A 51,349-nucleotide genomic window follows, 5' to 3' on the forward strand; every position below is an offset into this window, starting at 1 on the left:
GTTGCTCTGATTCTTGTGCCGCCTGCCTACACGTCGCAGACCTGCCACCGGTGTTTGCACATTCATCCCGACCCTGCGCAATCCTATCGCAGTGGAAAGAAGTTTAAGTGTGGACACTGTGGATGGGAAGGGGATGCGGATTTGAATGGTGCGAATGTGATTGCGCTTTTGGGGGCTGCCGTAAACCAGCCTAGAGGTTCGTGGTTGGCTTGCCAACTGCAGGGCTACCGAAAGCCCGCCCTGTACTGCGAAGCAGTCAGGGTCGGGTAGTTTACGTTTTCTCCTCACTATGGCACGTCCTTCTTCTCGGCAAAGGCTGCTGAATGCGGCTCGGGAGCTGTTCGTTCGTCAGGGCATCACCCAGACCACCACCCGTCAAATTGCGGATTTGGCCGGAGTGAATGAGGTCACCCTGTTTCGGCACTTCGGCACCAAGCAAGGGTTACTCCTGGCCGTATTTGGGGAGCTGGGGGTCTTTTCCGGCATAGCCGATCTGCCCCTGAAGGCGGATCCCGCCCCCTCTCAAGGCTCTGGGTTACAAGCCATTCTCCTGCGCTACGTCCACACCTGTTTTCGGGCTTTGGCCGACAATCCTGAGCTGGTGCGCTCCCTGGTGGGAGAGGCCGGTCTTTATTCTGAGGAGCATCGTCGCGCCTTGCGGCTGGGTTTTTCTCAGGCCCAAGAACAACTGACAGAGTATTTGCGGCGATTTCCCAACTCTGAGTTGCAATCTGTCGAGCCGGATCGCCTTAATGCAGCCGTTGGGGTTTTGCATGTGATGATTTTGGGAGCAGCCATGCTGGCAGTAACCGCCGAGTTGCCCACCGTTCACGCCGACGGGGCGGAGCCCTCTGTCGAGGAGCAGAATGAGGAGAAACCGGCAGATAAACAATCAGAAGAAAGCGCTGAACCCGACAGGATACCCTCCCTCCTGCAAGCCTGCGTGGAGCTGTGGATGGCAGGCGTGACCAGAATGACAGAACCTACGCCGTAGCGCAGCCACCCACAATTGGACAAGGCTCTCCAAGTGCCCTAGGTGGGCATGCGATACAGCTTCTCCCAACGACACACTGACTACGGCCAATAAATAGCCCCAGACCACAGGGATCCCGGCAACCTGCAGAACTCCCGTGAGCTCGGAACAAACTCTCTCTGTGTGCAAATAGATGTGCAAACAGGTAGATGTGCAAGTAGAAAAGAGAGGAGGTTGTAAGCCGGGTTCTGTAGTGCAGAGTTGCACTGGCGATCATCCATCTGGGAGTGATGTTGCCATCACCCTCTAGCGGCTCACCACCATCGAGAGCACCCTTCCCCGCTTTGGGTACCGTGATCTCGATGCAGCCAACAGGGGCGAAGAACAGCCATGATCCTGCGGCTGCGGCCTTGCTTTCCACCGGGGTTTACCGAGCCAACGCCTCACGACGTTGCTGGTGGGCTCTTACCCCACCTTTGCACCCTTACCTGTGCTGGGATCCCAGCCATCGGCGGTATGTTTCTGTGGCACTATCCTCGCGGTTACCCGCACTGGGAGTTTCCCCAGCGGTGTGTTCTTCTGAAAGCCCGGACTTTCCTCATCCCGCTGTCTGGTGGCGACAGCAAGGACGCGATCGCCTGCCCCTCCTCTCTCTTCAGCTCGATCCTACTGCATCTCCCAAACCTAGAAAATCCCGGAAATCGGTACAAACTCCACTTGATCGGGAATGTTGGGGGCCAGGTGTAAGATTTGCCGGTTCAAATCCATCACCACAGCCGCCACGCTTTCGGTGCGATCCCAGACGGGCAGATGGGGATCCGGATGGCGGCAGATGCAGTGGGGGGCATTCGTCCGGTCTTGTAGGATTTTTTGAAGAGCGACCGCGTCTAGGGTTCCCGTTTGAGCACTCTGGCGAAGCAAATGATAGGCCCGTTCTAGCCTTGTGGAGGATCCTATATGGGGGGGCAGCTCATCTTCTCGCAAGGCCGGATCCAGGAAATGATTGGTGTGGGCGAGGATCCCTCCTTGAGGGAGATGCAGGCCAATTCCTCGTGGACTGATTTCAAAGCTGGTCGCCTTAGCGGGCTGTAGGCCTGTCGCCTGTCCTGTAATACCGGCAACGCTGACACAAGAGGAGGCGGTGTAGGGGTAGGATCTCACCCTCTCCACAGCTTGCTGCCACTCCTCACACTCCAACAACAAGCGCAATAGCAAATGCACCGGCATTCCCTCGGTTTGCCCATCTAGGGTAGAGCGCAAGAGGTTGAGGGCTACGGCCAACCCTGCTTGATTGAGGCCAATTTTGGCCAGGATCCCAGCTTCGGTCAGGGTGAGGTAGGCAGGGTGGGTATCGGAGTGAACGCGCAACAGCACACAGGCCCTGCGCTGCTCCCCAAGCCAATCCCAGGTTTGGGCCAAGTAGGTGTGGTGGGTGGAGGTAGCCTGGGGCAAGGCCGCTAGGGTAGTACATTCTCCCCCATCCGGGTTGGCTTGGGCTGGATCGATGAGATCAATCCCCTTGAATTCATGAGCAGGATCCGGTGGGTGCTGGGGCACCCCGTTTTGGAGATTGTGTTCCAGAGCAGCGGCGCAGTCGGGATGGGATCCCCTGGGAACCGATCTGGATAAAATTTCGGTGCGCAAATTGAGGGCCAGAATCTCGGCGAAACGGAAGCCACTCCCCGCGGCAATGCCTTGGATTTCTTCCAGCAGGTGGGGCACGTGGCGCTCTAGCCAGGGCAGGGATCCCTCTGCTTGGGTCTGGGCCTGCTGCCAGGTGAGACCACAGCGGTAGGCAAATTGGCGGGCGTAACTAGCAATGCTGTGGCGAATGAGTTGGGCCGCCTGGGATCCATACTGTTGGCCTCGTTGTTGGGGATCCCCCTGCAGATGAAGAATGGGGAACATGGTGCTGGTTTGCCCGTGACCTCAATAGGTGGGCAGGGAGGGATCCACCTCACAAGCCCAAGCGTGAATGCCGCCGCTGATGTTATAAACCTGGGTGAACCCGTTGGCCTGTAGCCACCGGCTCATCTGAGCAGAGCGGATGCCATGATGGCAGAGCACAAAAGTTGGCTGATTCGGATCCAGCTCTGTGAGGATCCGTTCCCTCCATTCCTCGTACCGGCTCAAGGGGTAGTTGCGAAAGCCTAAAGCATTCAAATTCACCAGCTCCAGCTCTGCCGGTTCCCGCACATCGATCAATTGCAGAGGCCCAGCCTCGGGATCCCGTAGGTGTTGGGCCATCTGTTGCGGCGTAATGGAACGGATGGAAGAGGACATCAATCGACTCAAGCCTACACGGATCCCCTCTCAAGATACACCGGCTCAATGGCTGCCCTGAGACTGCCTGCAAGGGTTAAGATGACACCTTGATTTGGGCTTAGCCTGTGTATGGCTGTGCAGCGCTTTTTGATCGACACGGATACGGCGGGAGATGATGTCACCTCGTTGCTCTTTGGGTTGCTCTGGCCCAACAGCAGTGTGGAAGCGATCACCGTCTGTGCTGGCAATTTGCACCTGGAACAATGCGTTGAAAATGCTCTCTATACCCTGGAGGTGGCGGGAAAAGCTGGGATCCCGGTCTATCCCGGGGCCAGCAAACCCCTGGTGGGCAAGCTGGTTACAGCGGCCTACGTCCATGGAGAAGACGGCATGGGCAATTCTTTTTTCCCCAAGGCCAGGCAGCGCCCGGAATCGCTTTTCGCCCCGACAGCCATTGTGGAGCTGGCCAACCGCTGGGCCGGAGAGCTGCAGATTATCGCCCAAGCCCCCCTGACGAACCTGGCTCTTGCCTTGGCTCAGGATCCCAACCTACCTCACAAAGTGAAAAAACTCTGGATCATGGGTGGCACCAACCATGCTCTCGGCAACATCACACCGGCTGCCGAGTTCAACTTTTACGTGGATCCGGAAGCGGCCAAAAAGGTGTTGCAGGCTGGATTTGAGGTGGTGCTGTCCCCTTGGGATCTGGCGGTCAGCGATGGCTTTTTGACACGAGAAGAGCTAGAACCGATCCTCTCCCTGGATACTCCCCTCAGCCGCTTTTACTTAGCGGTGAACCGGGTGGCCTGGGAGTTCAACCGCTCCCATCCTGAAGGGGGAGGTCTTGACGGCATCACCCATCCCGATTCTTTAACCATGGCCATGGCTTTGCAGCCGGAACTGATTGGCCAAAGTTCCCGTCACTATGTGGACGTGGAATGTTGCGGAGAGCTAACTCGCGGCTATAGCTTGGTGGATCGCCTAGGCATTCTGGGTCGGCCTGCCAATGCTGAGGTTGTGCTCAGAGCGGACAAAATGGCTTTTCGAGAGATGCTAATCAAGCTACTGGGGCGATAGGAAACCATCATGATGCGCAAAACCTTGGGGATCTCTTGGGTATTAACGGGGATATTGACGGGGCTGTTCGTTCTCAGCAGTGCCGCTCAGCCTCAAATACGGGTGGGTATTGCCTTTGGAGAAGGGGGCAAAAACGATCGCAGCTTCAACCAATCGGCGGCAGAAGGGGCGGAACGCGCCAAGCAGGACTTTGGAGTGCAGGTGTTCGACTTTGAGCCGACGGATCCCTCCCAACTGGGGCCGGGGGTACGCAAGTTTGCCGAAGAGGGGTTTGATGTAGTGATTGGGGTGGGCTTTGCCCTGGAACCGGCTGTTACCGCCAGTGCCGCTGAGTTCAAAGAGGTGAAGTTCGGCTTGGTGGACGCAGTTTCCCCCGAAAAAGACAACGTGGCCAGCCTCCTCTTCCGAGAACATGAGGGATCCTTTTTGGTGGGCTACATTGCCGGCAAGCAAACCCAAACCGGTGTAGTCGGCTTCTTGGGGGGCATGGACATCCCCCTGATCCACAAGTTTGAGGCGGGCTATCGAGCCGGGGTGGAATATGCCTGCGCCGAAGACGGCATCACCTGTCGCGTCATTGCCAACTATGTCGGGACTACGCCCGCCGCCTGGAACGATCCGGCCCGAGCCAAAGAGATCGCTGCTGCCCAAAAAGCCCAAGGGGCCGACATCATCTATGCCGCTGCCGGGGGATCCGGCCTGGGGTTGATCGACTTTGTCAAGCAAGAGAGATGCCTCAGAGCCTCCGATCTGCCCGCCGGGGTGAGTTTCATTCGGGATCCCTTTGCGGAAGTGCCCAAGCCCGCAGATTATGCCAGCCTCTGCAGTGGGGATACCCGTCCGCTGTTCTTTATCGGTGTGGATGCTAACCAAAACTACCTGGGGGATACCGATAACAACCCTGCCACCCTCAACCACGGTCTCACCTCGATGCTGAAGAGGGTGGATGTGGCCACCTATGAAGTGATTCGCAGCGTGGTGGAAGGCAACTTTGTCGGCGGCATTCAAACCTTTGGCCTGGAGAATGAGGGTGTCGGCTATGCTCTGGATGAGTACAACCAAGCCTTGCTCCCGGCAGATTTGGTGGCCGCCGTGGAAGCGGTGAAGCAGAACATTATCGCCGGAACCCTCCAAGTTCCTGAAGAGCGCTAGATTTTTGAGATTTTTGTTGCCGATTGATGATTGATTGCGGATCCCTTGCGAAGCCTTGACTGAGGAGGGGATTCGTTAGAGGATGCTTTTGCTGAGGGCATTGGATCCCAGCTTGGCCATCTGTACCTTGACCCCGTGGCAGTTGTTTGTTGCTCTGACAACCTTGACCGCTAAGCGCTTGAAAGGGCTTTCCACCTATGCTTGGCCAAGTATCCAAATCTGGTTGGGGGATCTGTTCAGCCTTGCTGCCTCTGTTGGCGGGGGTTGCCCTCGGCTGTGGGGGTGGCGGCGGCAGTTCTCCACCTCTTCCTCCGCCAGGTGGCGGGCCCATCATCCTGAGAGTGGATCCGGCCAGTGGCCCCTTTACCAAACTGGCAGACGCAGTTGCAGAGGCGCAGCGACTTCAGACTGCCACAGCCGGCCTGGAGGTGCTGATCGAGATTTTGGGGACGGGCAGGGAAACTTTGCAAAGCAACCTGGCCCTGGATGGCGGCGATGGCACCAACGGCGGTCGCATTCGCATCACCAGCTCCACCGCCTATGAGATCCTGACCGGGCTCTTTGACGTGATTGTAGCCGGCCAAACCAGCCTGCAGGGGGTAGATGTGGTGCTGGGGGGTGGACGGGTGCAGGTGAACAACGGCACTTTTCAGCCGCGCAAGGTCACCCTCAACGACCCTCGCTCCAACATCTTGGTCAACGGCAATGCTGCGGTTCTAGAGGGAGCCTTGAACCAATTGGCCGAGATTTTGTGCCAGCAATTTTTGGATCCCTGTGTGCAGATCTCTGGGAATGGCCGGGTCAGCCGTGTCTCGCCGATTGTCAGTAAAACGGGTGGGGTGGGCATAGGCACTGTGCCGGGCAGCAATCCCACCATTGAAAACAACACGATCCTCCTCCAGGCTTTGGGGGCTTTGGCCGTTCGCTATGGTGACAACTCCGGCGGGACCTTCCGCAACAACCAAATCGAAGGGGATCCACCCACGGCTGGAGCCGGCTTGGTACTGCAGGCGCGGCAAGCAGGTACGAGTGGCACTACCGGGATTCAGCTGGATGGGGCAGGCTCAATTCCATCCATTCAATCCAACAGGATCGGCGTGGGTGGGATAGCCGGGAGCGTCGGCATTCGCATTTTGCAAGGAACACAAGCCCGTACCCTTTCTGGAAATACATTTCTGGCTCGAGGCGAGGGCATAGGGATAGCAATTCAAGCAGCCCCCGGCACCCCAGATGCGGTAGTCGCAGCCTACCTGGCTGGCAATACTTTCCAAGGAAACTTTGCTCAGAGGGTCACTGGGGAACCTGCGCCCACGCCAACTCCTACCCTGAGGCCACCACCAACTCCTGCACCGACACCCTCTCCCACCCCCACACCTCCAGTATTGGGCACCGGCCCCATTCAAGTTACCTTGAGTTGGAACACCATCGATGACCTTGACCTGTATGTTACGGATCCCACGCAGCAGACCGTGTTTTTTAACAACCGAATTGTCCCTTCTGGAGGACGGCTGGATGTGGATGCCAATGCCGACTGTGTTGCCGTAACCCAAAATGCTGTGGAGAATGTCTTTTGGGCTTCCACCCCGCCCTCAGGGCCATACTTCATCGAGGTGAGATTGTTCCGGCGCTGCTCCCAATCAACTGCTCCCATTCCCTTTACCGTAACGGTTCGCAAGAGCGGAAACGTCGCGCAGACTTTTAGCGGCTCGGCCACATCCCCTGGCTTGGCGGGTAGGTTTACGTTTTCCTTCCCCTGAAGTTAGCCAAGGCTGGCAGCCATCTGCCCTGCCCACGTATGGCCATTTTGGTTCAGACTAGGACACCACACCTATACTCATACTCAGATCTTTGATTGCAGATCGCAGGGTTCAGAAGACCTTATTTCTGCGCCCCAGGCATCTCATTCCCACTAAGGACAGCTCCAACTTCGCGGCCTCGACGCTTTTTCTGGCCATCACCTTGCGGCAGCGGGCGATGCTGGAAGGCAGTCCCACAAGTTCAAACAGTCACATCCCCTGGGAAAGGGGCTAGGGGTGGCGGACAGCGGCGCGGAGCGCTTTGCGTCAGCATGAGTGCGGGAGTATGTCACGCTATTCCGCAGCAGCCTTGGCTGCTTTCGCTTCGGCTTCCTTAGCAGCTTTGGCCGCTCTCATTTCCGCCAGAATCTCCTCCGGTCGTTTGCCAGCCCGCTGGGATCCAGGGGGCAGGTCGTGCGGGTCAATAACCCCTTTAGGCAGATAGGCAAACTCCCGCAGTGGGGTCACCATTGGGTCCTCAGTTACCTTAGAGGGCAGACGGCCCATCGCCACCTGATGGTAGTTGAGGTCGTGGCGGTCGTAAGCGGCCAGCTCATAATCCTCAGTTACCGAGAGGCAGTTGGTGGGGCAAAACTCCACACAATTGGCGCAGAAAATGCACACCCCGAAATCAATGCTGTAGCTGTAAAGCTCCTTTTTCTTCAGCTCTGGGTTGTAGGCCCAATCCACCACCGGCAGGTCAATTGGGCAAACTCGAACACAGATCTCGCAGGCAATGCACTTGTCGAACTCGAAGTGGATGCGTCCCCGAAAGCGCTCAGAGGGGATCAGCTTTTCGAAGGGGTATTGCACGGTTACCGGGCGCCGACCCATGTGGTCGAAGACAACCCCCATCCCTTGGCCGATGTATTTGGCAGCTCGGAAGGCATCGCCCACATATTCTTTGACACGCTTGAGAAACGTCATGACCTATGTTCTCCCTCTCTTGCCTCTTTACTTCTCATTCAACCCCCAAAAAAGGTGGGGAAGGCGAGCTTTAGGGCTGCCGTCAGCAGCAAGTTAACAAAGGATACAGGCAGCAAAAACTTCCACCCCAAGTCCAGCAGTTGGTCAATGCGCACCCGCGGCAAGGTCCAGCGCAGCAGGATGGCCAAGAAGATGAAGATAAAAGCTTTGACCATCGTCATGACAATGCCTAAGGCCGCCGCGCCGATCTGCAAGAAAGGGTTATCCAAGGGGATCCCGGCAAGTGCAGCAATCGTTTCCACCGGCACCACAAACGACCAACCCCCCAAGTACAGCACTGCCGCAATCAGAGAAGCCAGCAGCAAGTTGGCGTAGGATCCCAGATAAAAGAGGGCAAACTTCATGCCGGAGTACTCCGTTTGGTAACCGGCTACCAGCTCTTCTTCTGCTTCCGGCAGATCGAACGGGATCCGCTCCGTTTCCGCCAGAGCCGAGATCAGGAAAATGACAAAGCCAATGGGCTGCCGCCAGACGTTCCAGCTCAGAATGCCCAGGCCGCTCTGCTGCTCCACGATCCCCACCGTGTCCAGACCGTTGCTCATCAGCACCACGGCCAACACTGACAGGGCCAGCGGCAGTTCGTAGCTGATCGATTGAGCTGCCGCGCGTAGCCCACCCAGCAAGGAGTACTTGTTATTGGAACCGTAGCCCGACATCAACAAACCGATGGGTTGCACGCTGGAGGTGGCGATCAGGAAGAACACGCCAATGGCAATGTTGGAGATCAATAGGTTCTGGCCAAAGGGAACCACCAGGTAGCACAAAAAGACGGGCAGGAAAACCAATATCGGCCCCAGCGTAAACAAGACTGGGTCGGCCAAGATGGGCAGAACATCTTCTTTGGTCAGCAGCTTGATGCCATCGGCAATGGGGATCAGCACCCCCTGAGGGCCGGCCATGTTGGGGCCAATCCGCTGTTGGGCTGCTGCCGAGATTTTTCGCTCCAGCCAGGTCATGACCATCACCCCCAAGGTGGCGGCGATGATCAGCAGCAACATCGGCAGGGGCATCCAGAGGGCATGGGCTGCACCTGCTCCCAAGCCTAGGTTCTGTAGGGCAGTCTCGAAGCCAAGTTGTAGGTCGATACCAGCGTTTGTCATGGGGGTGAGTAGCTCCCTAGAGATGGCGGGTTGGGTAGGGTTTGGGATCCCTGTAGCTAAGTTTTCCCGTTGGGATCCGATTGGGGGGGACGGTTGCGGCGGCGTAGCTCCTGCTGGATGATGGCCTGAAGGCGAGCATCAGATAGCTCTTCCGCGCGGCGGCGCCTTTCCTCTTGGTACTTAGCCCATTGCTTGGGGCCAATAATCGCAGCAATGACAGACACAATCAACAGCGGCAGAACCAAGATCGCCCAGGCCATCGCCTTTGTCCTCGCTTTCCGTAAGTATCTTAGCGATTCCTAGCGATCCACCTCGCCCATGATGATGTCAATGCTGCCGAGGATGGCGATCATGTCGGCTACCTTCATGCCGCGAATGAGCTGAGGCAACACTTGCAAATTGACAAAGCCGGGGGGACGGATCTTCCAGCGCCAGGGGCAAACGTTGTCGTCTCCCACGATGTAAATGCCCAGCTCTCCTTTGGCGCTCTCCACCCGCACGTAGGCTTCCCCTTTGGGGATCTTGAAATTGGCGGAAGGCTTTTTGCTGATGAACTGGTAGTCCCCTTTGTTCCACTCCGACTTCGGCCCCTCCAGCATCCGCTTGGCTTCCAGGTTTTCAAAGGGGCCTCCTGGCAAAGCCTTGACGGCTTGCTGCACGATCTTGCAGGACTCGCGCATCTCTTTCATGCGCACCCGATAGCGGGCCAGGCAATCCCCTTCGGGGTAAACGGCCACCTCCCAGTCGAAGTCGTCGTAGCATTCGTAGTGATCCACTTTGCGCAGATCCCAGTTGACGCCACAGGCCCGCAGCATGGGGCCGGACAGCCCCCAATTGATGGCATCCTGCTTGGAGATGGTGCCCACCCCTTCCAGCCGCCGGCGGAAAATCGGGTTGTCGGTCACCAGCCGCTCGTATTCATCCACTTTGGGCAAGAAATACTCGCAAAAGTCTAGGCATTTTTCCGTCCAGCCGTAGGGCAAGTCCACCGCCACGCCGCCCACCCGGAAATAGTTGTTGTTGATCAAGCGCATGCCGGTGACGGCTTCAAACAAGTCTAGGATCCACTCCCGCTCCCGCATGGCGTAGAGGAAGGGGGTTTGGGCGCCCAAATCTGCTAAGAAGGGGCCAAACCAGAGCAGGTGGTTGGTAATACGAGTTAGCTCCAACATGATCACCCGCAGGTAGCTGGCCCGTCTGGGCACGCTGATCCCGGCCAGTTTCTCAACGGCATTGACGGTGATGGCCTCGTTGAACATGCCGGCCCCGTAGTCCCAACGGGAGACGTAGGGCAGGTATTGCACCACCGTGCGGTTTTCGGCGATTTTTTCCATGCCGCGGTGCAAGTAGCCAATCACCGGTTCGCAATCGACGATGTTTTCACCGTCTAGGGTGACCAGCAGGCGCAAAACCCCATGCATGGAGGGATGGTGCGGCCCAAAGTTGAGCAACATCCGGTCGGTACGGGTCTCGATCATGGGCATGGGCATAGCCGCCGCCTCCGCAACTGAAGAATGTTTATAGTCTGCAACATTTGCAGTATAGCCGTTTTCTTCTGCCTTCTCGGGATCCCATGCCATCAAGGATCCCAATCCTCGATATTGAAAATCTCCAGGGGAACTCAACTAGAGTGAGAGAAAAAGGAGGGAGGCCGATGGCTGTATCCCGTTCACCCGCGAATGGCCCATCCCGGAGAGAGCAGCAACATCCGCAGTATGCCACCGACCGGGCTGTGCTCGATGAGCTGATGGTGCAGGCCCAGGAGAGGCCCCTCTCCGAGTGGGTGCTGGCGGAAGTTGCCCGTTTGCGCATCCGTTACCACGGCTTCCCCGGCGCCTGGGATCTGCAGCGGGATTTGGATCAGATCTTGGAACAGTGGGGCATGAGCGAAGAAGAGCTGTTCGCCCAGACCCGCCAGATCCATGCCCGCGGCCAGGTGTACGACCGCAGCTTTAGCACGCGAGACGACTGGGCCTAGTGGAGGGTTTGGGTCGGGATCCCTCACCCCCATCCCCTCTCCCTCTGGGAGAGGAGAGCCCGCCGCTACCTAAGAGACGTGAAGCTGCTCGGCAAAGACGGGATCCAAAGGCACATCTAGGGCGGCAATCACCTTGGTCCAGAAGTTCATGAAGCCAATCCAAGCCGATAGCTCCACCAGATCTTCATCTGACCAAATGGCTTTTAGCTGGGCAAAGAAGCTGTCGGTCACCACCATGCTGGGCACGGTCATCCGCTCAGCGTACTCGATGGCCAGCTTTTCCGCCTCGGTGTAGAGGGTGCTGGTGCGGGCCTGGGCCACCGCCGCAATTTTGGCAGGGGAGGCGCCGTACTTTTGCGCCTGCAGGGTGTGGTAGGGAAGGCAGTAGTGGCGGCAGCCGTTGATTTGGGCAATGCGGATGCTGACCAGCTCCTTCAGCTCTTCAGGCAAGTTGGGGTTTTGGGTGTGCAGCGCCCCGTAGAGGTTCATCACGGCTCGCATCAGTTGGGGCTTGTGGGCCATCACCTGCAGGGGGTTGAGGGCGGTGCCGTAGGTTTTCTCCAGGCTTTCGTAAACCTTTTGCAGTTGCTTATCGGCTTTCTCTGGGGTAACAGGAGGGATCCGCATGGACGGTCTATAAAATTGCAGCATTCTCGACTTTAGCGCGTCTGGGGGATCCGCCCAAGCCTGAGGGGCGCTTCACGGTCTGGGGGAGGGATCCCTTCTCCGCCTGAAACCAGGCACCTGCCTCCCTTCTTACTTGTCAAGGGTCAAGGATTGCCCAAGGATTGCTCAACGGCTTCCACCTGCTGCTGGGTGGCGGTAGCCCCTTGGTTGAGGGTTTGCTGGATCTGTTCCCGAGATTGGTAAATCTGCAGCGGCCCACCTTGAGGGATCCCTTGCTGGGCAGCTTCTGGGCTGGCTTGCTCTGGTCTCGGCTCCGAACTCAGCGGGTTGCGATAGAGGCGGTTAACCAGCAAAAATCCCACCAGCACCACAGCAGTTGCCACCAAAAGCCGAACCATACTCGGATCCCTTGCAAGCATCTGGTTCTAGAATGCCCAAAAAGAGGAGCAGGTATCCGATGTCGGGCAAAGTTGCGCAAACTTCCCAGCCGGTACGGGTTGGCATTGGCGGCCCGGTGGGATCCGGAAAAACCGCTTTGGTGGAAAAGCTCTGCTTGGCGCTGCGGGATCACCTGTCTTTGGCGGTGGTGACCAACGATATCTATACCCGCGAGGATGCCGAGTTTTTGGTGCGGGCCAAGGCCCTGGAGGCAGAGCGGATCATCGGTGTAGAGACTGGGGGCTGCCCCCACACGGCCATTCGGGAAGATGCCTCCCTCAACCTAGACGCCATTCAGGAGCTGGAGCGCCGCTTTTGCCCCCTGGATCTCATCTTGGTGGAATCGGGGGGGGACAACTTGGCAGCTACCTTCAGCCCGGAGCTGGTGGACGCCTGCATTTACGTCATCGACGTGGCCGAAGGGGACAAGATCCCGCGCAAAGGCGGGCCGGGGATCACCCGCTCCGACCTGCTGGTGATCAACAAGATCGATCTGGCTCCCTATGTGGGAGCAGACTTGGGGGTGATGGAACGGGATGCCCGTCGCATGCGGGGAGATAGGCCCTTTGTCTTTACCAACCTGCGCACGGGTGAGGGGCTGGAGCAGGTTCTCAGTTGGCTGGAGCGGGAGGTGCTGTTTCGGCCCATCAAGGCCGACCCCCCCTCGGTGAGCCGCCTGTGAACTTCGGTAAGGCCATCTTGAAGGCAACCCGCCGAGGCGAACATACCCGTATTTGGGAGTATTCTCAGGCTCCCCTGCAATGGCTGGGATCCCCTGGGGAGCCACCTGTGTACTACCTGCGCAACCCCAACGGCGGCCTGCTGGGTGGGGATCGCCACCGGATCGAGATCGGGCTGGGGCCAGGCTCGGCGCTGGAAATTCGCACCCAAGGGGCAACGCGGCTGCATCCCGGCTTGATTCGGCAACAGGTCAAGGTCAAGCTGGCCCCCACCAGCCAGTTGATCTGGATCCCTCACCCGACCATTCCGGGGGCAGGGGCAGACTTTCGCCAGCAGGTGCAAATTGAGCTGGATCCCACAGCCCGCCTGGCCTATGCCGAGATCTGGACTGCCGGACGGCTGGCCATGGACGAACGCTGGCAGTTTCAACATCTTGCCAACTGCTTGCAAGTTTGGGTCACTGCTGGGATCCCATCCTCCCCAGAGGGGAGAAAACTCTGGCTCCAGGAACACATGGATCTGCACTTTCCCCATCGACAAGTCTCCGCCGCGTCGGTGCTGGGATTCCACCTCTGTTGGGGATCCTTGTATTTGCTGGGGGATTGGCCGGAGCCCCCTTGGCCGACCGTTTGCGTCAGCGGGACAGAGCCCCTACACTGGCTGGTCAAGTCTCCGGATCCCATCTGTAAGGGTTGGATTCTGCGCCAGGTGGGGCCACAGGCAGAGGCCATTTGGCGGCATTTTGGCCAGGTTGCACTACAGCTTGCTCAAGCCAAGGGTGGCTCACCCCAGGGGTGGTAGACTAAGGCTGACTCAAACCAACTGGTTGACCCAAGGCCGGGACGGAGTCCTTTGAACGCTGCTCAACGGATTCTCAGACGCTCTGTCCTCAGGGGGCGAAGCCGCTGGCTGCTCCTCTACGAGAAGGGGATGGCCCTGCTGGCCCTGAGCAATCTGTGCTTGGTGCTCTTCGACATGAGCTACGTGCCTGGGCGAGACTTTTGGCTCCAGGGTCGGGTGCAAATTTTTGGCGCCTTTGGCCCACCTATTCCGCTGCCGATTCTTTCCGAAGAAACCAGCCGTTCTCCGGTGACCGACCTATACGACCCCATCAAGGGCATTGAGCCCAACCCCGAAACCCAGCGCTACTTGGCCCTGGTGGATGAGCTGCGCCAGGTTACCCTGCGGTTTGGCGTGGAGTCGGAAGCGGCTGCACCAATCCTGGCCCGCTTGCGGGAGCTCAGCGACGAGATGATCGAGACCAACCCCTTTCAGGGCGCCAACAAAACCGGCCAGTTTGTGCGTATCCTCAATTTGATGCGGGAGCACATCCCAGAAGCCGACTCTGCCAGAGCCGCCTTTGCCCGCTTTTGGACTGCTGAGTACTTGGCCGGCGCCGATCCCGCAGATGGAATTGAATTTTTCCAGACCCGGCTGCGCCCTCTCTTCGAGACCAACTATTTCCGCCCCATTGGTGAGAGCGGTAACCCTGTTGACTTTTTCCCGGTGCTGGATTTTCCCTTCGTGCTTCTGTTTGGGCTGGAATTTTTGCTGCGCACGGTGGCCATCAGCCGCCGCTACACCGGCGTCAATTGGCTGGATGCCATGCTCTGGCGTTGGTACGATGTGCTGTTGCTGCTGCCCTTTTGGCGCTGGCTGCGGGTGATCCCCGTCACCATCCGGCTGGGACAAGCGCAGTTGCTGGATCTGGAGCGGGTACGCGCTCAGGTGAGCCAAGGCTTTGTCACCAACTTCGCCGAAGACCTGACGGAAGTCATTGTTGTGCGGGTGATTAACCAAATCCAGGTATCCATTCAGCGGGGATCCCTGCCCCTACTGCCGGCAGCACGTACCCCGCGGGACTACATCGACATCAACAACACCAACGAGCTGGAGGCGATTGCCAACCTGGTTTTTCGCATTGTCCTCTACCGCGTTTTGCCCCAGGTGCAACCGGAGCTGCAACAACTGCTCCGCTACAACCTGGATGGCCTGCTCAAGCAGTTGCCTGCCATGCAAACTCTAGAACAGCTTCCCGGCCTGGGATCCCTGCCCAGCCAACTGACGGAGCGCCTGGCCAACGAGCTGACTACCACCACCTACAAAACCCTAACGGGCAGTTTCGAGGATCCCGTTGGCTCCAAGCTGGCAGCGCAACTGATGCAGCGGTTTGGTGAAGTCTTGGCACGAGAACTCACCCAGGAGCACGCTTTGGAGGAAATTCGCTCTCTCCTGCAAGACTTGCTGGAAGAGATCAAGATCAACTACGTCGAGCGGCTATCCCACGAGGATCTGGAGGAGGTGATGGAGCAAACCCGCCAGCTTCGGCAAAAGGCCCAGCAACTGGAGAAAGACCGCCGCAACTAGGGTTGGGAGGATTGGTTGACGAGGTTTCGCCAGTTCAGTAGGATAATGTTTCCAGGTCGGGCGAGTGGCGAAACTGGTAGACGCACCGCACTCAAAATGCGGCGGGAAACCGTGTCGGTTCGAATCCGACCTTGCCCATAATTTTTAGTCTGCTGTGACGAGCTGTAAGGCTCGCTGCTTTCTGGGTTTGGTAGGTTGATCCCTCTCGCCTCTTCTCACCAAAGACCCAGTGATAGAAACGGCCAAGCCCTTCTGGAGTAGGTTGTAGGGCATCTTGCGTCCAGATCCTGAATAAGCTTCGTCTTGACTTGAGACAAAGGCAGCCTTTCGCGGCAGCGGGATGGAGGTCTTTTGGGTAACCTGTCACTACGAGCCTACCGGCTAGATAAGGAGGGCGTGAAGATCTGAAACAAGTGGTACCACGAGATAGACCAAGCTATGTTGGCCCGGCGATGTTCTGAGGGCTACTCTGCCCAACACCGTTCGCGGCAGCAGGACGGGATCCCTAGATAGGGCAGTTAGAATCGCGCTTACCCTGCACTTAGAGATGAAGCTCTAGGGGGTGACATACTCCCGCACTCATGCTGATGCATAGAGGGCAGGGCTTCCCGGCAGTCTAGCTAAACTGGGGAATTATGGATGGAACTTTGGAATCTTTCTTTGCCTCTGCCACCCAAATTGGGCTAGGTCTAGCAGGCTTGCTGGCTATGCTCACCCTGCTGGCCTGGATCCGCAATTGGCCCTTGAAGTTTGCGCTGGTGGGCTACACGGCGTTTGCGCTGGTTTTAACAGCGGGATGTTTTGCCCTCAGCTTGGGGCCGATCTTTCGCTCCCGCATTCCCGGTGCTGCCCCCTACACCACCGTCTATGACCAAGGGGCGGATCGAGCGGTTATTGCTGTCAGCCCGGATATCACCCCAGAGCAACTGATCCTCACCCTGAAGCAGGCGGCCAGCGATTTGGGATCCCCGGGCCGCTTCTCCACCGGTTCGCCGGTGTTCACCTTGCGGGCCCGCACCGTCATCCATCCCGAGCCGGGAGTTTCCGAGCCGTTGCTCTTGGGCACGCTGCAACAGCCGTTGGGAAAGCGCCTGCGCACCCCAGAAGAACAACAGCAGCAGCAGATCCATCTGGAGGAAGAGGCCTTTGCCCGGCTGCGGAAGTTGGCCCAGGGTCAGGCTTCTGCCGCCTTGTCTGCAGAGGGAGCGGAAGAGCCAACCACCGGGATCCCACTTGCCCAGTCTTGAGCGCTGAGCCAGCGGCGCAGATCCTGTCCCACCCGGTCGGGGATCTCCCAGGGAAAGAGATGAGCCACGTTGGGATAGACAATGCAGGTGCAGTGGGGCAGGGCGCGGGCTGTGGCCAGGCTGCTGTTGGCGGTGATGTGGCGATCCCGCTCGCCGGCCATAAGCAGTACCGGGATGCGAATTCGGTGCAGCTCTCCCTCGCGGTTGTAGCCCCGTTGCAGAGCAGCGCGTAGAGCTTGGCGAGCCTGGGGGGAGGTGTGCAGATAGGCGGGCAAGGCCATGTGCGCCAAATACCGATAGGCCGTTGGGGTCTGTTGCTGCATCAGGTAGCGGTAAAGGGAGCGACGGCCAAAGGTCTCGATGTTCCATTCCCAGCCGGGCCAAAGCCAGTTGAGCAGCGAGGCAACGCCGGTGTTGACCTGATCCCAAAAATCGGTGGGGGGATGGTTGCTGCGGGGGCAGGCGGCACTGGCCACCAAGACCAAACCCTTTACCCGCTGCGGCAGCCGCAAAGCCAACTCCAGGGCCAGGATCCCGCCCAAAGACCAGCCCAGCACCAGACACGCCTGCCAGCCCAGGCGATTGAGCAGTAATTCCAAATCCTCCAGGTGCTCCTCCATCTCGAAGGGATCCACCACCTGCGAACGTCCATAGCCGCGCAGATCTGGCGCCACACAGGGGTGCATTCCCGCCACTGCCTCTGCAAATACCGCCATGCAGTCGGCATTGCCCGGATGGCCGTGGAGCATCAAGATTGGGAGGGAGGGGATCCCTTCTCCCCAAGTACGATAGTGGAGCTGCAGGCCCATCGCTTGACATTCTCCCTGCCCTAAATGGCAAGGATTCTTTCCCAGGTTGCAGGATGACTCCTAACTTTCTGAGCTACACCACCCTTGCAAGTGGTGGGGGATGCTATGACGCCACCTACTGGGATGAACTCCCAGATACTTTCCCTGTTGACACTGCGCCCTATTCAAGTTGGCGGAGTTCGTTCAACACCATAGCACAAAGCCGCCCTGGTCGCGTCAGCGGGCCGTAGGCCTTAGGGCGGGGCTTGCAACCCAGTTTTCTTGGTCAAAGCTTCTCTTCTGCCCCTGTTTTGAAACTGATCCGAGGCCAATACCCTATTTTTCTCCCTGCCTAGTGCCTCTCTGGCCGATGTCGGGTAGATTTGGCGGTAGCCATCGCTGAAGAATCGGTCAACGCTTTATGAACAGCCCGATCCAGGATTGTGAGCCCCCCGTTTCACCTCGCTCTGAGCAGGGCAGTCTGGGTTGGAGCCTTCCCCTGAAAGGCTTGGGATTTGGCTTGTTTTTCGGATCCCTGGTTTGGGCAGGATGGGCAAGTCAACTCCAGCTATGGGCCCAGCCGGTCGAACAGCAACCTCAGGAAGAAGTCCTTGTGCCGGGGCGCAATCTCGATCCTGGGGCGCAAATCCGGGTGCGTAACGAGCTGGTCAAGATCTGTGGGGACTATCGTTGCGAAGGCTATCGCTTTTCGGTGCGAGTACCGATCAGCCCTGAAGACACCCTGGAAACTCTGCTGGGGCGGCTGGATACGGAGATGCTGCGGGAGGTGGATCGGGTGTTTCAAACTCGGCCCGATTTGAATCGAGTCATTGTCGATGGCTACGTCTTCTCGGGTACTCCCGCTTTTGTCAGCCGGGAAGTGCTGCTGCAAACAATGTTTGTGCCCCGTCACCGTTGGGAAGTGGGGCGCTTTGGGCCAGAGCAAGATGCGATTTTCTATGCCGAGCTGTTGGGACAGGTGACGCCCTTTCTAACTCCATCCCCAACCCCCACGCCTACACCTGGGCCTGTGCCTGGAGAAGGTGTGCCCCCTCTGCCCCCGCCTCCTGGAGCAACTCCTCCCGTAGAGGCAACACCTACTCCTCAAGAAACCCCAGCCGCTCCACCTCCACCTCAAGGGGATGTAATTCAGCGGCAGCCGATCCAGCCCTGAGGGGGTTATGGGGTGGCTAAGTCTGGGTTGTGAGGGATCCTCAGGATCCCTTGTTTTGTGACCAGGCCGGTACCCTCCCAGTTGCCGTGGGGTTGAGTCCTGAGCTGAGGTGATCTAGGCTTCAAAAATGGAGGGATCCCTCTAATCATTGCTTGACTGGTGTACGGCGGCATGGCAGGACACAGCAAGTGGGCCAACATTAAACGGCAAAAGGCCCGTGTAGATGCCAAAAAGGGCAGCCTCTTTACCAAACTCTCGCGGGCCATCATCGTGGCGGCTCGCAACGGCTTGCCAGATCCGGATGGGAATTTTCAGTTGCGGGCGGCAGTGGAGAAAGCCAAGGCAGCGGGGATGCCCAGCGAAAACATCGAACGAGCCATTGCCAAGGGAGCCGGTAACTGGAGCGACGACAGCCCCCTGGAAGAAGTTCGCTACGAGGGCTACGGCCCCGGTGGGGTGGCTGTGTTGATCGAGGCCATGACCGACAACCGCAACCGCACGGCTGCCGAGGTGCGAGAAGCCTTCAGCAAAACCGGCGGCAGCTTGGGAGAAGCCGGCTGCGTGAGCTGGCTGTTCCGGCAAAAAGGGGTGATCAGCCTGGAGGAGGTGTTGGATCCCGAAGCCCTGTTACTGGCGGTGGCGGAAGCGGGAGGAGACGACTTCAAGGTGGAAGGCACAGGAGCAGAGGTGTACTGCGACTACTCTTTGCTGGAGCAGGTGGCCACCTACCTGAAAAAAGAGGGCTACCCAGTGCAAGATGCGGCCATCCGCTGGATCCCATCCACTGAGGTGCATGTGGAGGATCCCGATACGGCCAAGTCAGTGCTTGCCCTGATGGAGCGTCTCGACAACCTAGACGATGTGCAGAATGTCTATGCCAATTTCGAGATCGACGAGGCGGTGATGGAAAGCCTGGCCTGAGAACAGGCTGCCATCATCTTCCGAGAAAGGGAAACCTTCAACAGAAGCATCCGTCAGCGGAGCTTAACGGCGGTGCCAGTGGCGGTGATGAGCAGCAGCACCCCGGTTTGGTCGATGTTGATGGTGCCGGTGTTGATGGCAACACCAATGATGCCGTTTGCCCCCAAGCGTTTGGCCCGCCGCTCCAGCTCTTCCAGGGCTTCTTTTTGGCCTTGCTCGAAAACCCGCTCGTAGGCCCCTGTGCGCCCGCCGATGATGTCGCGGATGCCGGCAAAAAAGTCCCGCAGAGCGTTGCTGCCGTAAACCACCTCGGCTGTTACAATGCCCAGGTAGCCCTCGATCTCCACACCCTGCAGCACATCTGTAGTTGTCAGCAACATCAGCTTGCTTCCTGGGTCAACACCCACCAAGATAGTCGGGATCCTCAACCTTTGGAATCGGGTTCTTGCCCTGTGTTTTCAGCAGAGTGGCGATATGTCGAAGGGCGACCAATCCCTACAGATAACCGTTCCACAACGCATAGTCATTTATCTCACCGTTGAGGTGAAACAAACGACCGGTTGCTTCCTGCTAAGGCCTCCGGCCCGCTAGCGCGATCAGTTGAAATAGATGGTAATAAAAACCACGACTGCTATCAGCCCTTGCCGCGTGGTAGGGCGCTCAAGGGGATCCCTGGCCAAGACCGGCGGCTGATACAATAGCTGCCCAGGGATCCAAACCAAAGATCTCTAGATCTCTGCTTCTCCAACAGGATTTCCCCACAAGCCCGATGGCAGGCCCGATCCGAGTGGTGGGTAGCTTGAACATGGATTTGGTGGTGCAGGTGCCCCATCATCCCGGCCCTGGCGAAACGGTGCTGGGATCCGACTACGCCACCTACCCTGGCGGTAAGGGAGCCAATCAAGCGGTGGCAGCGGCGCGGGCGGGAGCCCAGGTGGAAATGTGGGGAGCGGTGGGATCCGATGAGTTTGGGCGTCTGCTCCAAGAGAACCTGGAGCACAACGGCGTGGATACCCGCCACCTGAGGCAGTTGGAGGGGCCCAGCGGCCTAGCTTTGATCACAGTGGATCCCGGCGGGCAAAACAGAATCGTGGTCAGCCCTGGAGCCAATGGTCGCTATCTGCCGGAGCATTTGCCTCCCTTTACCCCGGCGGCCCTGCTCCTGCTGCAGCTGGAAATCCCCCTGCCCACTGTGCAGGCTGCAGCAGAACAAGCCTCTGCCCAAGGGATCCCGATTTTGCTCAACCCTGCGCCCATCGTGCCATTGCCGGGATCCCTGTTGCGCCGGGTTCGCTACTTGGTGCTCAACGAAACCGAAGCGGCTGCCCTTGCCCAATCCCCTGTGGAGACGCCGGAACAAGCCCAAAAGGTGGCTCAAGAACTGCAGAAACACGGGATCCCAGCCGTTATCCTTACCTTGGGAGGGGCAGGGCTGGTCTGGGCAGATGGGGAAGAAAGTGGCCATTGGCCAGCTCATCCTGTGGAAGTGGTGGATACCACCGCTGCCGGAGATGGGTTTTGTGGGGCCTTAGCTGCTTGTTTGGCTGCCGGGGGATCCCTGAGGGAAGCCCTGCGTTTTGCCAATGCCGCCGCTGCCTTGGTTGTAACCCGTGCGGGAGCCCAACCTAGCTTGCCCCAGCGCTCTGAGATCGAGGCATTTTTGGCCTCTGCCGTAGAAACAGCATAGACTGCTGCTTATCAAAAGTTTTCGACGTCTGCGGTGGAGAAGTTCATTGGCCGTTTGCGTGAGCGCTATGGGGAAACCGCAACCTCCACAGGACAGAGCGGGGCCAAATCCTTTTTCCGAGCTGCTACTCATAGCCGGCGGAGGGGATCCCTTGCTCCATTGAGTACTGCTCAATAGTGCCTTGTCTTCCCTTGTGGGTGTCTTTAGAGTTAGGTAGTGAAAAGAAAGTATTCGGTAATTCTGATAAAGGCCCGTGAGTACCCTCCTTGCTGAAGATGACGCTCTCTACCGTCAGCATGTTCATAGCCTGCTAACACAACATTTGCCTGAGTTCGGCCCGGTATACATGGCCTCGAATGGCCGAGAGGCGTTGGAACTTTACCGTCAGCACTACCCCAACTTTGTGTTGATGGACATTCGCATGCCTGAGATGACCGGGATCGAGGTAGCGCGGCAGGTTTGGTCAGAGTGCCCCAGCACGCGCATCATTTTTTGGTCGCATTTTGCCGATGAAGTCTATGTGCGGGAACTGCACAAGATCGTGCCTCCGCAGACCGTCTATGGCTACCTTTTGAAAAATTGCACCGATGAAAAATTGGTCAGCGCCATCCAAGCAGTGGTGCAGGATGAGCAATGCGTGATCGACCGAGAGGTGCGCGGAGTCGATTCCCGTTCACAAAACAAAATTACCGGTCTCAGCGATGCCGAGTACGAAGTGCTGATCGACATTGCCCTTGGCCTCACCGACCAGGCCATTGCTGCACGGCGCTTTTTGTCCCGCCGAGGGGTAACCAACCGTCTGCGCAACCTCTACGACAAGTTAGAAGTCAGCAACGACCAAATTGAGAGCGACGAGTGGGGAACCACCTTCAGCTTGCGGGCCAGAGCCATCCGCCTTGCTTTCAAACGGGGGTTGATCAACGCCCAACTGCTGGATGAGGAGGAAGTGCATTTGGATCACTGGCTCAGCCGCTACCGACTGGATCCGCTGGACTAGAGAGGGGGTGTTCGAGCCGTCATCGCTCTTGGCAAGCACTTGTAGTCAATTCCCTTGCCAGCGACCAAGGAGACTTGGGCTCAATGGCTGGCCACCCCGCCAAAGAACTGGGATCAAAGCTCCCTCGTACCGCTATGGAGAAGCAAGCCGGCAGTGTGGGGGGTCGCTAGCGGAAAATCATCTCGGCAACCGCCTCAAAGCCGGCATCCAACAGCCGATCCAAGACCGACTGGGCCTGGCTGCGACTGTCGTACAGGCCAGCCTGCAACACTGTTCTGCCGTTGAAAACCGTTTCCACCGCGTCGGGGATGAGCTGCCGCAATCGGTTCAAGTCATCGCTGCTCTTGGGGGTCACCAACACGCGAAATTGAGTTGCCGTTCGCGTTGGCGAAACGGAGTCGTTACCCACAGCAACCACAGGGGGGGCAACTGGAGTTGTAGTGGGAGCAGAGGGAGTAGTTGGGATCCCCGTGGACGGGCGACGGGCCGGCGGGGGCAGAAGGGTGGTGATATCTGTGAGGGGAGCCGAGGGTGGCCTGGGAACAGGAGCTGCGGGGGCAGGGCCAACCGGCTGAGCAGGTGCGGTAGAGCCATCTGGCGTGAAGGGGACGGCAACAAACTCCTGCGCTTGGGGTTGAGTGTCCGCCGGCTGGGCAGGAACGTTGGGCAAAACGCGCCCCCCCGATCCCGATAGAGAGGCAACTGGGCTGGGATCCGTCGATTGCGGCACCGTCACAACCGGTAAGGTGGAGGGGGTCTCAGCCGCTGGCCGGGGATCCCTGGGAGTAGCCGGCTGGGCCGGAGCGCTGGGCAGAGCCAAAGTGCCAGGGGCAATGGGGCGGGGAGCGCTGTCGGGAAGGGCGGCAACGGTGGTTTGACCGGACAGATCCAGATCCCCTTTGACCTGGCCCCGCAGTTGGTTGCCGTTGGCATTGAGGCGCAGGCCGCGGGTGGCGTTGTTGATATCGTATTGGCCGTTGCCCTCAAAGATGTTGTTGCCGGGATCCGTGGCCGTGCCCAGATCCGGCTGGGCGTTGGTGATGGCAGTGAGGCCGGTCTCCAAGTTCTGGGCGATGAGATTGTTGCGCAGGATGGGCCTGGAGCTGCCCCCGACAACCACGCCGGTACGGTTCTGCAGAATGCGGTTGTTGCGCACAACAGGCGCCGAGCGTTGGTCGATGGTGAGGCCAAAGCCGGTTTCTTGGAACAGGTTATTGACGATGGTGGGCTGGGAGGTGCCCAAAACGGAAATGCCGTTGGCCCCGTTTTTATAGAAGCGGTTGCCCTCCACCCAGGGATTGGAAGCGCCGGCAATGAAGATCCCATCGTGGATGCTGCCCACAAAGCTGTTGTTGAGAATGCGCGGGGAGGCAGATTCCACCCAGAGGGCATAGCCGCGCCGCCCCTGGTTGCGCAGGGTAATTCCTCGCACTTCTGCGCCGGTCTCTGCCAGCAGAGCAACATTTTGTCGCCCCAAGGTTGGGCTCATGTAGGTACCCCCGCCGGTGATGAGATAGCCCTCTCCCAAGGTGGACTCGTCCCCACGCAAGGTGAGGCCGGCTTTCAGACGGATGGGGAAGGTTTCGCCGCTCTCCTCGCTATATACCCCGGGAAAAAGCTGAATGACGCTGCCAGCCTCAGCCCGCTGAATGGCATAAGTAATCGTCTTGAAGGGGTTATTGCGGGATCCATCCCCACGGGTATCGCTGCCGTTGGCTGCATCCACGAAAATGGCCGGGCGATTGTCCGGGAGCGGGGGAGCTTGAGGCAGGGTCTGCTCGCCGGTAATACCAGTGTCCAGGGAAGTTTGCGCCCAGCCGGGATCCAATTTGGCTGCTAGCAGTAAGGTGGTGCCGAGTAGCAGAGAGGTTGCCAGCCGCGTCAGCATTGCAGAACGATGGCGCTGCGCCCGCAGGCCGGGCAGGACTGCTGTAGATTGGTGTTCGCCGGATTTCTGCAGACCAATAGGCAGTAAGGACAATAAGGAAGAGATCATGGTGGTTATCCTCACACCAGGCTGGGCTAGAGAAGAAAGGCCGAGGTTATCCTACCAAACTGAGTAGGCGGGATCCTGCCCTATCCGCCAACTCCAAATACGGACTAACGCAGGCTTTTTTTGCAAGTCTAACACTAGCCCTAGAGTAACCTCCCTGCTTGCGCCATGACCTACAAAACCCTTGTCCCCGAACATCTGCCCCAAGAGCCGTCGCTGCTTGAATCCGGGATCCTGCTGTCTCCGGTCTCACCGTGGCAACCCCTGATTCATCTGCTGCTGTTGGGGATCCCGGCCTTCTTGCTGCTCTTGGGAAAACTGATGGCTCAGCCGGTCTTGGGCTGGGGGGCGGTGCTGGCTTGGCTGGGCCTGGCGGGCTGGTGGGGGCGATCACTTTGGGCTCAGATCGGACGCCTTCTTTGGCAGTGGCTGACCACTTGGCCTCAATTGGCCTGGGCGGGAGTGGCCCTCAGCTTGGCCGTGATGGGAGGGATTGCCGGGAGCGGGCTGTTTTCTGCCTTGGGATCCCTGAGTTGGGAAGCAATTGGGGCTTTGGGAGAAGTGTTCGGGGCCACAGGCCAAATCTTGATTGCCATCCTGGCTGCCTACATTGCCTGGCGGCAGTACATTATCTCCCGCGATCTCACCATTCAGCAGAATATCATCACCCAGCAGCAGACCATCGACGCCTACTTTGAAGGCATTTCCAACCTGGTCTTGTCTCCCGATGGGCAGTTGGACGATTGGCCCCTGGAGCGGGCCATTGCTGCCGGGCGCACGGCTGCTTTGTTGAACGGGGTGGATCGCTTCGGCAAAGCCAAGATCCTGCGCTTTCTCTCCACTGCCAATCTGCTCAGCCCTCTGCGGCGAGACGAACACCTGGGCCGACCTATCCTGGATGGCAAGGGGGGCTACCAGCGGGATCGCGTGAACGGCATCCGAGTGGTCAACCTGGGCACGATGCTGGAGGGAGCCGACCTGCATGGCACCCTGTTGCGAGCGGTGGATTTCAGCGAAGCCAGCCTGGAGAGAGCCAACCTGAGCGGCTGCGATCTCAGCCACACCAATCTGTGCGGAGCTAACTTGCGGAATGCCGACCTGCGCGGGGCCGATCTCTACCGCGCTTTGCTGTTTGTGGGATCCCCTCAGACGGCTTCCCCTGCTCAGCCAGGGCAAAAGCCCGATTTCAAGACCGGGGCCTACACCGGAGCTATCGTGGCAGGGGCAGATTTCCGCCAGGCTCGCCGCCTTTCCCCCGAACAGCGGGCCTACCTGGCCGCCTGGGGGGCCGAGCTGGATCCCGAGTCCGAACCTCCCCTCAACTCTCCTAGGCCGCGTTCGGATCCTGCCGACAAAACAGAGTCGTTTCCCCCACCTGCCCCAAGCCCTTGAGCGAGAATGCATTGATGAGCCTGGTTCAGGGCTTTTGCTGCCGATTTTTCGGCCATTGCAACCCGTCTCTTCCATGGGGATGAGGGCGATCCCTTTCAATTCTCAAACATGGCACGGTTGCTCACCAAGTTCTGGCTGCTGGAGCGCTATCTATTTGGGCAGATGCTCACCCCAGTGCTGACCGGTGTTGCGGGGGGAACCCTGCTGCTGCTGGTGGGCCGACTGTTTACCCTGGCCGAGCGGCTGGTCGAGGGATCCGTCCCCCCCCTGACGGTGTTGCGCCTCTTGGTTTTGGATCTGCCGGAGATGGTGGTGCTGGGTATGCCCATTGCCGCCTTCTTTGCCACCATGCTCACCTTGGGCAAGCTGAGCGGCAACAGCGAGATCACCGCTATGCGGGCAGCCGGGATCCCGTTTAGCCGGATTTTCCGGCCCCTGCTGCTGGTGGGGTTGGCCATGAGCTTGAGCGCTTTTTTCATTAGCAACGTGCTGCTGCCGGCCAGTAAACAGCAAATCCGCCAGATCGATCAGCAAGCTTTGCTGGCCCAGGCCACCACCCCGGTGCAATACGATGTCTTTTTCAAAACCGAAGACAACCTCTGGTTCTTCATCCGCCAAGTGGATCCCCGGTTAAATACGATGCAAGATGTTACGATTTTGCGGGTGAATCCCTTGCCGGGGGGCAAATACCAGTTGGCGGAAGTGACCTTGGCCGCTCAGGCAGTGTGGAATGGACTGGAGTGGAGCCTGAGCGAAGGGGCAACCCACCTTTACGGCCCCACCGGCCTCAGCATTGCCGAGCAAACGTTTCATCGCAAGCCGTTGCAAGTTTCTCAGGATCTGGCTACCCTGACGCAGCCGCCGGTTCCCCCCAGCGAGTTGAGCTTGCCGGAGCTGGCAGAGCGGATTTCCCGCCTGGCCCGCTCCAATCTCAATACTCAGGCTCTGCGCACCGAGTTCCACATGCGCTTCTCCCTGCCCTTGGCCAGCTTTTTTGCCGTGCTGATTTCGCTACCCCTGGGATCCACCACTGCCCGGCGGGTGGGACGCTACGGGGGCGTCGTCTTCGGGATCCTGTTGGTGTTTGCCTACTACGTGGTGCTCAGCGTGTCTCGCAGCCTGGGAGAAGCCGGCGCCCTTCCCCCCTGGGCAGCGGCCTGGAGCTTCAACATCCTCTTCGGCGGCCTCGGCCTGCTGCTTTTGGCCCGCTTCTTGCGCTAGGGATCCACCCTAGAATCCGCCAGTCTCAGTTCTCAAGGATGTCTCGAAGAAGGCAGGGATCAACTTTCCTTTCTCTCTCCTCTCGCCTCGCGTAGCTCAGGTTTCCGTCCCCTTGCGGGGAAAAGGTAGGGATCAACCAGGTAACTCTACACCCTGCGTGTGCAGGTAGTCGGTTTCCGTCCCCTTGCGGGGAAAAGGTAGGGATCAACAGGCAAATTGTCAGTGCAATCAATAAGAGGATCAGCAAGAAGTTTCCGTCCCCTTGCGGGGAAAAGGTAGGGATCAACCAGGCGTTCGGCTCGCTAGCAGCCAAGCTTGGTATTATGTTTCCGTCCCCTTGCGGGGAAAAGGTAGGGATCAACCAGGAATTTTTGGGGTAATGCTACTTTCGGATTACTGTTTCCGTCCCCTTGCGGGGAAAAGGTAGGGATCAACGGGCTGACCTGCCAACCAACCTCTAGTCTGGAGCTGCATAGTTTCCGTCCCCTTGCGGGGAAAAGGTAGGGATCAACTTGACCAAGAGTCCAAAGACCGGATTGCGAGTTATCGTTTCCGTCCCCTTGCGGGGAAAAGGTAGGGATCAACGTATACCAAAGAGCAGATTCTACGCTCTTCTCGTTGTGAAGTTTCCGTCCCCTTGCGGGGAAAAGGTAGGGATCAACCGCCGAGTCCCGGATGAAGTTATCCGGGACGCATGGACGAAAGTTTCCGTCCCCTTGCGGGGAAAAGGTAGGGATCAACGTTATGAAGATTAAGCTACTGGGGCCTTGGATCCTATATAGTTTCCGTCCCCTTGCGGGGAAAAGGTAGGGATCAACTGCACCTACCCAGGTCTATGAATACACCTACGACCTCGAGTTTCCGTCCCCTTGCGGGGAAAAGGTAGGGATCAACCCTACCCCCGGAAAAGCTTGAATCCATGCAGTTTTCAAGGTGCGTTCGCGAGGGAGTACGGAGACTTCGTGACATAGATGTTAACATTGCTCTTGGGGATAAGCGCAAGCAAGAAAATTGGGCTTTCTGAGGCTGTTATGTCTTGTTTTCGTGCCAATCATGGCAAGAGATCTAGGTTTGCCCTTGAAATCTTGAGCTAACAAAATTAGCCTGGCGATTGCTTGCCCCGACAGATCGCGCACAAAACTTTACAATTTTCGCTCTCCTGCTCAGGCCAGGGATCCCATTGCGGGGAGAGTCTGTCTAGACTGGAAAGCAGCCCTACGGGGATCCCTATGCGAATTGGCGTGCCCAAAGAGATCAAAGAGCAAGAGTTCCGTGTCGGGCTGACGCCGGCAGCGGTGCGGGCCTTGACCGAACAGGGGCATCAGGTGTGGGTGGAAACCCAAGCAGGCCAGGGGGCGGGCTTCACGGATGAGGACTACCAAAAAGCGGGGGCCAAGCTGGCTGTCACTCCTGAGGAGATCTACCAGCAGCAGTTGGTGGTGAAGGTCAAGGAGCCCCTGCCGGCTGAGTATTCTCTGCTCCATCCCGACCTTATTCTGTTCACCTATTTGCACTTGGCCGCCAGCCGCGAGCTGACCCAGGCGCTGTTGCAATCGGGAGCCACCTGCCTCGCCTATGAAACGGTGGAATGGGCGGATGGATCCCTGCCCTTGTTGATGCCCATGAGCATGATTGCCGGGCGGCTCTCGGTGCAATTTGGCGCCCATTACCTCACCCGACAACAGGGGGGGCGAGGCGTGTTGCTGGGCGGGATCCCGGGGGTATCGCCGGGACGGGTGGTGATCTTGGGCGGAGGCACGGTGGGCACCGAGGCGGCCAAAATGGCCGTAGGCTTGGGGGCGCGGGTGCAGATTTTGGACATCAACCTGCAGCGGCTGAACGAGCTGGAGCTGCTCTTTGGATCCCGTGTGGAGCTGCTCTACAGCACGGCCCAAAGCGTGGAAGAGTGTGTTCGCGAGGCCGACCTGCTGGTGGGGGCAGTGTTGGTGCCGGGAAGGCGGGCGCCGGTCTTGGTGGGAGAAGAGTTGGTGGCCCAAATGCGTCCTCGCTCCCTCATTGTGGATGTGGCGGTGGATCAGGGGGGGTGCATTGCTACCACACGGGTTACCACCCATGCCCAGCCGGTTTACGAAGCCTACGGGGTGCTACACTACGGCGTTCCCAACATGCCCGGAGCCGTTCCCTGGACTTCGACCCAAGCGCTGGTCAACGCCACACTCCCCTACATCCTCAAGCTGGCCAATCTCGGCTTGCCCGCTGCTTTGGAACAAGACTCGGCCTTGGCCAAAGGGCTCAACATCAGGGCAGGAAAGATCGTCCACCCGGCAGTGCGGGCCACTTTTCCAGATTTGGGCTAGCTTGTTCAGGCATCGGTGGGATCCCCTGGAGCAGATGCTACTGTCGCCAGGACAGGACATAGCGCTCCAAAGCCGCAAAAAAGGTGTAGAGCAAAATGCCCATAATGCCGAGGGCAACCAAACCCGCAAAGGCCAAAGGCACATCAAAAGAAGAGCTGGCCGACACGATCAGGTAGCCCAGCCCCTGGTTAGAAGCCACCGTCTCCGAGATCACCGAGCCGACAAAAGCAAAGGAGATGGCCACCTTCAACGAGGCAAACAGGTAGGGCATGCTGTGGGGTAGCCCCACCTTGGTGAAGATCTCCCAAGAGCTGGCCCCCAACGAGCGCAGCACATCCCGCATTTCGGCTTCCACCGTCTCCAGCCCCACCGCCACATTGACCGCAATGGGGAAAAAAGCCAGCAAAAAGGCCGTGATCACCGCCGGGATCGTGCCCAAGCCAAACCAAATCGCCAGCAGTGGCACCAAAGCCACCTTTGGGATGGTGTTAAACCCCACCAGCAGCGGGTACAAACACAGATGGGCCAGGCGAGAGCTGCCGATGATCGCTCCAAGCACTATCCCCCCCACCAAAGCCAGCACAAAGGCCAGCAGCGTCGAAGTGAGGGTGGTTAGGGAGTGGCGCATAATCACCGGGCTCCATTGGTTCATGGCTGCCAGGATCTCGGTGGGCGCCGGCAGAATGAAGCGAGGAACATTGAACAGCCCCACCCCCACCTGCCAGAGCACAATGGTCAAAACGATGGTGGCAGCAGGTAAAACAACAGAAGCCGCTTTGGTCTGCAAAAATCGGTCAAATGATTTTTTCATCGGGATCCCTCGGCAGAGTTGGGCAGTAGTCTATCCAGGCTTGACTAGGCCAATGGCTGTTTAGCCTAATAGCTGCGCCGAATGTGCTTGCGCACTTCCGAGACCAAGTGGTGAAACTCGTCCGTCAGGCAGATCTCCAGCGGGCGTGGACGGGGCAGATCCACTTTGAGGGAAAAGATGATCTCGCTCGGTCGTGGCCCCATCACATAAATGGTATCGGAGAGGAAAACTGCTTCCCGCAAGTCGTGGGTGATCAGAATAGCAGTGCAGCCGGTGCGCATCCACAGCCGTTGCAACATTTCCCACATATCCTCGCGGGTAAAGGCATCCAGAGCAGCAAAAGGTTCGTCCAACAGCAGCAGCTCCGGCTGATGGATCAAAGCGCGGCACAAGGAAGCCCGCTGCCGCATTCCCCCAGAAAGCTGCCAAGGATAGGCTTTCTGAAAACCCTCCAAGCCCACGGTGGCCAGCAGCTCCAGCGCCGACTTCTCGTGCTGGGCCAGGTTTTGCTTGAAGGTGCGCTTGTAGGGCTCTACCACCTCCAACGGCAGCAACACGTTCTCCAGGGTTGTGCGCCAGGGCAGCAGCACCGGGTTTTGAAAGGCCATGCCCACACTCTTCAGGGGGCCGGCGATGGGCTGCAACTGAAAGTAGAGGGTGCCGCCATGGTCAGTGTTCAGGCCGGCCATCATCTTCAAAAGAGAAGTCTTGCCACAGCCGCTCGGCCCAACAATGGAGACAAACTCCGAGTGGGCAACAGAAAAGCTGACGTCGCGGATGATCGTGACTGGGGATCCCTTAGTGGGGTACTGCAGCGAGACGTGGCGCAACTCCAGAACGGGCTTGCCCGAAATAGCGGGGGAAGATAACCCACTTTGAACTACCCTCTGCGACTCCAACATTGACTCAACTCCAATGATTTTCATAGTGGCCCAAGTGAGGGCTGATCCCCCTGATCTAGACAGATGATGGCGGGAGCAATGAGGGTTGCAGGCCGGTTTATCTCGATTGGTATGGCCAACCCCATCCCCACTACATCAGAGAGAGGGGCAGCCAGCTGTGTTGCCAGATACTTTGTGGGCCGGTGAGGTCCCCCCATGTTCAGCTTCAGGAGATGTGGGATCCCCGAGGGCCCGGTCATCGAAGACAGTGACTGTCTATCAAGTAAAGCCCCGCCTACTGATGTTCAAAGACGTTACTGAAGCCCAACAGATCCAGCTCTACCAAAGTAGGCAAATGTTGGAAACACTGCTGCGCCAACTCCCAGCGTTCTTCCCGCCGTAACATCTCCGCCAACTTGTGGCGCACCGGGATCAAATAGCGAACATCGTTGGCGGCATATTCCAGCTGTTCGGCGGATAGCGCGTGGACGGCCCCCCAGTCGGAGCTTTGGGCAGCTTTGTTGAGTTCGACCCCGCACAGCTCGCTCACCACATCTTTGAGGCTGTGTTTGCTGGTGTAGGTGCGGGCCAGTTTGCTGGCAATTTTGGTGCAAAAGACGGGCCACGCCCGGATCCCCAGGTGATAGCGCAGCATGGCCAGGTCAAAGCGGGCGTAGTGGAAAATCTTTTCAATGTTGGGATCCGTCAGCAGCCCCGCCAGAAGGGGGGCCTGCTTTACCCCGCGGCTCAGCCGCAACAGCACCACCTCACCGGCGGAGTTGGCGATTTGCACCACGCAAAGCCTGTCCCGCTGCGGGATCAGCCCCATTGTTTCTGTATCCACGGCCAGGTAAGGTTCCCTGGCCAGGGCCTTTGCCACTGCAGGGGTGAGATCTTCGTCACAGAGCTGAAAAGGTTGCAGGCCCACTCAGGATCTCTCAAAAGGATGTTTTGGCCGTTCAACCAAGCGGCGAAGGCCAGGCAACTACCAGCTAGACTTAACTACGCCTGGCAATAAGCCTCTGTGGGCCATTTCCCGCAGGCTGTTGCGGCACAGGCCGAAATCGCGGAAGTAACCCCGGGGACGCCCGGTTTTCCAGCAGCGGTTGCGCAGGCGTGTGGGCGAGCTGGCCCGAGGGAGTTTTTGCAGTTGGGCGTGCAGCTCCATGCGGGTGGCCTGGTCGATGTTGGGATCGGCCATGGCCGCTTTCAGTTGTTGGCGCTTCTCCCGATACTTCTCGACCAAGCGTTGGCGCTTTTTCTCCCGCTCGATCATGCTCTTTTTAGCCACGGCTCACTGTTTCCCCAGATTTTTCAGCTTTACTAGAATAACGGGGAGCAGCGGCCCCAAGCAAGGGGATCCCAGGCCCGCCCACGGCCATCCTCGCCAATGTTCATCCCTCTTTTCCGCTCTCCGTAGGATCCCTGAGGCCAGCCCCTCGGCTTGGGGGCAACCTACCTCTATAGGCGAGGTTGGTGTTGGGTGATGGCCATTTCCAGAGTGATCCCGTTTATCGCCACCAAGTTTAGGGTTTCCCCAGAGCAGATTGAGGCCACGCGCGTGATTCTCCACAAGCCGCCGGCTCTGTTGGCAGTGCTGAAGTCGGCCTCTCCACTGCCCAAAGAGGTTTTGCAGGATCCCAGTTTGGCCTATATCTATCCTGCCGCCTTCATTCAATGGTCGAAGTGCATGCATGGCTTGGCGGATTGGGACACTGGGCCGGCACTGAGCTACGCCGATTATGTGGCGCAACTGAAGCTGGCCTTCATGCCGACGGATATTGCCCTGAGCGGCCATTAGGGATCCCTTGGGTTGGCCATCCCATTTCGGAAGATGCGCCGGGAAGCCTCGCGGACAAACTCTTTGAGCCAACCGGATTTTTGGGTATTTTGCACCTGGGCTTTGACCACCGCCTGCATCCCCCCTTCTCCCCAGCTTTGGTTGTGCTGGAAATACTCAATGAAGCTCTTGCCGGCAATGCGGGTGAGATAGCCAGCACTGGCTGCCTGAATGGGGGCTGTCGCCAGAAAACCGACGACGCTCACTTCGGCAACGGTGGCCAAGATCCCCGTGGTCAGTTGGATCGCCCCTTCCACCAAGCCCAAGCCCGCTAGGGTTTTGGCCAGAGACAAGGCCAGCTCCCGCCCCTGCTGCAGGTTCATTTTGCAGCCGTAAAGGGATCCCAGTTCCACCACCATCTGGGCGTTGATGGCGGCAATGGCCAGCAGATCCACCGCCGGGATGGGGTTGGCGAACACCACTCCTGTAACAATCCACTGAAAGCGATCGATCACCTCCTCCGCCTGCCGGCGCAGTTGGGCTTGGAGAATCCGTTTGGCCTCTTCCCCCAACTGTTGCGATTGCAGCAGGGCATTGTCCAAGGCCAGGGATCCCCCCTCGGCATAGAGTACCGCCTGCACGCGATCCCGCACCGCCGCCACCTCCGGCTCCGGTCGCCAGGTTTGGGATCCCACCCGCACAGGGGCTGGAGCAGCGGCAGCCATCAACACATCCTGAGGTGGGATCAGGGGATGAACCCGCTCCCGCAGGCGTTGCAAGAGGATCTGCCGTTCTTCTGAGGTGTAGCGATCTGCTTTGTTCAGGATCAGCAAGGCCCGTTTGCCCAGGGCGATCAACCGGCGCAAGGGATCCACCTCTGACTGGCGCAGATCCCCATCCACCACCACCAGCAGCAGATCGGCAGCTTGGGCTTGGGCTTGCGCCTCCTGTTCCCGCATCACCCCTGCCGGGCCGATCTCCAAAATGCCGGGGCAATCCACGATCTGCACCGGCTGCGGGATCCCGGGCAAGTTCCAATCGTAACAAGCCACCGCCTGGGTGGTGCCCAGAGTGGCCCCCACCGCCCCCGCCCGCCGCCCCAGCAGCGCGTTGACCAAAGAAGTCTTGCCCGCCGACCCGGTGCCGAAGACCACCACCTTCAGTTGGGGCTGGGCCAACTGTTGGGCCAGTAGGGCCGACCGTTCTGCCAGCGCTGCCCGCGCCACCTGATCCTGGATTTGCGCCATCTGCGCCTCCAGTTGGGCCAAGTTCTGTTGCGCCGCTTTCCGCTTGTCCAAGGCCGTCTCCGGCAAGGCAAGGGGTTGGGTAATTTCCCTCCTGCTGGGGGCGGGTTGGCGAAACAGAAACAAGTAGTAGATGGCAGCGGCCAAAAACACCAGCAGCAGCAGCAGCAGCACCCCGATCAACAGCCCCCCCAAAATCGGGTGGTAACGGGTGGCGTAGTACAGATCGAGAAACGATTGGATCAGCCAGACGATCAGCCCGGTGAACGAGGCCAACAGCGCCAACAGCAGCAGCAAGCGCAGGTAAGGGAGCGACCGCATAGGGATCCAAGGCCACAACCGTTCGCGTCAGCGGGACGGAGTCCTTTTGACTCTACCCGCGGCTGAGCCTATTCGGCTACCTAGATGTCGCCCTCTGGCTGCAGGGGCAGGGCTTCTCTATCCGGCTCTTCCTCTTCACAGCGGGATCCCCCCTCAATGACCGGAATGGCCTGCGGATCCCCGTCAACTTTCACCTGCAGATGGCGCAACTGCCATGCCGAGCCCGCCATGCCCCGCTCCGATTCCACAACCACATCGCCGGTGCGCTGGGCCCCTGTAATCAAAAAAGACAGACACACCCAGCCCGCTTCCTCATTTTCCTGAAAACGCAGCCGCGAGGGCCATCCCGGCCTCAAGGGTTCCCCCAGACGTTCCACCACCACAGCATTTTGTTTGAGCTGCTCCACCGCCAATTGGTAGGTGCGATAGGCTCCTGAGGCACGGATCCCATTCCAGACTAGGATCCCTGCCCCCGCCAGCCCCAGGCCCAACACCGCCAGCAGGCCCAAACAGCCGCAGCCACAGCAGCCCAGAGGGACAGCACAGCCGACTTTTTGTGGAGTTTCTGACACAGCCCATTGCCACCCTAGAATGCCCCCACCCTAACACAAAGCTGTTGCTCATCCTCTATGCCTTCATTGCCGACAAGGTACAGACAAAAAGCCAAGCAACCCTACGCCATTTGTCGGTGACGAACATCGCTTCTCAGTTCCGTATTGCCACAGATATCTGTTCACAGACTCAAACAACAGCCCGGAAAATCATGGGATCAGCACCGCTTTGGCCAGTTCAAGCAACTCATTGTTGAGTCTAATTTTGTACTGCGGTGAGGATGGGATCCCTACGTATCCAATTGTTGGCTCTACTCCCACTTCGATTGGAAAGGCTTGTGAAGCAAGGATTTCAAGCTTTTCGCCTGAATAGGATCTGGATGGATCAGAAAGTCAATGGATACCTGGAAAGCCCTATTTCCTGAACATTGGGAAAGATGACAAAGCGCGCATATCGAATCCGCTATTTGGCGGAGTAAATATCAGGGGGATTTATCGAGAATAAGAGCAGCAAAAGGTCTCCATCCAACCGCATAAACCTATGGATGAAGCGACGACCGTGACCGTGCAGCAGATCATTCAAACCGCCATGATGACCGGTCTGCTCACTGCTGCTCAGGAACACGAACTCAACGTGAGGCTATTCCGAGAGGAGTGCTCCGAAGCCGACCTGTTTCTGCTGCGCCGTTTGCACCGCTGCCTACGCCAGGGATCCATCCGCCAGATCCCGGCTTTGCACAACACCATAGCGGTTGGCCGCTTTGGCCCGCCCCTGCGCCTGGTACCGGACAGAGCCGAGGACGCACAGCCCCAACTTCTGGGCTGAAACTGGTGCCTAAGCCTAACCCCAAGGTCAGCTAACCGAGATCAACAACGCCAATCCATCAGCAACGCCAACCACAGCTACTGACCGGAAGTCTCGGACAAGGCTGGGGGTGGGGCAACCGCTAGCTGGGGAAAAGAGGGAGTTGAGGTTTTGCTTTCCCCGCCATGCAGCAGCACATAAAAGCAAGGGATCACCAACAACGTCAGCAGCGTCGCCAGGGAAAGGCCGGAAAAGACCACAACCCCCAGCGGCTGTAGCAATTCGGATCCCTCTCCCCAGCCCAGGGCCAAGGGAAACAGGCCCAGCACCGTCGTCACGGCGGTCATCAGGATCGGGCGCAGCCGCTGCGGGGCAGCCTCTAGCATGGCACTGCGGTAATCCAAGCCCTGTTCCTCCCGGATTTGGTTGGCCAACTCCACCATCAAAATGGCGTTGTTGACCACAATGCCCACCAGCAGCACCGCCCCCACCAGCACCGTAGCGCCCACAGCCGTGCGGGTGAGGAACAAGCCCAGGATCCCGCCGGAGAGAGCCAAGGGCACCGTCAGCATGATCACCAGCGGGTCGAGGAGGGAGTTATACTGCACCGCCATCACCACAAACACCAAAAAAGCTGCCAGGGATCCCAGCAGCAGCAGGTTATTGCGCAGCTCCCGGTTGTTTTCCAAAGCCACGCTGGGCAGGCGGGTCACGCCGGGGGGCAACTCCAAGCCGGATAAGATCCCATCCAGCTCGGCGATGGCGGCACTTTGGCTGGCCCCGGCCCTAAGACTGCCGTTCAAAATGACCACCTGCCGTTGGTTGAGACGGCGAATTTCCCCAGGGGCCTCCCCCATCTGCAACCTGGCCACATCCCCCAAGCGCAGGGGCTGCCCATTCTGCACAACCAAGGGCAGGCGCTCCAGTTGCGAAGGCTGGGTGATGGACGTGGCCGGGCGAACCCGCACATCCAGGAGGCGGTCTCCCTGCTGCAGTTGGGCGGGCACGGATCCCTGCACTGCCGTCTGTACCACCCGGCCTATGTCCTGAAGGCTGAGGCGCAAGGGGGCGGCCCGCTCCCAATCGGGCCAAATCTGGAGTTCCGGTTGGCTGTCATCCGCCTCGGGGCGGAAGGTGGAGAGGGTGGCCTGTTCGTCCAAGGCCCGCAACACTGTGCGGCTGGCCTCTTGAAGCGCCTGGGTGCCTTCCCCTTGAAGCACCACATCCACTTCGGCATTGATGGCAGAGTTACGGGCGGAAAGGCCGCGTACACTGCCCGGAGACATGCGGATGCGGGATCCCACCAGGTTGAGTTGGCTGACCAGCTCATTCATCCGATCCACAAAGGGCCGCACTGCTGTGCCGGGCTTAAGGGTGATGGTGCTGGTGCCCCGCAGGGGGTTTTCAAAGGTGCTGCCCCCGGAGGCAGATCCGCCTGCGGTGGTGAACACATACTCCACCTCAGGCTGTTGCAGCAGAAGGCGATCCACCTCCTGCATAATGCGGTGGTTGGTATCTAGGGTGGTGCCGGGGGCAAAGTTGGCAGACAGGTTCACCCGCCCGGTGCTGATGCGGGGCAGCAGCTCCTGGTTCAGTTGCCCGGCCATCCAGTAGCTTCCTCCGCCCAGGAGAAGAAATGCCAGCAAGATCGGCAAGGCAGGTCGTTCTAACAGACGGCTCAGCAACCGTTGGTAGGCGTAGGTGCCGCCCAGCATCGCCCGCGCAAAGCTGCGGATCGGGCCCCACTGCCCCAATCCACTGCTGCGGCGAATCGTCAACAGGCGTGAGGTGAGCATGGGCACCACCGTCAGGCCCACCACCAGGGATCCGGCCACAGCAAAGCTGATGGTCAAAATCAGCTCGTTGAAAATCAGCGAAACAAACCCTCCCACCAGCAAAAAGGGCAACACCGACACCAAGTTGGTGGCCGTTGAGGCCACCAGGGCCGATTCCAACTGGCGGCTGCTGCGCTCCGCCTGCTCGAGCACCCGCTGCCCAAACCAACGGGCATCCTGCCGCGGGATCCCTTCTGTTCCTTTAGCGATGGCTTCCAACATCACGATGGCGTTGTCCACCACGATCCCCACCCCCAGGGCCAGGCCCCCCAGGCTGATGATGTTGATGGAAAGGCCGAACAGGCCCATCAGCAACACCGCCATCAGGGTGGCCAGAGGAATGGCCGCCACCACGATCAGGGTCTGGCGCAGGGATCCCAAAAACAGCAGCACCGCCAGCCCGGCCAGCACCCCCCCACTCACGCCGGCAAGAGCCACACTTTGAATCGAGCTGCGGATGAAGCGGGACTCGTCGCCGGTGGGGATCAGGGTCACCTCCGGCGGGATGAGGCCAGCGGCCCGCAGTTGCTCCAGGCGGCGACGGATCCCGTCCACCACGCGGATGGTATTGGCATCGGGCTGCTTTTGAATGCTCAGGCGCACCGCCGGCTTTCCATTCAAGGTTACCCGCACCCCTTCGGCGGCAGGGCGAACAGCCACCGTGGCAAAATCGCGCAGGTGCACCGTTCCTCCGCTGGGGGTGTTGAAGCGCAACGCTTGAATGTCTTCTAGGCTGCGGAACCGGCCCATTGTGCGCGTCAAAGGCTCCAACAGCTCGCCGCGGATCCGACCACCGGCAAGATCCTGGTTGCGGGCTTGCAGTTGGCCGAGCACATCCGCTAGGCCCAGCCCCAGGGCCTGCAGCCGCTCCAAGTCCAGATCCACCTGCACCTCTTCAAGGGTGCCCCCGGCCACATCCACCGTAGCCACCCCCGGCACCACTCCCAGCTCGCGGGCCAACTCTGCTTCAGCAAAGCGGCGCAGCTCCACGCCCGTCAGCCCAGGCGCGCTCAGGGCAAACTCGTAAACAGGCAACTGGGAGGGGTCAAACTTGAACACCGTGGGAGCCGAAACCCCATCCGGCAGCCGCCCTCTGGCCCGGTTCACCGCTGCCGTGGTGTCGTTCAGGGCTTGGTCGATGTTCCCCCCTGGCGCAAAGAAGAGATCCACCCGAACCTGCCCTTCGCGGGTGGTGGAATAGAGCTGTTCCACCCCTTCCACTGTGGAAAGAGAGTCTTCCAAAGGGCGGGTGATCTCCTCAACGGCCACCTCTGGGGTTACTCCCGCCAGCTCCACCCGCACGCCAATACGGGGATAGACAATCGAGGGCAGCAAGTCCACCGGCAGGCGGGTGAGGAAATAGAGGCCCATGACGATCACTGCCAAGGCCAGCATCAGGGTGCCGATGTGGCGGCGGATGGCCAGGCCGCTGAGGCTGAGTCCACTGTTGGCTGGGGTCATGGGTTTGGCTTCCTTGCTATTCAAACTTGCTATTCAGAAACTTGCTATCCAGAGTATTCAGATCAAAATCGTTCGGAGATGACACTCAACTGCACTTCCTGCCCATCTTGGAGAGGAGCAGAGCTGCGCACCACAAACGGTTCGCCAGCCTCCAATCCCGACACAATTTCCACCCGTCCATCCCGCTGTTCTCCCAATTGCACCGGGCGGGCCAACACCCGCGTTACTTCTCCCTGCCGCTCCACCACAAAGACCGTAGCAGAACCCGGCCCATTCTGCTGAATCGCTGTTGCGGGAACGATCACCCGTTGAGCCGCCGGCCCCGTCAATGCCACCCGCGCCAGCAGCCCACTGCCAATGCGTCCGTTGGGATTGGCGATCACCACTTCAACCGGGATCAGACGGGCCTGGGGATCCGCAGCCGGGGAAATGCGGACAATTTGTCCGGCGAAGCTCTGGCCGGGAAAAGCGTCCAATTCCACCCGAACGGCTTGGCCCACCTGTACGCGCGACAACTCCAACTCGGAGAGGGGAAACTCCACCCTCACCTGGCTGAAATCGGCCACCGTCAGTACATCTGCCCCTGAGTTCAAAAAGCTGCCCGGATCCGCCTGCCGGGAGAGCACCACCCCACTTAGGGGTGCTCGCAACTGTGTGTAGGAAAGGCGCTCTTGGGCCTGAGCCACCAAAGATCTCTGCGCTTCCACCTGGCGTTGGGCGGCGATCACGGCTTGTTCTTGGACGCGAACCTGGTCTTCCGCAGAGCGCAAAGCCTGGGCGGCGGTGCGGGCCGCAGTACGAGCTTGCTCCGCCTGCTGGGCAGAAACAGCTCCCTCCTGTGCCAACCGTCCTAGGCGCTCGGCATCGGCTTCCTGTTGTAGAAGATTCAGACGGGCCTGCTCCACTTGGGTGCGGGCATTGCTGAGCTGCGCTTGTGCCTGTGCCACCTGAGATTCTTGCGCTGCCAGTTGGGCCTGGGCCTGGAGAAGAGCAGCCTGCAGCAGCGTGGGATCCAGTTGGCCCAGCAGTTGCCCCTCTTGGACGGGATCCCCGACCTCCACCGATAACTCCAAGAGCAATCCTTCGGTACGGGTTCGCAGCGTGGCTTGCCGCAGGGGCTGGGTAGTGCCGGTGTAACGCAAGTCGGCCCCCAGGGATCCCACCTGGGCTCTGGTCGCATCTACCGAGACAGGACGCGGTGCTCCCATCCCTGCTGGACGCTGGGCCCAAAACATCTGGGCATAGACGACAGAGCTAGGAACACCCAAAAACAGCACTAGGCTGAGTGTGCAGGCGTGAGGAAGCTGCCATTGGGGAGAGTAAACCCGGCTCACAGGCACAAGAGAACGACTTGTCGGTTTGGACTGCCCACCTAGCGAAATGGTTCAAACCCAGACGGTGAACTCGTGAACCTTTCAGGGGCTTTACTCTAGCAGACCTTCACAGTTCTACACGATAAAAGGGATCCCTGCCAACCCATTCTCCAGAGAGCCTTTCACCAGCACAAGAGGTTCCTGCAAAGGCAATCTCGAATGAGCTACAGACTTCTACACCACTTCCCCTTATCTCTCTTCATCACTGGGTTCCTTCCGAGTTCAGCCGCTTAGCTGAGCTTTTGAATGGGAGCAATACGGGGATCCAGGATTTTCTGTTGCCCAATACCGGGAAACCTCACCGCAATCGTGACCCGTTCACCACTGCCGAACACATGGGTAATCTGGCCTTGTCCGAATTGGGGATGTTGCAAACGATCTCCAATCGCCCACTGTTCTGAACGGCTTTGGCGGCGATTGGGCCTGGCCTTGGGTGCCGTTGCAAGGGGCAGCCCACTGCCGTGGGAAAGCTGTCGAGAAGGGGCTCCGCGCCTGTCGGACTCGATCAACTCTTGAGGTAGCTCACTTAAAAATACGGAAGGAATGGCCGGTTCTCGGTTGCCGTAGAGCATCCTTTCCCTGGCGTGGCTGATATACAACTGCTCACGGGCACGGGTAATGCCCACGTAGCAAAGGCGTCGCTCTTCTTCCAAAGCAGCGGGATCCTCCAAAGCCCGGAAATTGGGAAATAGACCCTGTTCCACCCCCACCAAGAACACAACAGGAAACTCCAAACCTTTGGAAGAGTGCAACGTCATTAGCGAAACTTTCTCAGCGCCTTCCTGAAGGTTGTCCAAGTCGGAAGCCAAAGACACATTGCTCAAAAAAGCCTCAAGGCTGGGATCCTCCTGTTCTTCCTCGAATTGGCGGGCGGCATTGTAAAGTTCCATCACGTTGGCCGCTCTTTCTTCGGCTTCGTCTGTACCCTGTGCCTTGAGATCCTCCAAATAGCCGGAATCCCTTAGCAACCCTTCGATAAGGGTGGCGGCTGAAGTCTGAGAAGCCTGTCGATGCCAATGCTGAATCAACTGAGCAAACTGAATGACAGGCCTAGCCAAACGACCCACCAAGCTACTTACAGAGGTTTCATCGCTGAGAATTGCCCACAAAGGCACGTTGAGAGCCGCCGCCGCTTCGGTCAGCTTGTCCAGAGTAGATTTGCCGATGCCACGGCGCGGCACGTTAATAATTCGCAGCAGGCTAAAGGAGTCGGCAGGGTTGGCCACAACCCGTAAATAGGCTAGGACATCCTTAATTTCTTTGCGGTCGTAAAATCGCAGTCCGCCCACCACGGTGTAAGGGATCCCCCACCGCAGCAAGACCTCTTCAAAAGGACGGGATTGAGCGTTGATGCGGTAGAGAATGGCAAAATCTCCCCAGGAAAAAGCATTGGCATTTTGGCCGTGTAATCGTCGGATGGTATTGACGACAAACTCGGCCTCTGCAATCTCGTCATCCGCCTGATGAAGGAAAATCGGACTTCCTTGCTGACGGGTTGGCCTGAGAACTTTATCAATGCGCTCTTTATTTTTCTCGATGAGAGCGTTAGCTGCCTGCAGAATGGTAGCTGTAGAGCGATAGTTCTCCTCCAGCTTGATCATGGTGCGGGTATCATCATCCGGGAGACCATCTCCAAAGGTCTCTTGAAACTCCAGCAAAATGGTAAAATCTGCTCCGCGAAACCGATAGATGCTTTGATCGGCATCTCCCACCACAAAGATCGATCGGTTTCTCCAATCCAACCGAGATCTGCAGGTCTCGCCGTTGGTGGCCAACAGACGAATCAACTCATACTGAGTGCGGTTGGTGTCTTGGTATTCATCCACCAAAATGTGTCGAAATCGTTGGTGCCAGTAAGCCAACACCTGCTCGTTTTGTCGAAAAAGCTGCACTGGTATCCAAATCAAGTTATCAAAGTCCAGTGCGTTGTTGGCTGCCAGTTGGTCTTCATAGATTTCGTAAACTTGGGCGATGGTACGGCCACGGAAGTTGGGTTGATTGCGCTCCAGGTCGGCAGGAGTCCAGCCTTGGTTTTTGGCATTGCTAATGGCGTAGCGTACCGACCTTGGGTCAAACTTGCGCTCATCCAAGTTCAGTTGCTTGGTTACAATCTCCTTCACCAGAGATTGGGCATCTGATTCATCGAAGATCGAGAAGTGGCGAGTCCACTTGCGCCCCTTGGGATCCTGATATTTCTCGATCTCCAGGCGCAGGATCTGGGCAAATAAGCTGTGGAACGTGCCAATCCAAAGAGGCTTAATCCAGCGGTGGTAAACAGCAGATTTTAGTCGCGTTGCCTGGGCCGGCTCCAATTCCTCTAAGGGGATCCCAAATTGTTCTTGAGCTTCTTGTTCGGCAAAGAGCTGCTCAATGCGCTCTTTCATCTCACGGGCGGCCTTGTTGGTGAAGGTCACGGCCAAAATTTCTCCTGGATCCACCCGATAGTGGCGAACCAGGTAGGCAATGCGGTGGGTGAGGGCGCGCGTCTTGCCGGAACCTGCCCCCGCCACCACCAGCAGCGGGCCACAAAAGTGTTGCACCGCTTGGCGTTGAGAAGGGTTGAGGGCATCCAGCAAAGAGGCGTGAGTCATGGCCAGCAAACCAGAAACTGCCTTCCATTATGGGCACCAACCCAATGGGGATGAGAAGCCCAGAGGGCATTTTGGAGCACCAAAGATGAAGATCGGTTAAGATTTGGCCGGCCCGCTCCAGAGCTCCCCGCCATGAACCGAGTGCTGTCCTGCTGCTGTGCCCCGGCTAACCGCTGCTGGCTTTGCGTTCAAAAGAGACTTGTGGCTTTGGGGTTTGCCACCCTTGCCCTGCTTTCTCAAGGTGCGTTCGATCCCGCCCAAGCTGACAACTGCCCCAGCAACGGCAACCCCAAAACATCTCTTGACCTCAAGGTGGAAAGCGTTTCTGGGGATCGGCTTGACCTAAGTCGGTATGAGGGCATTCAAGCGTTGATCTTGACCAACAGCCAAACCCGCTCGCAATCGGAAGCCCTCTCCAAAAGTTTGGCCCTGGAGTTTGGGCAAAACCCTCGGCTGCGCCAGATCGTGCTGGTGGATGGCAGGGGGCTGCTGCTGGTGCGCCACTTGGTTTTGCAGGCCATCCGGGAGAGTGTACCGACGGATCCCCGCCTGGTTTCTCCGTTTGTGTATGTCTCGGTCGATTTTGAGGGAGCAACCATCCAGAAGCTGCAAGAAATAGCCGCTGCAGCTTTGCCTGGGATCAATTTTCGCCGCCAGGCTGTTTTGTTGCTGTTGGACGGCCAGGGAACTCTTCTGAGCGGATTTGCCGACTTGGAGCAATCCAACCTCAGCATTCGCCGGTGCATTCGCACCCTCATGGGATAGTCCCACTTCCCTTTCACACCGGCAACGCCTCTCCTCTGCTGCTCTGGCCCAAGCCATTAAACTGGTCATACCGGTCATGTTGAAGCTTGAAGTCAACCGGTCGAACGACGGCTCTCTGTTCGCGGGATCCCATGCGCCGCCAGCTCAAAATCTTGAACCAAATCCTCGATTACAAGCTTGCCGACTTGCGGCTGTTTGGCCGAGCCGAGCTGAAGGGGCCTGTTCTCAACGTGCTGCTGGAACGGCTGCCGGGCGATGTGGTGGATACCCTGCAGGTGATGGAGGTGGTGCGCAGTGCAGTGGAGGCCTCTCTGCTGCAGGGGTTGCGCAAGGTCAACGTTTACCTTTGGTGCCGCGGACAAACTGAAGAAGCGCCGGAGTGGAGCGAAAGCTTTGCTGTAGAGCCATTGGTCCTGGCCCACCCCAAGGAGCTCCGAAGCCTTGCTTTCAACTATCGACAAGACTATCCCGGTATGCGGGTGCTGTTTTTCTGCCTGGGCCTTTGTCTGGGCGGCTTTTACCTGTTGGGGGGCTGGGAGCAGACAGGTTGGATCGATTGGATCCCCGTAGGACTGGCCTTCGCCTTGGGGGTGATCTTCCCCTGGCTCAAACGCTCCCTCAGCCAGTTTGTACACCCTCTATTTCTCCGCCTTGGCCTGGGCTTGAGCTTGGTCTTATTGGGCCTGGCAGTGGCGCTGATCTGGCGGCAGGGCTGGAGCGTTGCCTATGGGATCCTCGGCCTGCTGGCCATCCTCCTGTTGGGTCTGGGAGCCTAGTTCTCAACCGGCAGTGGTGCCGCTGAAGACGTGCAGGGCAGGGCCGGTCATCCACACGTGCTGTGTGCTCGGATCCCAGCGAATTTCCAGATTTCCTCCCGGCAGTTCCACCGTAGCTTGCGGTTCTGCCCGCTCTTCCAAGACAGCAGCCACCAAAGTGGCACAGGCACCCGTCCCACAAGCCAGCGTTGCCCCTGCTCCCCGTTCCCAAACCCGCAAGCGCAAACGAGTCGGGCTGAGCACCTGCACAAATTCGGTGTTGGTGCGCTCAGGAAAGGCCGGATGATGCTCAAACAGGGGGCCCACAGCTGCCAAGTCCAGCTCCTCCAGGGATCCCTCTCCTTCCAGGAAGACCACACAATGGGGGTTGCCCATGCTCACCGCCGTCACCCGCCACTCTCGCCCGGCCACTGCAAGCGGCTGCCGAATGACCTTCTCATCCGGTTCGGCCAAGGTGGTGGGGATTTGCTTGGCCAAAAGGCGAGGGATCCCCATGTCCACTGTGACCAGCCCATCTGCTCGCACCTGCGGCACGATTCGCCCCGCCAAGGTGTGGATCTGGTAGGCGCCATCCCGACCTGGGATCCCCAAGTCCTGCAGAAAGCGGGCCAAACAGCGGATCCCATTGCCGCACATCTCCGCCTCGGAACCGTCGCTGTTGAAGAGGCGCATGCTGAAATCTGCCCCCTCCTGCCCTGGCAGCAGGAAAATAACCCCATCGGCTCCTACCCCAAAGCGGCGATTGCAAAGGGCGACGGCCTCTTCCGGGCTCAAGCAGGGTTGAGACTGCCAGCGGTTGTCCACCAAGATAAAATCGTTCCCCAACCCCTGGTACTTGTGAAAGGAGAGACGGGGGATCAGCCGAGCAGACATTTACCCAGATATCCCAACGACAAGCTTTAATCCTCGTGCATCTCGTAGGGATCCTGCAAGTCCTTGGAAGGGGGGCCAAAGGCCGTGTAGATGGCAAACGCGGTGATGCAGATGGTGACTGCCGCAATCGCCACAATTAGGGAAAAGGTGGGTTCCATATCTAAGTCTGAGTCCTCAGATCCTGAGAGCGTTCGACTACAGTATTACACAAGTTTACAATTCATTGCTCAAGGCAAAAGGGGTTGGCCAGATTCTGATAGCGTGATTTTAATGGGGTGGCTGTCTGGGCGGTGCCGAGCACCAAGGATCCACCGCCCGGGTTGGTCATCTTCGACTTCATCAATGTGTTCTGTTCCTAACTTACTGCGAGAACCTATGGCCATTCGTACCAGACTGGGCGATCTGCTGCGTCCCCTCAACTCGGAATACGGTAAAGTGGCTCCCGGCTGGGGCACCACGCCCCTGATGGCGGTCTTCATGGCCCTATTTGCCGTCTTCCTGTTGATCATCCTGCAGATTTACAACAAGTCGCTGCTTTTGGAAGACATTAACGTCTCCTGGGAGAGCCTCAGCTTTTGAGTTCCCAGGCCCTACTCTGGGGAAAGTCCCTGTCCCGCCAAAGAGCTGCCCAGCGGGAGCAGGATAGTTTCCGTCATCTCCTAAGCCGATGCCTTCAGGGTGCTGGCTCCAGGCGCAGCAGGGATCCATTCGGGGCGTCCGTCAACAGGTAAAGGAGTCCATCCGGCCCCTGCCGCACATCGCGAATGCGGCCCACCGCCCCCTCTAAGAGACGCTCTTCTGCCACCACGCGCTCTCCATCCAGTACCAGACGGGCCAAGTGTTGCCCGGCCAGCGCCCCCACAAATAGGTTGCCCCGCCATTCTGGGAAAGCCTCCCCTGTGTAGAAAGTCATGCCAGAAGGAGCGATAGAGGGCGTCCAGTGCAGCAGAGGGGAAGCCAAGCCGGGAGCTGCCGCCAGTCCTTGGCCGACGGGTTCTCCCGTATATTCTCGACCGTGGGTGATTAGGGGCCAGCCGTAGTTGACGCCGGGGGCCAAGATGTTGATCTCGTCCCCACCCTGCGGCCCATGTTCATGGGACCAAATTGCCCCTGTTTCAGGGTGGCGGGCCATTCCCTGAATGTTGCGGTGGCCATAGGTAAAAGTTTCCGGCAAAGCCCCTGCTTGGCCGACAAATGGGTTGTCCGCCGAGATCCCGCCCGCATCCGTAATGCGCAACACTTTACCGGCAGAATCCCCCAAATCTTGGGCTCGATCCCGTTCTCCCCGGTCTCCGGTGCTGATGTAGAGGAATCCTTCTTCGTCAAAGACCAAACGGGAGCCAAAGTGCTGCCAGGCAGGGGTTTTGCGCTCCATATCAAAAATCACTTCCAGATCCTGTAGGCCCCCTTCCCCCAGACGGGCTCGCGCCACCCGCGTGCCTCCCCCACCGGGCCCAGGCGCTGCATAAGACAGATAAATCCAGCCGTTCTCTGCATGGTTGGGGTGCAAGGCGATGTCCAGCAGGCCCCCCTGCCCCTGGGCAAACACCTCGGGCACACCGGCTATGGGCTGGGGATCCAATCCCTGGGGGGTAACTCGGCGCAGCCGCCCTGGGCGTTCGGTAACCAAGAGAGTTCCATCCGGCAAAAAGGCCATCCCCCAAGGGTGCTCCAAACCCTGGGCCAAAGTAACCACCCGAAACGCTTGCTCCGTTCTGGCCCTGGGCAAGGCTTGGGCATGATCCCCCTGTTGCAGGGTCATCACCATCTCCGGGCTGACCGGGTAGGCCGCCACGACAGCGGGGACGGACACCCCCCCAAAAAGCAGCAGTGAGGAGAGAAGCTTGATCGCCGGGATCCTCATGGCCATTGCCGCCTCGTTTTCGCGATGGATTCTGGGATCTGAGCTAACCGATTATTGCCGCTGCTCTTCTGGAGAGGGGTACCGATGAGGGTAAAACCCACTGCGGACCAGAGTGGGCAACCCCCTGTCCCCTCCTGGCCATAGGCTAGCCTTGAGAGCAGCAATCTGTCTCCAAAGCATGCTGGAACCTGGCGAGATCTTGGGACTCGATCCCGCGGGCGCGAACGGCCAATCCCCCGCCCGCCCACCCCAAAGGCCAACCTGCGGATCCCTGCAGCAGCTCCAGCCCCACTCCAGAGGGATCCACCTCATCTGTGCCCAGGGCCGCTGGTCTATGCAGGTGCTCACCCCCCGTCTGTTTCGGCTGCGCTTTAGCCCCAGCGGAGCGTTTTTGCCCCGTCGTTCCTGGGATGTGGCTCCAGCCGATGAAGAGTGGCCCCCGACTTCCTTTCAACTGCAGGAAAGCCCTGCCCAAATCCACCTGTCCACCTCCCAGGTGCAAGTTCAGATCGATCGGGATCCCCTCCGGTTCAGTTTTCAAGACTCTCAAGGGCAAGAGTTTTGCGCCGATGTCTCCTCTGGGCTTACCTGGGGATCCGACGGGATCCGCCTCTGCAAACACCTCCACCCTGCCGAGCACATCTGTGGCCTAGGGGAACGGGCGGGGCTACTCAACAAACGGGGTCGGCGCTACAGCCACTGGACTCGCGACTGCTGGAACTACGACGCCCACAGCGACAATCTCTACCAGGCCATTCCCTTCGCCCTGTTTCTTCGCCCCAACCTCTGCTACGGGCTCTTCCTGCACTGCACCCACTGGAGCCAGTTCGACCTGGGCCAGATCGATCCCGAGCAGTGGGCCATCGAGGTGCGCGCCCCCGAGCTGGATTACTACCTGATCTACGGCCCCACCCCGGCCTTGGTGCTCGAGACCTACACCCAACTCACTGGGCGGCCTCCCCTTCCTCCCCTCTGGGCCTTGGGCTACCAACAGTGCCGCTGGAGCTACGCCAGCGCCGCCCAGGTTCAAACCGTTGCGCAGCAATTTCGCCAGCGGCAGATCCCCTGCGACGTCATTTACTTGGATATCGACTACATGCGCGGCTACCGCGTCTTCACCTGGGATCCCCGCCGCTTCCCCGAACCGGCCCGGCTCATGGCCCAACTCCACGAGGCTGGCTTCCGGGTGGTAGCCATTGTGGATCCCGGCGTCAAGTTCGAGCCCGAAGCCGACTACGCCGTCTTCGACGAGGGCTTGGCCCAGGATTTCTTTATCCGCCGCGCCGACGGCCACCTCTTCCATGGCTACGTTTGGCCAGGCAAAGTCCTCTTTCCCGACTTCTTGCGCCCCGGAGTGCGGCAGTGGTGGGGATCCTGGCAACGGGTTCTCACCCAAGCCGGTGTGGATGGCATCTGGAACGACATGAACGAGCCGGCCCTCAACGACCGCCCCTTTGGAGACGGCGGCCAGATCGTCGATATCCCCCTCGATGCCCCCCAAGGCCCACCCGACGAACCCACCACCCACGCCGAAGTTCACAACCTGTACGGCCTGCTGATGACACGCGCTTCCCGTGAAGGCTTGGAACAGCTCAACCCCAACCGGCGCCCCTTCGTGCTGACTCGCTCCGGCTTTGCTGGGATCCAGCGCTGGGCTGCCGTCTGGACAGGCGACAACCAATCCTCCTGGGAACACCTGGAGATGTCCCTGCCCATGCTCCTAAACCTGGGCCTGTCGGGAGTTAGCTTTGTCGGCGCGGACATCGGCGGCTTCGGTGGCAATGCCACTCCCGAGCTGTTTGCCCGTTGGATGCAAATGGGAATTCTTTACCCCCTCATGCGCGGCCACAGCGCCCTGGGCACCCGCCCCCACGAGCCCTGGAGCTTTGGCCCAGAGATTGAAGCCATCTGCCGGCAGGCCATTCAGTTGCGTTACCAGCTGCTGCCCTACCTCTACAGCCTCTTTTGGGAGTCCAGCCAAACCGGGTCCCCCATCTTGCGCCCCCTTCTCTACGAGTTTCCCGACGATCCGCAAACCTACGAGATCTCAGATCAAGCCATGCTGGGATCCGCCCTCCTAGCTGCCCCTGTGGTTCGGCCTGGCGTGCGGTGCCGCGCTGTTTACCTACCCCAGGGCACTTGGTTTGATTGGTGGACAGGTCAGGCCCACACCGGCCCCCGCTACATTCTCGTCCCTGCCCCTCTCGAACAACTGCCGCTGTTTGTGCGGGGTGGCTCCGTTCTGCCTTTAGCTCCCCCCTGCCCGTCCACCGCCCACCTGCGCCGTGACCAACCGCACCTCAAACTCTACCCCGGCAACGGCAGCTTCACCCTCTACGAAGACGACGGGGAAACCCTCGCCCATCGAGCAGGAGCCTGGGCCACCACCCTCCTCCGCTTGCGACAGCAAAATGGCCAGCTCATTCTGGAGATCGAGGCCCGCCAGGGCAACTGGAGCCCGCCCCAGCGTAGCTGGCTTCTGGAGCTCCTTGGCCACACTCCCCTCTCCCTACCGGACACCGGACAGCCGCAACGGGTTCTCTGGCCCACCCCAGAGGATCCCCCGTTTAGCTAAACCGCCGGGAAGCCCCGCACTCTCTGCAACAGCAGGAGGGTCGGGATGAAAGGCGTATATATCCTGTGCCATAATCAACATGGCTGTACAAAACGGCGTTGCCGGAATCTGGTACAGCTACGCGGTGGGACATCCCGTGTCTGCGCGTGGAGGGTTCTTGCAGTAGCTCCCCGATGAAGCGCGAAGCCCACGCTGTACCTGTAGGGTCAGTGATGGGAGTATGTCACCTAATCGCCCTCACGGCCTCCAGCAGCTCCCGGTTGTCTCGCTTGAACAAGGGCAGCCACTCCACATGCTGGTAGCGTAGGATCCCTTGGCTATCCACCAAAAAATAGGCCCGCCGCGTCCCCAGCAGGCTGTCCACCCCGTACTGCTGGCTCACGGTTCTGTCCACATCGCTCAGCAAAGGAAACTCCAGCTTAAGCTGCTCGGCAAAGGCTTGGTGCCTGGAGAGGGGATCGCTGCTGATCCCCAAGATCTCGCAGCCCGCGGCCCGGAAAGCTTCCCAATCCTCCCGAAAGCAACGCATCTCGCTCGTGCATACCGGGGAAAAATCCGCCGGGTAAAAGGCCAGCAACACCTTGCTCTTGCCCCGGTAGGCCGCCAGTGAAATCTGGGCTCCCTTTTGGATCCCTTTCCCCACCGCAGGCAAGCTAAAGTCAGGAGCAACAGCCCCAATCACAATCCCCATAGACCCGTCTAACCCAATCTGAGCTCACTTCAACAGTCTAACGGTGGATCCGGATCCCTTCTGGCTTCAAAAAATTTTGGGTTGGATATCTTGACGGGGTGGTGGGGGTGGGGATAGGGTAGTAAAGCGCCACAAGGCCACCCAGCCCCGGCGCCCCAGAACCTTGACAAGTAACTCGTTCAGTCAACCATCGCCAAGCAGCACAGCAGGCTCCCTGAGTCGGCTGGTGGCTGCATATTCAACCCTGTCAAGTTTCCATTTTTCCAGAGACAAGCTCTTGAATTGACACGGAGAGTTTGATCCTGGCTCAGGATGAACGCTGGCGGTATGCTTAACACATGCAAGTCGCACGGACACCTTCGGGTGTCAGTGGCGGACGGGTGAGTAACACGTAGGAATCTACCCTCAGGCGGGGGATAACAGCTGGAAACGGCTGCTAATACCCCATACAGGCGGAAGCTGAAAGGAGCAATCCACCTGAGGATGAGCCTGCGTCGGATTAGCTAGTTGGTGGGGTAATGGCCTACCAAGGCGACGATCCGTAGCGGGTCTGAGAGGATGGCCCGCCACACTGGGACTGAGACACGGCCCAGACTCCTACGGGAGGCAGCAGTGGGGAATTTTCCGCAATGGGCGCAAGCCTGACGGAGCAATACCGCGTGAGGGAGGAAGGCCCTTGGGTTGTAAACCTCTTTTCTGGGGGACGAAAGCTGACGGTACCCCAGGAATAAGCCTCGGCTAACTCCGTGCCAGCAGCCGCGGTAAGACGGAGGAGGCAAGCGTTATCCGGAATTATTGGGCGTAAAGGGTACGTAGGCGGCTGGCCAAGTCTGGGGTCAAAGGCCACAGCTCAACTGTGGGGGGGCCCTGGAAACTGGCCGGCTAGAGTGAGGTAGGGGTTGCGGGAATTCCCGGTGTAGCGGTGAAATGCGTAGAGATCGGGAAGAACACCTGAGGCGGAAGCGCGCAACTG

At 58.9% G+C, this 51,349-nt stretch carries 47 protein-coding genes, 1 tRNA gene, 1 rRNA gene, 1 other RNA gene and 1 CRISPR repeat array; of the genes, 25 read left to right on the forward strand and 25 right to left on the reverse strand.

Features of this window, described 5'->3' with window-relative positions; translation table 11 throughout:
- Together ACVWVQ_RS10005 and ACVWVQ_RS10010 are read left to right on the forward strand one after the other, a co-directional pair.
- On the forward strand, positions 1-270 hold a 270-nt coding region (locus ACVWVQ_RS10005; RefSeq protein ID WP_457508262.1), incomplete at its 5' end, for a zinc ribbon domain-containing protein.
- A gap of 19 nt (positions 271-289) precedes the next feature.
- A complete protein-coding gene (locus ACVWVQ_RS10010; RefSeq protein ID WP_414357940.1) occupies positions 290-994 on the forward strand; it encodes a TetR/AcrR family transcriptional regulator in 705 nt (234 codons plus the stop codon).
- Positions 995-1,194: 200 nt separating this feature from the next.
- Here the strand turns inward: ACVWVQ_RS10010 and rnpB are convergent.
- From rnpB to ACVWVQ_RS10025, 3 genes are all read right to left on the reverse strand, one after another.
- Positions 1,195-1,625: RNase P RNA component class A (gene rnpB, locus ACVWVQ_RS10015), an RNA gene on the reverse strand.
- A gap of 32 nt (positions 1,626-1,657) precedes the next feature.
- A complete protein-coding gene (locus ACVWVQ_RS10020; RefSeq protein WP_414417555.1) occupies positions 1,658-2,881 on the reverse strand; it encodes a C45 family autoproteolytic acyltransferase/hydolase in 1,224 nt (407 codons plus the stop codon).
- Between the two features lie 21 nt (positions 2,882-2,902).
- The gene (locus ACVWVQ_RS10025; protein WP_414357937.1) at positions 2,903-3,256 is read right to left on the reverse strand and encodes a rhodanese-like domain-containing protein; all 354 of its coding nucleotides are present in this window, start codon (positions 3,254-3,256) and stop codon (positions 2,903-2,905) included.
- A gap of 111 nt (positions 3,257-3,367) precedes the next feature.
- On the opposite strand from ACVWVQ_RS10025, the gene ACVWVQ_RS10030 reads away from it, so the two are divergent.
- The 3 genes from ACVWVQ_RS10030 (at position 3,368) to ACVWVQ_RS10040 (ending at position 7,224) form a co-directional block, all read left to right on the forward strand.
- Positions 3,368-4,315: a nucleoside hydrolase gene (locus ACVWVQ_RS10030; RefSeq protein WP_414357935.1), complete on the forward strand. Its 948-nt coding sequence runs from the start codon at positions 3,368-3,370 to the stop codon at positions 4,313-4,315.
- Positions 4,316-4,327: 12 nt separating this feature from the next.
- Complete coding sequence (locus ACVWVQ_RS10035) at positions 4,328-5,467, forward strand: BMP family lipoprotein (protein ID WP_457508309.1); 1,140 nt, start codon at positions 4,328-4,330, stop codon at positions 5,465-5,467.
- A gap of 242 nt (positions 5,468-5,709) precedes the next feature.
- Entirely contained in the window at positions 5,710-7,224 is a 1,515-nt protein-coding gene (locus ACVWVQ_RS10040; protein ID WP_457508265.1) for a right-handed parallel beta-helix repeat-containing protein, read from the forward strand.
- Between the two features lie 333 nt (positions 7,225-7,557).
- Here the strand turns inward: ACVWVQ_RS10040 and ndhI are convergent, their stop codons facing one another.
- From ndhI to ACVWVQ_RS10060, 4 genes are read right to left on the reverse strand one after another with little or no spacing between them, the layout of a single operon-like run.
- The gene (gene ndhI, locus ACVWVQ_RS10045) at positions 7,558-8,190 is read right to left on the reverse strand and encodes an NAD(P)H-quinone oxidoreductase subunit I (protein ID WP_414409206.1); all 633 of its coding nucleotides are present in this window, start codon (positions 8,188-8,190) and stop codon (positions 7,558-7,560) included.
- A 38-nt stretch (positions 8,191-8,228) separates the two neighbouring features.
- Positions 8,229-9,350: an NADH-quinone oxidoreductase subunit NuoH gene (nuoH, locus tag ACVWVQ_RS10050; RefSeq protein WP_414331864.1), complete on the reverse strand. Its 1,122-nt coding sequence runs from the start codon at positions 9,348-9,350 to the stop codon at positions 8,229-8,231.
- A gap of 56 nt (positions 9,351-9,406) precedes the next feature.
- A complete protein-coding gene (locus tag ACVWVQ_RS10055; protein ID WP_414331866.1) occupies positions 9,407-9,610 on the reverse strand; it encodes a hypothetical protein in 204 nt (67 codons plus the stop codon).
- Between the two features lie 39 nt (positions 9,611-9,649).
- Positions 9,650-10,834, reverse strand: coding sequence for an NAD(P)H-quinone oxidoreductase subunit H (locus tag ACVWVQ_RS10060; RefSeq protein WP_414331873.1), 1,185 nt, complete (start codon positions 10,832-10,834; stop codon positions 9,650-9,652).
- A gap of 170 nt (positions 10,835-11,004) precedes the next feature.
- Between ACVWVQ_RS10060 and ACVWVQ_RS10065 the strand changes: the two genes are divergently transcribed.
- Complete coding sequence (locus ACVWVQ_RS10065) at positions 11,005-11,328, forward strand: DUF3288 family protein (RefSeq protein ID WP_414356075.1); 324 nt, start codon at positions 11,005-11,007, stop codon at positions 11,326-11,328.
- A gap of 69 nt (positions 11,329-11,397) precedes the next feature.
- On the opposite strand, the gene ACVWVQ_RS10070 is transcribed toward ACVWVQ_RS10065, so the two are convergent.
- Together ACVWVQ_RS10070 and ACVWVQ_RS10075 are read right to left on the reverse strand one after the other, a co-directional pair.
- Complete coding sequence (locus ACVWVQ_RS10070) at positions 11,398-11,955, reverse strand: carboxymuconolactone decarboxylase family protein (protein WP_414352218.1); 558 nt, start codon at positions 11,953-11,955, stop codon at positions 11,398-11,400.
- A gap of 143 nt (positions 11,956-12,098) precedes the next feature.
- Positions 12,099-12,353 carry a hypothetical protein gene (locus ACVWVQ_RS10075; RefSeq protein ID WP_041436298.1) on the reverse strand — a complete coding sequence of 85 codons (255 nt, stop codon included), beginning with the start codon at positions 12,351-12,353 and terminating at the stop codon, positions 12,099-12,101.
- A 59-nt stretch (positions 12,354-12,412) separates the two neighbouring features.
- On the opposite strand from ACVWVQ_RS10075, the gene ureG reads away from it, so the two are divergent.
- From ureG to ACVWVQ_RS10100, 5 genes are all read left to right on the forward strand, one after another.
- Positions 12,413-13,075 (forward strand): urease accessory protein UreG, encoded by a 663-nt coding sequence (gene ureG, locus ACVWVQ_RS10080; RefSeq protein ID WP_011432513.1) that lies wholly within the window; start codon positions 12,413-12,415, stop codon positions 13,073-13,075.
- Complete coding sequence (locus ACVWVQ_RS10085; protein WP_457508268.1) at positions 13,072-13,875, forward strand: urease accessory protein UreD; 804 nt, start codon at positions 13,072-13,074, stop codon at positions 13,873-13,875. The genes ureG and ACVWVQ_RS10085 overlap by 4 nt, the downstream gene beginning before the upstream one ends.
- 51 nt (positions 13,876-13,926) lie before the next feature.
- Positions 13,927-15,441: a hypothetical protein gene (locus ACVWVQ_RS10090; RefSeq protein ID WP_457508270.1), complete on the forward strand. Its 1,515-nt coding sequence runs from the start codon at positions 13,927-13,929 to the stop codon at positions 15,439-15,441.
- A 58-nt stretch (positions 15,442-15,499) separates the two neighbouring features.
- Positions 15,500-15,579: transfer RNA gene (locus ACVWVQ_RS10095), tRNA-Leu, on the forward strand.
- A 497-nt stretch (positions 15,580-16,076) separates the two neighbouring features.
- The gene (locus ACVWVQ_RS10100) at positions 16,077-16,688 is read left to right on the forward strand and encodes a Ycf51 family protein (protein ID WP_457508272.1); all 612 of its coding nucleotides are present in this window, start codon (positions 16,077-16,079) and stop codon (positions 16,686-16,688) included.
- On the opposite strand, the gene ACVWVQ_RS10105 is transcribed toward ACVWVQ_RS10100, so the two are convergent.
- Positions 16,616-17,497 (reverse strand): alpha/beta fold hydrolase, encoded by an 882-nt coding sequence (locus ACVWVQ_RS10105; protein WP_457508274.1) that lies wholly within the window; start codon positions 17,495-17,497, stop codon positions 16,616-16,618. The genes ACVWVQ_RS10100 and ACVWVQ_RS10105 overlap by 73 nt on opposite strands.
- 400 nt (positions 17,498-17,897) lie before the next feature.
- Here ACVWVQ_RS10105 and ACVWVQ_RS10110 point away from each other — a divergent pair, with 400 nt between their 5' ends.
- Positions 17,898-18,650 (forward strand): hypothetical protein, encoded by a 753-nt coding sequence (locus ACVWVQ_RS10110; protein ID WP_457508276.1) that lies wholly within the window; start codon positions 17,898-17,900, stop codon positions 18,648-18,650.
- A gap of 171 nt (positions 18,651-18,821) precedes the next feature.
- On the forward strand, positions 18,822-19,571 hold the full coding sequence (locus ACVWVQ_RS10115) for a YebC/PmpR family DNA-binding transcriptional regulator (RefSeq protein ID WP_011432973.1): 750 nt from the start codon (positions 18,822-18,824) through the stop codon (positions 19,569-19,571).
- A gap of 53 nt (positions 19,572-19,624) precedes the next feature.
- On the opposite strand, the gene ACVWVQ_RS10120 is transcribed toward ACVWVQ_RS10115, so the two are convergent.
- Entirely contained in the window at positions 19,625-19,951 is a 327-nt protein-coding gene (locus ACVWVQ_RS10120; RefSeq protein WP_457440305.1) for a YbjQ family protein, read from the reverse strand.
- Positions 19,952-20,340: 389 nt separating this feature from the next.
- On the opposite strand from ACVWVQ_RS10120, the gene rbsK reads away from it, so the two are divergent.
- Together rbsK and ACVWVQ_RS10130 are read left to right on the forward strand one after the other, a co-directional pair.
- Positions 20,341-21,258: a ribokinase gene (rbsK, locus tag ACVWVQ_RS10125; RefSeq protein ID WP_457508278.1), complete on the forward strand. Its 918-nt coding sequence runs from the start codon at positions 20,341-20,343 to the stop codon at positions 21,256-21,258.
- Between the two features lie 253 nt (positions 21,259-21,511).
- A complete protein-coding gene (locus tag ACVWVQ_RS10130) occupies positions 21,512-22,255 on the forward strand; it encodes a response regulator (protein WP_457508280.1) in 744 nt (247 codons plus the stop codon).
- Between the two features lie 166 nt (positions 22,256-22,421).
- Here the strand turns inward: ACVWVQ_RS10130 and ACVWVQ_RS10135 are convergent, their stop codons facing one another.
- Entirely contained in the window at positions 22,422-24,251 is a 1,830-nt protein-coding gene (locus tag ACVWVQ_RS10135) for a DUF1565 domain-containing protein (RefSeq protein WP_457508282.1), read from the reverse strand.
- A gap of 165 nt (positions 24,252-24,416) precedes the next feature.
- On the opposite strand from ACVWVQ_RS10135, the gene ACVWVQ_RS10140 reads away from it, so the two are divergent.
- From ACVWVQ_RS10140 to ald, 3 genes are all read left to right on the forward strand, one after another.
- Positions 24,417-25,640 (forward strand): pentapeptide repeat-containing protein, encoded by a 1,224-nt coding sequence (locus tag ACVWVQ_RS10140; RefSeq protein ID WP_457508284.1) that lies wholly within the window; start codon positions 24,417-24,419, stop codon positions 25,638-25,640.
- 108 nt (positions 25,641-25,748) lie between these two features.
- Positions 25,749-26,861, forward strand: coding sequence for an LptF/LptG family permease (locus ACVWVQ_RS10145; RefSeq protein WP_457508286.1), 1,113 nt, complete (start codon positions 25,749-25,751; stop codon positions 26,859-26,861).
- 100 nt (positions 26,862-26,961) lie between these two features.
- Positions 26,962-27,755: direct repeats of the CRISPR family, unit length 37 nt; unit sequence GTTTCCGTCCCCTTGCGGGGAAAAGGTAGGGATCAAC.
- A 335-nt stretch (positions 27,756-28,090) separates the two neighbouring features.
- A complete protein-coding gene (gene ald, locus ACVWVQ_RS10150; protein ID WP_457508288.1) occupies positions 28,091-29,179 on the forward strand; it encodes an alanine dehydrogenase in 1,089 nt (362 codons plus the stop codon).
- A gap of 37 nt (positions 29,180-29,216) precedes the next feature.
- Here ald and ACVWVQ_RS10155 read toward each other — a convergent pair whose 3' ends face one another.
- The 4 genes from ACVWVQ_RS10155 to rpsN form a co-directional block, all read right to left on the reverse strand.
- Positions 29,217-29,990 (reverse strand): ABC transporter permease, encoded by a 774-nt coding sequence (locus ACVWVQ_RS10155; RefSeq protein WP_414409221.1) that lies wholly within the window; start codon positions 29,988-29,990, stop codon positions 29,217-29,219.
- Between the two features lie 65 nt (positions 29,991-30,055).
- A complete protein-coding gene (locus ACVWVQ_RS10160) occupies positions 30,056-30,892 on the reverse strand; it encodes an ABC transporter ATP-binding protein (RefSeq protein ID WP_457508290.1) in 837 nt (278 codons plus the stop codon).
- 274 nt (positions 30,893-31,166) lie between these two features.
- Positions 31,167-31,799 (reverse strand): ribonuclease D, encoded by a 633-nt coding sequence (locus ACVWVQ_RS10165; RefSeq protein WP_414375254.1) that lies wholly within the window; start codon positions 31,797-31,799, stop codon positions 31,167-31,169.
- Between the two features lie 57 nt (positions 31,800-31,856).
- Complete coding sequence (gene rpsN, locus ACVWVQ_RS10170; protein ID WP_011432985.1) at positions 31,857-32,162, reverse strand: 30S ribosomal protein S14; 306 nt, start codon at positions 32,160-32,162, stop codon at positions 31,857-31,859.
- Between the two features lie 195 nt (positions 32,163-32,357).
- On the opposite strand from rpsN, the gene ACVWVQ_RS10175 reads away from it, so the two are divergent.
- Positions 32,358-32,672 carry a hypothetical protein gene (locus ACVWVQ_RS10175; RefSeq protein ID WP_414344672.1) on the forward strand — a complete coding sequence of 105 codons (315 nt, stop codon included), beginning with the start codon at positions 32,358-32,360 and terminating at the stop codon, positions 32,670-32,672.
- Here ACVWVQ_RS10175 and ACVWVQ_RS10180 read toward each other — a convergent pair.
- Both ACVWVQ_RS10180 and ACVWVQ_RS10185 read right to left on the reverse strand, forming a co-directional pair.
- The gene (locus ACVWVQ_RS10180; RefSeq protein ID WP_457508293.1) at positions 32,669-34,216 is read right to left on the reverse strand and encodes a YcjF family protein; all 1,548 of its coding nucleotides are present in this window, start codon (positions 34,214-34,216) and stop codon (positions 32,669-32,671) included. The two genes, ACVWVQ_RS10175 and ACVWVQ_RS10180, sit on opposite strands and share 4 nt — an antisense overlap.
- 80 nt (positions 34,217-34,296) lie before the next feature.
- Positions 34,297-34,788, reverse strand: a complete 492-nt coding sequence (locus ACVWVQ_RS10185; RefSeq protein ID WP_457508294.1) for a cytochrome c oxidase assembly factor Coa1 family protein — start codon at positions 34,786-34,788, stop codon at positions 34,297-34,299.
- Positions 34,789-35,308: 520 nt separating this feature from the next.
- Here ACVWVQ_RS10185 and ACVWVQ_RS10190 point away from each other — a divergent pair.
- Positions 35,309-35,593 carry a hypothetical protein gene (locus tag ACVWVQ_RS10190; protein WP_457508295.1) on the forward strand — a complete coding sequence of 95 codons (285 nt, stop codon included), beginning with the start codon at positions 35,309-35,311 and terminating at the stop codon, positions 35,591-35,593.
- Positions 35,594-35,670: 77 nt separating this feature from the next.
- Here ACVWVQ_RS10190 and ACVWVQ_RS10195 read toward each other — a convergent pair whose 3' ends face one another.
- The 3 genes from ACVWVQ_RS10195 to pcrA form a co-directional block, all read right to left on the reverse strand.
- Positions 35,671-38,868, reverse strand: coding sequence for an efflux RND transporter permease subunit (locus tag ACVWVQ_RS10195; protein WP_457508296.1), 3,198 nt, complete (start codon positions 38,866-38,868; stop codon positions 35,671-35,673).
- 62 nt (positions 38,869-38,930) lie between these two features.
- Positions 38,931-40,202: an efflux RND transporter periplasmic adaptor subunit gene (locus ACVWVQ_RS10200; protein ID WP_457508298.1), complete on the reverse strand. Its 1,272-nt coding sequence runs from the start codon at positions 40,200-40,202 to the stop codon at positions 38,931-38,933.
- A 269-nt stretch (positions 40,203-40,471) separates the two neighbouring features.
- Positions 40,472-42,832, reverse strand: a complete 2,361-nt coding sequence (pcrA, locus tag ACVWVQ_RS10205) for a DNA helicase PcrA (protein ID WP_457508299.1) — start codon at positions 42,830-42,832, stop codon at positions 40,472-40,474.
- Between the two features lie 132 nt (positions 42,833-42,964).
- Here pcrA and ACVWVQ_RS10210 point away from each other — a divergent pair, with 132 nt between their 5' ends.
- Both ACVWVQ_RS10210 and ACVWVQ_RS10215 read left to right on the forward strand, forming a co-directional pair.
- Entirely contained in the window at positions 42,965-43,597 is a 633-nt protein-coding gene (locus tag ACVWVQ_RS10210; RefSeq protein ID WP_457508301.1) for a hypothetical protein, read from the forward strand.
- Between the two features lie 86 nt (positions 43,598-43,683).
- Positions 43,684-44,373 carry a hypothetical protein gene (locus tag ACVWVQ_RS10215; RefSeq protein ID WP_457508302.1) on the forward strand — a complete coding sequence of 230 codons (690 nt, stop codon included), beginning with the start codon at positions 43,684-43,686 and terminating at the stop codon, positions 44,371-44,373.
- Between the two features lie 3 nt (positions 44,374-44,376).
- Here the strand turns inward: ACVWVQ_RS10215 and dapF are convergent, their stop codons facing one another.
- Together dapF and psbN are read right to left on the reverse strand one after the other, a co-directional pair.
- Positions 44,377-45,246: a diaminopimelate epimerase gene (dapF, locus tag ACVWVQ_RS10220; RefSeq protein ID WP_457508304.1), complete on the reverse strand. Its 870-nt coding sequence runs from the start codon at positions 45,244-45,246 to the stop codon at positions 44,377-44,379.
- Between the two features lie 26 nt (positions 45,247-45,272).
- The gene (gene psbN, locus ACVWVQ_RS10225) at positions 45,273-45,404 is read right to left on the reverse strand and encodes a photosystem II reaction center protein PsbN (RefSeq protein WP_011432995.1); all 132 of its coding nucleotides are present in this window, start codon (positions 45,402-45,404) and stop codon (positions 45,273-45,275) included.
- Positions 45,405-45,621: 217 nt separating this feature from the next.
- Here psbN and psbH point away from each other — a divergent pair, with 217 nt between their 5' ends.
- Positions 45,622-45,825 (forward strand): photosystem II reaction center phosphoprotein PsbH, encoded by a 204-nt coding sequence (gene psbH / locus ACVWVQ_RS10230; protein WP_011432996.1) that lies wholly within the window; start codon positions 45,622-45,624, stop codon positions 45,823-45,825.
- 94 nt (positions 45,826-45,919) lie between these two features.
- Here psbH and ACVWVQ_RS10235 read toward each other — a convergent pair whose 3' ends face one another.
- Positions 45,920-47,116, reverse strand: a complete 1,197-nt coding sequence (locus ACVWVQ_RS10235) for a PQQ-dependent sugar dehydrogenase (RefSeq protein ID WP_457508306.1) — start codon at positions 47,114-47,116, stop codon at positions 45,920-45,922.
- A 106-nt stretch (positions 47,117-47,222) separates the two neighbouring features.
- On the opposite strand from ACVWVQ_RS10235, the gene ACVWVQ_RS10240 reads away from it, so the two are divergent.
- Positions 47,223-49,685 (forward strand): glycoside hydrolase family 31 protein, encoded by a 2,463-nt coding sequence (locus ACVWVQ_RS10240; RefSeq protein ID WP_457508307.1) that lies wholly within the window; start codon positions 47,223-47,225, stop codon positions 49,683-49,685.
- A 223-nt stretch (positions 49,686-49,908) separates the two neighbouring features.
- On the opposite strand, the gene ACVWVQ_RS10245 is transcribed toward ACVWVQ_RS10240, so the two are convergent.
- Positions 49,909-50,376 (reverse strand): peroxiredoxin family protein, encoded by a 468-nt coding sequence (locus tag ACVWVQ_RS10245; protein ID WP_457387809.1) that lies wholly within the window; start codon positions 50,374-50,376, stop codon positions 49,909-49,911.
- A gap of 284 nt (positions 50,377-50,660) precedes the next feature.
- Here ACVWVQ_RS10245 and ACVWVQ_RS10250 point away from each other — a divergent pair.
- Positions 50,661-51,349 (forward strand): 16S ribosomal RNA (locus tag ACVWVQ_RS10250); the annotation flags it as partial.

This window comes from Thermostichus sp. MS-CIW-36 (genome assembly GCF_054059035.1).

Bases quoted from the DNA above. Each gene is read 5' to 3' on its own strand.
- psbN (WP_011432995.1), bottom strand. From the start codon at position 45,404: ATGGAACCCACCTTTTCCCTAATTGTGGCGATTGCGGCAGTCACCATC.
- dapF (WP_457508304.1), bottom strand. From the start codon at position 45,246: ATGTCTGCTCGGCTGATCCCCCGTCTCTCCTTTCACAAGTACCAGGGG.
- ACVWVQ_RS10120 (WP_457440305.1), bottom strand. From the start codon at position 19,951: ATGTTGCTGACAACTACAGATGTGCTGCAGGGTGTGGAGATCGAGGGC.
- ACVWVQ_RS10180 (WP_457508293.1), bottom strand. From the start codon at position 34,216: ATGCGGTCGCTCCCTTACCTGCGCTTGCTGCTGCTGTTGGCGCTGTTG.
- ACVWVQ_RS10210 (WP_457508301.1), top strand. From the start codon at position 42,965: ATGAACCGAGTGCTGTCCTGCTGCTGTGCCCCGGCTAACCGCTGCTGG.
- ureG (WP_011432513.1), top strand. From the start codon at position 12,413: ATGTCGGGCAAAGTTGCGCAAACTTCCCAGCCGGTACGGGTTGGCATT.
- ndhI (WP_414409206.1), bottom strand. From the start codon at position 8,190: ATGACGTTTCTCAAGCGTGTCAAAGAATATGTGGGCGATGCCTTCCGA.
- ACVWVQ_RS10010 (WP_414357940.1), top strand. From the start codon at position 290: ATGGCACGTCCTTCTTCTCGGCAAAGGCTGCTGAATGCGGCTCGGGAG.
- ACVWVQ_RS10135 (WP_457508282.1), bottom strand. From the start codon at position 24,251: ATGATCTCTTCCTTATTGTCCTTACTGCCTATTGGTCTGCAGAAATCC.
- ACVWVQ_RS10175 (WP_414344672.1), top strand. From the start codon at position 32,358: ATGGCCATTTCCAGAGTGATCCCGTTTATCGCCACCAAGTTTAGGGTT.
- ACVWVQ_RS10245 (WP_457387809.1), bottom strand. From the start codon at position 50,376: ATGGGGATTGTGATTGGGGCTGTTGCTCCTGACTTTAGCTTGCCTGCG.
- ACVWVQ_RS10145 (WP_457508286.1), top strand. From the start codon at position 25,749: ATGGCACGGTTGCTCACCAAGTTCTGGCTGCTGGAGCGCTATCTATTT.
- ACVWVQ_RS10105 (WP_457508274.1), bottom strand. From the start codon at position 17,497: ATGGGCCTGCAGCTCCACTATCGTACTTGGGGAGAAGGGATCCCCTCC.
- ACVWVQ_RS10195 (WP_457508296.1), bottom strand. From the start codon at position 38,868: ATGACCCCAGCCAACAGTGGACTCAGCCTCAGCGGCCTGGCCATCCGC.
- ACVWVQ_RS10110 (WP_457508276.1), top strand. From the start codon at position 17,898: ATGAACAGCCCGATCCAGGATTGTGAGCCCCCCGTTTCACCTCGCTCT.
- ACVWVQ_RS10065 (WP_414356075.1), top strand. From the start codon at position 11,005: ATGGCTGTATCCCGTTCACCCGCGAATGGCCCATCCCGGAGAGAGCAG.
- ACVWVQ_RS10235 (WP_457508306.1), bottom strand. From the start codon at position 47,116: ATGGCCATGAGGATCCCGGCGATCAAGCTTCTCTCCTCACTGCTGCTT.
- ACVWVQ_RS10190 (WP_457508295.1), top strand. From the start codon at position 35,309: ATGGATGAAGCGACGACCGTGACCGTGCAGCAGATCATTCAAACCGCC.
- ACVWVQ_RS10070 (WP_414352218.1), bottom strand. From the start codon at position 11,955: ATGCGGATCCCTCCTGTTACCCCAGAGAAAGCCGATAAGCAACTGCAA.
- ACVWVQ_RS10160 (WP_457508290.1), bottom strand. From the start codon at position 30,892: ATGTTGGAGTCGCAGAGGGTAGTTCAAAGTGGGTTATCTTCCCCCGCT.
- ACVWVQ_RS10140 (WP_457508284.1), top strand. From the start codon at position 24,417: ATGACCTACAAAACCCTTGTCCCCGAACATCTGCCCCAAGAGCCGTCG.
- ACVWVQ_RS10030 (WP_414357935.1), top strand. From the start codon at position 3,368: ATGGCTGTGCAGCGCTTTTTGATCGACACGGATACGGCGGGAGATGAT.
- nuoH (WP_414331864.1), bottom strand. From the start codon at position 9,350: ATGACAAACGCTGGTATCGACCTACAACTTGGCTTCGAGACTGCCCTA.
- ACVWVQ_RS10035 (WP_457508309.1), top strand. From the start codon at position 4,328: ATGCGCAAAACCTTGGGGATCTCTTGGGTATTAACGGGGATATTGACG.
- rbsK (WP_457508278.1), top strand. From the start codon at position 20,341: ATGGCAGGCCCGATCCGAGTGGTGGGTAGCTTGAACATGGATTTGGTG.
- ACVWVQ_RS10115 (WP_011432973.1), top strand. From the start codon at position 18,822: ATGGCAGGACACAGCAAGTGGGCCAACATTAAACGGCAAAAGGCCCGT.
- ACVWVQ_RS10060 (WP_414331873.1), bottom strand. From the start codon at position 10,834: ATGCCCATGATCGAGACCCGTACCGACCGGATGTTGCTCAACTTTGGG.
- ACVWVQ_RS10155 (WP_414409221.1), bottom strand. From the start codon at position 29,990: ATGAAAAAATCATTTGACCGATTTTTGCAGACCAAAGCGGCTTCTGTT.
- pcrA (WP_457508299.1), bottom strand. From the start codon at position 42,832: ATGACTCACGCCTCTTTGCTGGATGCCCTCAACCCTTCTCAACGCCAA.
- ACVWVQ_RS10020 (WP_414417555.1), bottom strand. From the start codon at position 2,881: ATGTTCCCCATTCTTCATCTGCAGGGGGATCCCCAACAACGAGGCCAA.
- ACVWVQ_RS10055 (WP_414331866.1), bottom strand. From the start codon at position 9,610: ATGGCCTGGGCGATCTTGGTTCTGCCGCTGTTGATTGTGTCTGTCATT.
- ACVWVQ_RS10075 (WP_041436298.1), bottom strand. From the start codon at position 12,353: ATGGTTCGGCTTTTGGTGGCAACTGCTGTGGTGCTGGTGGGATTTTTG.
- ACVWVQ_RS10025 (WP_414357937.1), bottom strand. From the start codon at position 3,256: ATGTCCTCTTCCATCCGTTCCATTACGCCGCAACAGATGGCCCAACAC.
- ACVWVQ_RS10100 (WP_457508272.1), top strand. From the start codon at position 16,077: ATGGATGGAACTTTGGAATCTTTCTTTGCCTCTGCCACCCAAATTGGG.
- psbH (WP_011432996.1), top strand. From the start codon at position 45,622: ATGGCCATTCGTACCAGACTGGGCGATCTGCTGCGTCCCCTCAACTCG.
- ald (WP_457508288.1), top strand. From the start codon at position 28,091: ATGCGAATTGGCGTGCCCAAAGAGATCAAAGAGCAAGAGTTCCGTGTC.